The 57,671-nt window shown below is 41.7% G+C and carries 55 protein-coding genes and 1 other RNA gene (2 of these 56 running past the window's edge); 5 read left to right on the top strand and 51 right to left on the bottom strand.

From position 1 onward, the window contains the following. A protein-coding gene (gene gltB, locus ACFO0S_RS05940) for a glutamate synthase large subunit (RefSeq protein WP_378140893.1) crosses the window boundary here: on the bottom strand, positions 1-4,324 show its 5' portion. Its footprint begins 173 nt before the window's first position; only the first 4,324 of its 4,497 coding nucleotides appear in the window; the start codon lies at positions 4,322-4,324; its stop codon lies beyond the left edge, outside the window. 116 nt (positions 4,325-4,440) lie between these two features. On the opposite strand from gltB, the gene ACFO0S_RS05935 reads away from it, so the two are divergent. Further along, complete coding sequence (locus ACFO0S_RS05935) at positions 4,441-5,343, top strand: LysR family transcriptional regulator (RefSeq protein WP_378140892.1); 903 nt, start codon at positions 4,441-4,443, stop codon at positions 5,341-5,343. A gap of 66 nt (positions 5,344-5,409) precedes the next feature. Then, a complete protein-coding gene (gene ilvA, locus ACFO0S_RS05930) occupies positions 5,410-6,672 on the top strand; it encodes a threonine ammonia-lyase IlvA (RefSeq protein ID WP_378140891.1) in 1,263 nt (420 codons plus the stop codon). Between the two features lie 302 nt (positions 6,673-6,974). Here ilvA and ACFO0S_RS05925 read toward each other — a convergent pair whose 3' ends face one another. The 13 genes from ACFO0S_RS05925 to ACFO0S_RS05865 all read right to left on the bottom strand — a co-directional run bounded on the left by ACFO0S_RS05925 (position 6,975) and on the right by ACFO0S_RS05865 (position 23,274). Further along, positions 6,975-7,772 carry an ABC transporter ATP-binding protein gene (locus tag ACFO0S_RS05925; RefSeq protein ID WP_378140890.1) on the bottom strand — a complete coding sequence of 266 codons (798 nt, stop codon included), beginning with the start codon at positions 7,770-7,772 and terminating at the stop codon, positions 6,975-6,977. Continuing rightward, a complete protein-coding gene (locus ACFO0S_RS05920; protein WP_378140889.1) occupies positions 7,756-8,730 on the bottom strand; it encodes an ABC transporter permease in 975 nt (324 codons plus the stop codon). The genes ACFO0S_RS05925 and ACFO0S_RS05920 overlap by 17 nt, the downstream gene beginning before the upstream one ends. A 17-nt stretch (positions 8,731-8,747) precedes the next feature. Continuing rightward, positions 8,748-9,731: an ABC transporter substrate-binding protein gene (locus tag ACFO0S_RS05915; RefSeq protein ID WP_378140888.1), complete on the bottom strand. Its 984-nt coding sequence runs from the start codon at positions 9,729-9,731 to the stop codon at positions 8,748-8,750. Positions 9,732-9,872: 141 nt separating this feature from the next. Continuing rightward, on the bottom strand, positions 9,873-10,940 hold the full coding sequence (gene rlmN, locus ACFO0S_RS05910) for a dual-specificity RNA methyltransferase RlmN (protein WP_378140887.1): 1,068 nt from the start codon (positions 10,938-10,940) through the stop codon (positions 9,873-9,875). Between the two features lie 69 nt (positions 10,941-11,009). Further along, positions 11,010-11,813 carry a sulfurtransferase gene (locus ACFO0S_RS05905; RefSeq protein ID WP_378140886.1) on the bottom strand — a complete coding sequence of 268 codons (804 nt, stop codon included), beginning with the start codon at positions 11,811-11,813 and terminating at the stop codon, positions 11,010-11,012. Next, positions 11,810-15,373 carry a dynamin family protein gene (locus ACFO0S_RS05900; protein ID WP_378140885.1) on the bottom strand — a complete coding sequence of 1,188 codons (3,564 nt, stop codon included), beginning with the start codon at positions 15,371-15,373 and terminating at the stop codon, positions 11,810-11,812. The genes ACFO0S_RS05905 and ACFO0S_RS05900 overlap by 4 nt, the downstream gene beginning before the upstream one ends. Before the next feature lie 101 nt (positions 15,374-15,474). Next, positions 15,475-17,367 (bottom strand): ATP-dependent DNA helicase, encoded by a 1,893-nt coding sequence (locus ACFO0S_RS05895; RefSeq protein WP_378140884.1) that lies wholly within the window; start codon positions 17,365-17,367, stop codon positions 15,475-15,477. Positions 17,368-17,397: 30 nt separating this feature from the next. Beyond that, entirely contained in the window at positions 17,398-18,522 is a 1,125-nt protein-coding gene (locus ACFO0S_RS05890) for a THUMP domain-containing class I SAM-dependent RNA methyltransferase (protein WP_378140883.1), read from the bottom strand. A gap of 91 nt (positions 18,523-18,613) precedes the next feature. Next, an RNA gene (gene rnpB / locus ACFO0S_RS05885) (RNase P RNA component class B) lies at positions 18,614-18,988 on the bottom strand. 45 nt (positions 18,989-19,033) lie between these two features. Then, entirely contained in the window at positions 19,034-19,321 is a 288-nt protein-coding gene (gene gpsB / locus ACFO0S_RS05880; protein WP_378140882.1) for a cell division regulator GpsB, read from the bottom strand. Positions 19,322-19,386: 65 nt separating this feature from the next. Continuing rightward, positions 19,387-20,658 carry a ribonuclease H-like domain-containing protein gene (locus ACFO0S_RS05875; protein ID WP_378140881.1) on the bottom strand — a complete coding sequence of 424 codons (1,272 nt, stop codon included), beginning with the start codon at positions 20,656-20,658 and terminating at the stop codon, positions 19,387-19,389. A 1-nt stretch (position 20,659) separates the two neighbouring features. Continuing rightward, positions 20,660-22,918 carry a DEAD/DEAH box helicase gene (locus tag ACFO0S_RS05870; RefSeq protein ID WP_378140880.1) on the bottom strand — a complete coding sequence of 753 codons (2,259 nt, stop codon included), beginning with the start codon at positions 22,916-22,918 and terminating at the stop codon, positions 20,660-20,662. Beyond that, positions 22,915-23,274, bottom strand: a complete 360-nt coding sequence (locus ACFO0S_RS05865) for a YppE family protein (RefSeq protein ID WP_378140879.1) — start codon at positions 23,272-23,274, stop codon at positions 22,915-22,917. The genes ACFO0S_RS05870 and ACFO0S_RS05865 overlap by 4 nt, the downstream gene beginning before the upstream one ends. Before the next feature lie 137 nt (positions 23,275-23,411). On the opposite strand from ACFO0S_RS05865, the gene recU reads away from it, so the two are divergent. Together recU and ACFO0S_RS05855 are read left to right on the top strand one after the other, a co-directional pair. Further along, on the top strand, positions 23,412-24,044 hold the full coding sequence (gene recU, locus ACFO0S_RS05860; RefSeq protein WP_378140878.1) for a Holliday junction resolvase RecU: 633 nt from the start codon (positions 23,412-23,414) through the stop codon (positions 24,042-24,044). Further along, positions 24,025-26,631 carry a PBP1A family penicillin-binding protein gene (locus ACFO0S_RS05855; RefSeq protein ID WP_378140877.1) on the top strand — a complete coding sequence of 869 codons (2,607 nt, stop codon included), beginning with the start codon at positions 24,025-24,027 and terminating at the stop codon, positions 26,629-26,631. Before recU ends, ACFO0S_RS05855 begins: the two co-directional genes overlap by 20 nt. Positions 26,632-26,655: 24 nt before the next feature. On the opposite strand, the gene nth is transcribed toward ACFO0S_RS05855, so the two are convergent. From nth to ACFO0S_RS05780, 15 genes are all read right to left on the bottom strand, one after another. Continuing rightward, a complete protein-coding gene (gene nth, locus ACFO0S_RS05850) occupies positions 26,656-27,309 on the bottom strand; it encodes an endonuclease III (RefSeq protein ID WP_378140876.1) in 654 nt (217 codons plus the stop codon). Between the two features lies 1 nt (position 27,310). Then, positions 27,311-28,015: a DnaD domain-containing protein gene (locus ACFO0S_RS05845; protein WP_378140875.1), complete on the bottom strand. Its 705-nt coding sequence runs from the start codon at positions 28,013-28,015 to the stop codon at positions 27,311-27,313. Positions 28,016-28,026: 11 nt separating this feature from the next. Then, a complete protein-coding gene (gene asnS, locus ACFO0S_RS05840; protein ID WP_378140874.1) occupies positions 28,027-29,322 on the bottom strand; it encodes an asparagine--tRNA ligase in 1,296 nt (431 codons plus the stop codon). A gap of 13 nt (positions 29,323-29,335) precedes the next feature. After that, on the bottom strand, positions 29,336-29,803 hold the full coding sequence (locus tag ACFO0S_RS05835; protein WP_378140873.1) for a hypothetical protein: 468 nt from the start codon (positions 29,801-29,803) through the stop codon (positions 29,336-29,338). A gap of 8 nt (positions 29,804-29,811) precedes the next feature. Beyond that, positions 29,812-29,982 carry a YpmA family protein gene (locus tag ACFO0S_RS05830; RefSeq protein ID WP_378140872.1) on the bottom strand — a complete coding sequence of 57 codons (171 nt, stop codon included), beginning with the start codon at positions 29,980-29,982 and terminating at the stop codon, positions 29,812-29,814. 26 nt (positions 29,983-30,008) lie between these two features. Beyond that, positions 30,009-32,687 (bottom strand): helicase C-terminal domain-containing protein, encoded by a 2,679-nt coding sequence (locus ACFO0S_RS05825; protein WP_378140871.1) that lies wholly within the window; start codon positions 32,685-32,687, stop codon positions 30,009-30,011. Positions 32,688-32,768: 81 nt separating this feature from the next. Next, entirely contained in the window at positions 32,769-33,152 is a 384-nt protein-coding gene (panD, locus tag ACFO0S_RS05820; protein WP_378140870.1) for an aspartate 1-decarboxylase, read from the bottom strand. Then, positions 33,145-33,990 (bottom strand): pantoate--beta-alanine ligase, encoded by an 846-nt coding sequence (panC, locus tag ACFO0S_RS05815; protein WP_378140869.1) that lies wholly within the window; start codon positions 33,988-33,990, stop codon positions 33,145-33,147. The genes panD and panC overlap by 8 nt, the downstream gene beginning before the upstream one ends. Beyond that, positions 33,987-34,823, bottom strand: coding sequence for a 3-methyl-2-oxobutanoate hydroxymethyltransferase (gene panB, locus ACFO0S_RS05810; protein WP_378140868.1), 837 nt, complete (start codon positions 34,821-34,823; stop codon positions 33,987-33,989). The genes panC and panB overlap by 4 nt, the downstream gene beginning before the upstream one ends. A gap of 198 nt (positions 34,824-35,021) precedes the next feature. Further along, a complete protein-coding gene (locus ACFO0S_RS05805) occupies positions 35,022-36,008 on the bottom strand; it encodes a biotin--[acetyl-CoA-carboxylase] ligase (protein ID WP_378140867.1) in 987 nt (328 codons plus the stop codon). Then, entirely contained in the window at positions 35,974-37,140 is a 1,167-nt protein-coding gene (locus ACFO0S_RS05800) for a CCA tRNA nucleotidyltransferase (RefSeq protein ID WP_378140866.1), read from the bottom strand. Before ACFO0S_RS05800 ends, ACFO0S_RS05805 begins: the two co-directional genes overlap by 35 nt. After that, positions 37,130-38,275 (bottom strand): N-acetyl-alpha-D-glucosaminyl L-malate synthase BshA, encoded by a 1,146-nt coding sequence (bshA, locus tag ACFO0S_RS05795; RefSeq protein WP_378140865.1) that lies wholly within the window; start codon positions 38,273-38,275, stop codon positions 37,130-37,132. Before bshA ends, ACFO0S_RS05800 begins: the two co-directional genes overlap by 11 nt. Then, on the bottom strand, positions 38,265-38,672 hold the full coding sequence (gene mgsA, locus ACFO0S_RS05790; protein ID WP_378140864.1) for a methylglyoxal synthase: 408 nt from the start codon (positions 38,670-38,672) through the stop codon (positions 38,265-38,267). Before mgsA ends, bshA begins: the two co-directional genes overlap by 11 nt. 11 nt (positions 38,673-38,683) lie before the next feature. Then, positions 38,684-39,451, bottom strand: coding sequence for a 4-hydroxy-tetrahydrodipicolinate reductase (gene dapB / locus ACFO0S_RS05785; protein ID WP_378140863.1), 768 nt, complete (start codon positions 39,449-39,451; stop codon positions 38,684-38,686). Next, positions 39,452-39,784 (bottom strand): nucleotide pyrophosphohydrolase, encoded by a 333-nt coding sequence (locus tag ACFO0S_RS05780; protein ID WP_378140862.1) that lies wholly within the window; start codon positions 39,782-39,784, stop codon positions 39,452-39,454. A gap of 91 nt (positions 39,785-39,875) precedes the next feature. Between ACFO0S_RS05780 and ACFO0S_RS05775 the strand changes: the two genes are divergently transcribed. Continuing rightward, positions 39,876-40,745, top strand: coding sequence for a YitT family protein (locus tag ACFO0S_RS05775; RefSeq protein ID WP_378140861.1), 870 nt, complete (start codon positions 39,876-39,878; stop codon positions 40,743-40,745). 52 nt (positions 40,746-40,797) lie between these two features. Here the strand turns inward: ACFO0S_RS05775 and ACFO0S_RS05770 are convergent, their stop codons facing one another. From ACFO0S_RS05770 to spoIVA, 22 genes are all read right to left on the bottom strand, one after another. Then, complete coding sequence (locus ACFO0S_RS05770; protein WP_378140860.1) at positions 40,798-41,475, bottom strand: zinc metallopeptidase; 678 nt, start codon at positions 41,473-41,475, stop codon at positions 40,798-40,800. Between the two features lie 33 nt (positions 41,476-41,508). Next, positions 41,509-42,117, bottom strand: coding sequence for a lipoprotein heptaprenylglyceryl N-acetyltransferase LhaT (lhaT, locus tag ACFO0S_RS05765; RefSeq protein ID WP_378140859.1), 609 nt, complete (start codon positions 42,115-42,117; stop codon positions 41,509-41,511). A gap of 64 nt (positions 42,118-42,181) precedes the next feature. Further along, positions 42,182-42,961, bottom strand: coding sequence for a menaquinol-cytochrome c reductase cytochrome b/c subunit (locus tag ACFO0S_RS05760; protein ID WP_378140858.1), 780 nt, complete (start codon positions 42,959-42,961; stop codon positions 42,182-42,184). Positions 42,962-43,000: 39 nt separating this feature from the next. Beyond that, positions 43,001-43,675, bottom strand: coding sequence for a menaquinol-cytochrome c reductase cytochrome b subunit (gene qcrB, locus ACFO0S_RS05755; RefSeq protein WP_378140857.1), 675 nt, complete (start codon positions 43,673-43,675; stop codon positions 43,001-43,003). 18 nt (positions 43,676-43,693) lie between these two features. After that, complete coding sequence (locus ACFO0S_RS05750) at positions 43,694-44,200, bottom strand: QcrA and Rieske domain-containing protein (RefSeq protein WP_378140856.1); 507 nt, start codon at positions 44,198-44,200, stop codon at positions 43,694-43,696. A gap of 182 nt (positions 44,201-44,382) precedes the next feature. After that, complete coding sequence (locus ACFO0S_RS05745) at positions 44,383-44,823, bottom strand: DUF2487 family protein (protein ID WP_378140855.1); 441 nt, start codon at positions 44,821-44,823, stop codon at positions 44,383-44,385. A 1-nt stretch (position 44,824) separates the two neighbouring features. Then, the gene (locus ACFO0S_RS05740) at positions 44,825-45,382 is read right to left on the bottom strand and encodes a ReoY family proteolytic degradation factor (RefSeq protein WP_378140854.1); all 558 of its coding nucleotides are present in this window, start codon (positions 45,380-45,382) and stop codon (positions 44,825-44,827) included. A gap of 13 nt (positions 45,383-45,395) precedes the next feature. Next, entirely contained in the window at positions 45,396-46,640 is a 1,245-nt protein-coding gene (locus tag ACFO0S_RS05735; protein WP_378140853.1) for a tetratricopeptide repeat protein, read from the bottom strand. A 118-nt stretch (positions 46,641-46,758) separates the two neighbouring features. Continuing rightward, positions 46,759-48,045, bottom strand: coding sequence for a 3-phosphoshikimate 1-carboxyvinyltransferase (aroA, locus tag ACFO0S_RS05730; RefSeq protein WP_378140852.1), 1,287 nt, complete (start codon positions 48,043-48,045; stop codon positions 46,759-46,761). 12 nt (positions 48,046-48,057) lie between these two features. Then, a complete protein-coding gene (locus ACFO0S_RS05725) occupies positions 48,058-49,152 on the bottom strand; it encodes a prephenate dehydrogenase (RefSeq protein WP_378140964.1) in 1,095 nt (364 codons plus the stop codon). Further along, positions 49,152-50,249 (bottom strand): histidinol-phosphate transaminase, encoded by a 1,098-nt coding sequence (gene hisC / locus ACFO0S_RS05720; RefSeq protein WP_378140851.1) that lies wholly within the window; start codon positions 50,247-50,249, stop codon positions 49,152-49,154. The genes ACFO0S_RS05725 and hisC overlap by 1 nt, the downstream gene beginning before the upstream one ends. 9 nt (positions 50,250-50,258) lie before the next feature. Next, entirely contained in the window at positions 50,259-50,624 is a 366-nt protein-coding gene (gene aroH / locus ACFO0S_RS05715; RefSeq protein ID WP_378140850.1) for a chorismate mutase, read from the bottom strand. Continuing rightward, positions 50,621-51,688 (bottom strand): 3-dehydroquinate synthase, encoded by a 1,068-nt coding sequence (gene aroB, locus ACFO0S_RS05710; protein ID WP_378140849.1) that lies wholly within the window; start codon positions 51,686-51,688, stop codon positions 50,621-50,623. The genes aroH and aroB overlap by 4 nt, the downstream gene beginning before the upstream one ends. Position 51,689: 1 nt before the next feature. Next, positions 51,690-52,871: a chorismate synthase gene (gene aroC, locus ACFO0S_RS05705; protein ID WP_378140848.1), complete on the bottom strand. Its 1,182-nt coding sequence runs from the start codon at positions 52,869-52,871 to the stop codon at positions 51,690-51,692. Between the two features lie 128 nt (positions 52,872-52,999). After that, positions 53,000-53,446: a nucleoside-diphosphate kinase gene (ndk, locus tag ACFO0S_RS05700; RefSeq protein WP_378140847.1), complete on the bottom strand. Its 447-nt coding sequence runs from the start codon at positions 53,444-53,446 to the stop codon at positions 53,000-53,002. 69 nt (positions 53,447-53,515) lie between these two features. Then, complete coding sequence (locus tag ACFO0S_RS05695) at positions 53,516-54,490, bottom strand: polyprenyl synthetase family protein (protein WP_378140846.1); 975 nt, start codon at positions 54,488-54,490, stop codon at positions 53,516-53,518. A 16-nt stretch (positions 54,491-54,506) separates the two neighbouring features. Next, positions 54,507-55,202, bottom strand: a complete 696-nt coding sequence (locus ACFO0S_RS05690; protein WP_378140845.1) for a demethylmenaquinone methyltransferase — start codon at positions 55,200-55,202, stop codon at positions 54,507-54,509. A 5-nt stretch (positions 55,203-55,207) separates the two neighbouring features. After that, positions 55,208-55,897, bottom strand: coding sequence for a heptaprenyl diphosphate synthase component 1 (locus tag ACFO0S_RS05685; protein WP_378140844.1), 690 nt, complete (start codon positions 55,895-55,897; stop codon positions 55,208-55,210). A gap of 16 nt (positions 55,898-55,913) precedes the next feature. Then, entirely contained in the window at positions 55,914-56,138 is a 225-nt protein-coding gene (gene mtrB / locus ACFO0S_RS05680; protein ID WP_378140843.1) for a trp RNA-binding attenuation protein MtrB, read from the bottom strand. 61 nt (positions 56,139-56,199) lie between these two features. Continuing rightward, entirely contained in the window at positions 56,200-56,769 is a 570-nt protein-coding gene (gene folE, locus ACFO0S_RS05675; RefSeq protein ID WP_378140842.1) for a GTP cyclohydrolase I FolE, read from the bottom strand. 162 nt (positions 56,770-56,931) lie between these two features. Beyond that, a complete protein-coding gene (locus tag ACFO0S_RS05670) occupies positions 56,932-57,204 on the bottom strand; it encodes an HU family DNA-binding protein (RefSeq protein ID WP_094941762.1) in 273 nt (90 codons plus the stop codon). 223 nt (positions 57,205-57,427) lie between these two features. After that, a protein-coding gene (gene spoIVA, locus ACFO0S_RS05665) for a stage IV sporulation protein A (protein ID WP_378140841.1) crosses the window boundary here: on the bottom strand, positions 57,428-57,671 show its end. The gene runs 1,211 nt beyond the window's last position; the window shows 244 of its 1,455 coding nt (coding positions 1,212-1,455); its start codon lies beyond the right edge, outside the window — the gene reads right to left on this strand; its stop codon occupies positions 57,428-57,430.

Genomic DNA, 57,671 nt, shown 5'->3' with positions numbered 1-57,671 from the left:
TACTTTCTGTGTAATAGAAGTGGTCCATGATCAATTTTCGGACTTCATGGTATTCTTTATCCTCTTCAATCTTCGTTAAACGAATCATCTCATGATTAAAATAGGAAACTGGAATTTGTGTATCTTCACACAAAATATAGGCAGAACCGCCAGACATTCCGGCCCCAAAATTTTTACCGATATCACCTAGGATGACCACACGACCACCGGTCATATATTCACACCCATGATCTCCAATCCCTTCGACCACAATGGATGCTCCGGAATTGCGGACAGCAAATCGTTCACCTGCACGCCCGTTTAAGTACGCTTTGCCTGAAGTGGCTCCGTAAAAAGTCACATTCCCTGCAATCATGTTGGATTCTGCATGTCCTTTTAAAGGAGACTGTAGAATTAATTTACCACCCGACAACCCTTTTCCTAGGTAATCATTGGCATCGCCTGTCAAACGGATCGTCATACCATTCGGTGTATAAGCACCTAAGCTTTGACCAGCATGACCATGTAAATGAAGTTGGATATGATCATTCGGTAGTCCTGCTTCTCCGTACTGTTTGGTGATCTCATGTCCGACAATAGTTCCCACCACACGGTCAGTGTTTCGAACAGGTGAAGAAATGGTTACGGGTTCCCCTTGCTCAATCGCCACTTTAAGTTGCGGAAGTAGAACAGTAAGGTCAAGTGATTTCTCCAACTGATGATCTTGTTCGCGAGATTTGATACGCGTGCCTTCGGGACGATGTAGGAGAGTCGTCAAATCGAGTTGGCCGGCTTTCCAATGACTTTTTGCTCGTTCAGAAACATGCAAGACTTCGGTATGTCCGACAAGTTCATCTATTGTGCGGAAGCCAAGTTTCGCCATCCACTCACGCAGTTCTTCAGCAACAAAGTGCATGTAGTTCACCACATAATCGGAAGTTCCTGTGAATTTGTCACGCAGCTCCGGATTTTGAGTGGCAATTCCAACTGGACATGTATCGAGGTGACAGGCACGCATCATTATACAACCCATGACAATAAGAGGTGCTGTGGCGAACGCAAATTCTTCAGCCCCAAGAAGAGCAGCAAGTAATACGTCCTTTCCAGTCATCAATTTCCCGTCGGTCTCTAACGTTACACGGTCTCGCAGACCATTTAGCATCAACGTTTGATGAGCTTCTGCAAGTCCGAGTTCCCAAGGCAGTCCTGCATGAGTGATACTTGTTTTAGGAGAGGCTCCCGTTCCACCGTCATATCCCGATATGACGATGACGTCAGCTGAACCTTTTGCAACACCTGCTGCAATCGTCCCTACACCGCCTTTTGAGACCAGCTTGACACTGATTCGTGCATGACGATTGGCATTCTTCAAATCGTGGATGAGTTGGGCCATATCCTCAATCGAATAAATATCATGGTGTGGAGGTGGCGAAATCAATCCAACACCTGGTGTGGATCCACGAACATCGGCCACCCAAGGATACACTTTCTTACCAGGTAACTGGCCGCCTTCCCCCGGCTTTGCTCCTTGTGCCATTTTGATTTGCAATTCTTCAGCTTGTGAAAGGTAAACCGCTTTAACTCCGAAACGTCCAGAAGCAACTTGTTTGATGGCACTTCGTCTGAAGTCGCCGTTTGTATCTTTCTTGTAACGAGAAGGGTGTTCTCCACCTTCCCCACTATTACTCTTACCACCTAAACGGTTCATGGCAATGGCTAACGTTTCATGTGCTTCTTTTGAAATTGATCCAAATGACATCGCGCCTGACTTGAACCGACGCACGATTTGGCTCGCAGGTTCAACTTCTTCAAGAGGGATGGCTTTTCGTTCTGAACGAATATCAAATAAGTTACGTAAAAATCCGATACGTTCTTCATTGGCCATCTCTGCATATTGGCGGTAAAGCCCGGTATCGTTTTTACGTGTCGCCCACTGGAGCGTGTGAATCGTCTTCGGATGAAAGGCATGGTGTTCCCCATTTGCACGCCACTGGTACTGGCTCCCTGAATCGAGTGGTGACATGGCATGTTCAAGTGCATAGTTCACTTTCAGCTCAGCCTCTTTTTGAATGGTCTCTAAATTGATTCCGCCCAGTTGGGATTTTGTTCCTGTAAAGTAGCGGTCGATAACATCGTGACCAATTCCTACCGCTTCAAATATTTGAGCGCCGCGATAACTTTGAATGGTTGAAATCCCCATCTTCGCCATGACTTTGACGACGCCGTCTGTCAACCCCTTGACCGTAGCGGAAACCACTTCTTCATAAGTCTTGCTGATATGTCCCTCATTAATGGCTTGTTGCAGAGTTGCGTATATTAAATATGGATAGATAGCGTCTGCACCATACCCGAGCAATGCAGCTACATGGTGAACTTCTTTTACTTCTGCAGATTCAATTAGGATGGAGACTTTCGTACGAACACCTTGTCGGACCAGGTGATGGTGAATACCACTCGCTGCTAACAAAATCGGAACAATTGTATTACCCTGTGATGCCTCTCTGTCTGAAAGTAAAATAAATGCATGTCCTTCTTCCATTGCTTGATCTGTCTCTGTACATAAGGAGTCCATCTTGTCTTGTAATGACCCTGTAAATGCTAAAGATAGAGTCGCCATCGAGAACAACGGATGATTTCGTAATTGATTGACTTCACTCGCTTTCAAAACGGGACTTTTGAGTTGGATTCGTTTAGCATTTTCTTCGTTAGGCTCAAGTAGATTTCCTTCCGGCCCTAAATAAGATATCGTCGACGTGACTACTTTCTCTCGAATCGAATCGATCGGTGGATTCGTGACTTGAGCAAACAACTGCTTAAAGTACGTAAAAAGCGACTGCGGACGGTCGGATAATACAGCTAGCGGCGTATCATTCCCCATGGAACCGACTGGGTCTTTTCCTTCAATTGCGAGAGGAAGCAAATATTTGTGTACATCTTCAAATGTCAGTTGGTTTAAATGCTGTTTATAAAGTAGGTCTGAAACATTCTCGACAAGTTCTTTAGACCCCTCGAGAACTTGCATTTGTTGCAACCAAGCGGTGTAAGGTTTTTCTGATGCAAGTTGTTGTTTTAATTCCGTGTCGGATACGATGCGACCTTGTTCTAAATCAATGACTAGCATTTTACCCGGACTTAAACGCTCCTTTGTCACAATCATGTCTTCTTCTACGTCAACAACACCTACTTCAGAAGAATAAATGATGCGGTCATCTTTCGTAACATAATAACGCGCAGGACGTAGGCCGTTTCGGTCAAGTACAGCTCCGATTTGTTTACCGTTTGTGAAACAAATCGCTGTCGGGCCATCCCACGGCTCCATAAACATTGAATGATACGTATAGAATGCTTCTTTTTCCGGGTTCATATGAGGATTCTCTTCACTCCATGGTTCGGGAATCATCATCATTGCCGCATGAGCCGGTGAACGACCTGCTAATACTAAGAATTCAAATGCATTGTCAAGCATGGAAGAGTCACTTCCAGACTCATCGATGATAGGTAAGAGATACGATAAATCTTCCCCAAAGGCTTCCGTGACAAGTTGTTTTTCACGTGCTTTCATCCAGTTGACATTGCCTTGAAGTGTATTAATTTCTCCATTATGAACAAGGTATCGATTCGGGTGTGCTCTCTTCCAACTAGGGAATGTATTCGTACTATAGCGGGAATGCACGAGACTATATGCAGAAATAAAACGCTTGTCCTGTAAGTCTACATAAAATTCACTTACTTCTTTTGGCGTTAGCAACCCTTTGAAGACGAGTGTCTCACTGGATAGAGAGGCGACATAAATTTCATAGCCTTGTTTAAGCAACCAATTTTCAAATCGCTTGCGGAAGATATAAAGTTTTCTCTCAAATGATAAATGATCCATTTCATAAGATTTTTCAATAAACAATTGCTCAATAACGGGTTGAGTAGAGCGAGCAGACTCTGTTAGGTCCATACCGTTCACAGGGACTTCTCTCCAAGAAATAAACGACAACCCTCTGATTTCTTCGATTAAATCTGCAATGTGGATTCTCGCCTCTTGATTGACTTCATCTTGTTGTGGGAAAAAGAACATTCCAATGGCATAATCTCCTTGAGGCGGAAGAGGGAAGCTGGTTATTTGTCGATACAAAGCATCCGGTATCTGAACCATGATTCCTGCCCCATCTCCCGTACGGTAATCGTGACCTCTCCCTGCTCGGTGATCAAGACGGTATAACATTTCTAATCCATCCGTGACGATATCATGGCTTGCTATACCTTTTATATTGGCATACAGACCAATTCCGCATGCATCATGTTCTTCTCGTGGGTCATATAATCCTTGTGGTTTCGGATAGCGATGAAATGTCATCAAGCATCCCTCCATGTCATCTTTGTGTATAAATAGTGTAAGTTTTCAAAATGATATAAACAATATATAATAAGTATTAAAATCATCTCATATTGAGAACGAAAGAGTTGAAACCCTTGGAATTACGCCAATTAATCTATTTTAAAGAAGTTGCAAAAAGAGAACATATTTCAGATGCGGCGCTATCTCTTCATGTAGCTCAGTCCGCAATTTCACGTCAGATTAGCAATTTAGAACAAGAACTGGGTGTTCAACTGTTCGACCGAATTGGTAGAAACATTAAGTTGACATCGATAGGGAAAGATTTTCTAACACACGTCGACCGCGCACTTTCAGAACTGGATTATGGAGTAGAAATGGTGAATACGTACTTAAATCCGGAAAAAGGAATTATTCGCATCGGTTTTCCGAGTAGTTTTGCAACACAGCTTCTGCCGAGTGTTATTTCAGCATTTCGGAAAGAGCATCCAGATGTTAAATTTCAATTAAGACAAGGAAATTATCATTTTTTAGTGAATGCTGTGAAAGAGCGTGATATCAACTTATCGTTCATTGGTCCACTTCCGAATCAAGATAATGACCTTCAGTCAACTGAACTCTTTACTGAGAAGTTTTCCCTGCTTGTGCCTCATCAGCACCGACTGGCGAAGCAACCATTTATTCATCTTGCAGAATTAAAAAATGAACCGTTCATCTTATTTCCTGATGATTTTGTTCTCCATCAGACGGTCGTTTCTGCGTGTAAATCGGTAGGATTTCAACCACAAATCAGTTCGATTGGGGAAGATTTAGATGCAATCAAAGGACTTGTTGCCGCAGGTCTTGGTTTAACGATTCTTCCGGAAAGTACTCTGACAGAGCAAGGCATGCGGTTCACACAAAAAGTAAAAATCCAAACGCCTGTATTACAACGATCTGTCGGATTAATTACTCCTAAATCGCGTGCTCTTACTCCCTCGGAAAAAATCTTTATCGACTTTTCGGTTGAGTTTTTTAAACGAATGAATCAGTATTTGTAAATTCTCTATCTATTCAACGAGTTGATGTGTTAAACTATAGCAATATTCTGAAAAGGTTGTGGTTGAATGGTGCAAACTGATGAACAATCCGTCAAAGTGGAGGACGTAATAAAGGCCTATCACCAACTAAAAGATATTGTCATTCATACACCTTTACAACGAAGTGAATTGCTTAGTAAGGTCTATGATGCGGAAATTTATCTGAAACGAGAGGATTTACAAGTCGTAAGGTCCTTCAAGTTGCGTGGAGCTTACTATAAAATAGCCACTGTAGAAAAAAAAGCACGTGAACGTCATATTGTCTGTGCCTCCGCGGGCAACCATGCCCAAGGCGTTGCATATGCGTGTTCTGCTCTTCAAATTCAGGGAACCATTTTCATGCCAAAAACGACCCCTAAACAAAAAGTCAACCAAGTTCGAATGTTTGGTGCAGACTTTGTAGAGATACGTTTAGAAGGAGATACGTTCGATGACTCAGCAAAGAGTGCATCTCACTTTTCACAAGAAACAGGTGCTCTATTTATACACCCATTTGATGATCCGGATGTGATGGCTGGTCAAGGAACAGTTGCCGTGGAAATCCTTCAAGACAGTGAAGGACCTGTCGATATGATTGTGGCGAGTATTGGAGGTGGCGGTTTGATTGCAGGTATGGCTAGCTACATCAAGAATGTATCCCCTCAAACAATATTAGTTGGTGCAGAGCCAGCTGGTGCAGCAAGTATGAAAGCCGCTTTTGAAGCTGAACGTCCAGTTTCACTCGAGCGAATCGACAAATTTGTAGATGGCGCAGCGGTTCAATGCGTAGGAAATGAAACGTTTCAAGTTGCTTTTCAATATGTCGATAAGCTCATTCAAGTTCCGGAAGGTAAAGTTTGTACAACCATCTTAGAGATGTATAATCAACACGCTATTGTGGTAGAACCAGCAGGAGCACTACCCATTGCAGCACTTGAAAGTTTAAGAGAAGACATTCGGGGCAAAAAAGTAGTGTTGGTCGTAAGTGGTGGAAATAATGATATTTCACGCATGCAAGAGATCAAAGAAAAATCACTCCTATACGAAGGCTATCTTCATTATTTCCTTGTAAAGTTTCCTCAACGTTCCGGTGCACTTCGTCAGTTCTTGCATGACGTATTAGGTCCGGAAGATGATATCACTACATTTGAATACACTAAGAAGAATAATAAAGAAAGTGGCCCTGCCCTGATAGGTATTGAACTTCATGACCCTGAAGACTACCCTGCACTCATTGAGCGATTGAAAGTGAATGGCTTTGAGTATAAAGAAGTCAATAACGATTCTATTCTATTTGAATTGCTAATCTAGTCCATTGCCGTCTTTATAATACAGATGTTGGCACTATGAGCAACATGTGCAAAAGAAATAGTGGTGACTTCTGAACAAACACTCAGAAGTCGCCACTATTTTAGATTCTCCTACATTCTGTTTCTTAGAGCTGATAATTGAAGGACTGACATGTGAGACTACTGATTTACAGTGAGATATAGTAAGTAATTCACCTCTTACACATCGATTCTTATTCATTATTGCGCTCCATTAAAAAAGCCAACTTATGAGAATGTTCTCATAAGCTGGCCATATCTTATTAAACCATTAGCTACATTCTTTTAAGCTTCTAGCAACATACGGTCGGAAAGTGCCTGACTGCCTTTAATTTGTTTGAATTCATGGAGAAGGTCCGTTATCGTCAACTGTTTCTTCTCTTCTTCAGACGCTTCAAAGATGATTTTCCCTTGATCCATCATAATGAGGCGATTCCCAAGATCGATGGCTTGTTGCATATTATGGGTAACCATTAGGGTCGTAAGTTCATTTGCACTGACAAGTTCCTTGGTCAGCTGAGTGATTAATTCCGCTCGAGCAGGATCAAGTGCTGCTGTATGCTCATCCAGTAATAAAATGGAGGGATTGGTGAACGTCGCCATGAGAAGAGAAAGTGCCTGACGTTCTCCCCCTGATAACATGCCGACCTTTGTTGTCATGCGGTTCTCAAGATTAAGATGGAGGGTTTCGAGATGTTCTTTGAACTGTTGTTGTCTCGACCGTGAAACCGCGAAACGAAATGTCCTTTTTTGATGGCGACTGAACGCGACTGCTAAGTTCTCTTCTATTGTTAAAGACGGCGAAGTACCTGCCATAGGATCTTGAAACACACGACCAATGACCCCTGAGCGTTTATACTCTGGCAATGTATCGACACGTCTTCCATCGATTTCAATCGTGCCCTCATCTGTTGGCAAAGCTCCAGAGACACAGTTCATGAGTGTCGATTTTCCGGCTCCATTGCTTCCGATTATGGTGACAAAATCTCCAGCCTGCAAGTCGAGTGTGAGGTGGTCGATGGCGACTTTCTCGTCCACACTACCTTCATTAAACACTTTTGAGACATTATGAATGTTTAGCAAGTGATACCTCTCCTTTCACTTGACTTGGTGATATGCGTTTTGATCGGTTTCGACTTTTTGATATTTTCGCTAGACGCTTCGGTAAAATCAACGCAAGTACAACGATAATAGCTGTGAGTAACTTCATATCTCCTGTATCTAAAAAATCGATTCGAAGAGCAAGCGCTAGGACGATGCGGTAAATCACGGCACCAACTACCACAGCGAGTGTAATTCGAACAATGGACTTGGTACCAAAAATCGCTTCGCCAATGATGACCGATGCAAGTCCAATGACGATCATCCCAATTCCCATACCGACATCTGCAAACTTACCATACTGTGCGATCAGTGCCCCAGCGAATGCCACAAGACCATTTGAAATGGCTAATCCTAGAATAGTTAATCGGTCGGTGTTGGCAGAAAAACTTCGAATCATCTTTTTATTATCACCAGTTGCACGTAGAGCAAGGCCAATTTCCGTTTTTAGAAACAGATCTACCGAAATTTTCACAAGCGTAACAGCGACAGCAGCAATCACTAGAACTACGAACGAAGTAGGAATTCCTAGAGATGTTGCAAAGGAGAGTACCTGACTGAAGATTGTCTCTGATTGCAAGAGTGGAATATTTGGTCGCCCTACTGAGTTTTCGACTGTCCACCCCATTATCCGTAAATTGATCGAATAAAGTGCGATCATCATCAAAATCCCAGATAACAGCGGATTGATCCCTCCCTTTGTATGAAGAAGACCTGTCCCGATCCCTGCGATGAAACCAGCTCCAAAAGCTACAATTGTAGCAATCCATGGAGAATAGCCTAAGACGATCATCATTGCAGCTGTCGCTGCGCCAGTTACAAAACTCCCATCAACTGTAAGGTCCGGGAAATCCAACACTCTGAATGTTAAATACACGCCGAGCGCCATAATTCCGTAAATTAATCCTTGTTCAATTGCACCAGCAAGTGCTCCTATCATCTGTGAAACCCTCTTTCTTATTCAGCGAATTCCGCCTGCCACTCTTCTTTTACTTCAATACCTAATAAGTCAGCTATTTGCTGATTTACTACAAATTTAACGTTCTGAGGGAACTGAACCGCAAGATCTGCAGGCTCTGCTTCTCCATTTAAAATTTGAACCGCCATCTCTCCAGCTTCATAGCCAATGTCAAAGTAATCAAATCCAAATGCTCCAAGCCCTCCGCGTGATACGGAATCGAATTCCCCAACCATGACAGGCAAATCATTATCGTTAGCCACTGAGATGACGGATTCAAGTGCAGAGACTACTGTATTATCTGTGATGATATAGAGTGCATCCACTTTTCCTAGCAGAGATTCTGTCGCTTGCTTGACTTCTGCTGAAGTCGATACAGAAGCTTCTTCAATTTGAAGGCCCACTTTCTCAGCTTCAGCCTTTACTACATCTACTTGTGCACGAGAGTTTTGTTCCCCAGAGTTAAAAACCATTCCAACTGTTTGTGCTTTTAACTCATTCTTTAGAAATTCAATCGTGCTTGGGATTGCATCTGGTTGAGTATCAACTGTCCCTGTCACATTTCCACCAGGTGATTCCATTGATTGTACAAGTTGTGCACTTACTGCATCCGTTACAGAAGTGAAAACAATTGGAATCTCAGATGTTGCACTTGCTACAGCTTGAGCACTCGGTGTAGAGTTCGCAAAGATCAAGTCAACATCTGAATTGACAAGATTTGTTGCAATTGTTGTATTCGCACTCGTATCATTTTGTGCATTCTCGATTTTGTACTCTGCTTCAATTCCTGCATCTTTCACTGCTTGTTGGAAGCCTTCAAATGCAGCGTTTAAGGATGGGTGTTCTACGATTTGAGTGACTCCAATCGTCACCGTATCTTCCGTTGTCTCTGCACCTTCCCCGCTCTCATTGCCACACGCTGCAAGAAGTAAAGTTGCCGATAAAGTAAGTGCTGTTACTGATGTTTTCCAATTCATTGTCATTCCTCCAATTAAACTTTAATGCGTTGAAGCGGCGAAGTATTATAAAAGGTATATTACATGGCCCCGGAACGATTGTCAATGCATTTTCTGAAGAAATAGCAATAAAAAAATCAGCAGAGATGATATCTCTGCTGACATTCATTAATTCGTTACTTTTTCTTTTTTGATTTGTTTACTACGAAGTTGACCACACGCTGCATCGATGTCCGTTCCTTGCTCTGTTCGAACACCACAGTTAATACCACGTTTTTTTAGCGTCTGGAAGAATGCGTCAATCGCTTCCGGTGTGCTGCGTTGGTATTGCCCATGTTCATCCACCGGATTATATGGAATTAAATTGACGTATGATAAATGCCGTTTATTATCAAGTAAATCTGCAAGTTGCTTCGCTTCCTCCACGTGATCATTGACGTCACGTAACAAGATGTACTCAAATGTGATGCGGCGATTCGTCTTCTCTAAATAATAATCAACCGACTCCATGACTTTTTCAACTGGGAATGCTTTGTTGATAATCATAATGCGACTGCGCAACTCATCATTAGGGGCATGAAGTGAAACGGCCAAGTTTACTTGCGTTTCTTCATCCGCAAAGTCTTTGATCTTTTTCGCCAAACCACTTGTTGATACTGTAATGTGGCGTGCGCCGATAGATAAACCTTTTTGATCGTTGACAACAGATAAAAAGTCCATCAAGTTTGTATAATTATCAAATGGTTCTCCAATACCCATAACGACGATGTGAGATACACGTTCTTGTTTTCCTTGTGCATCCAAGTGTTCTTGGACTTTCATGATCTGTCCTACAATCTCTCCCGCAGTCAAGTCACGGCTCTTTTTCAAAAGTCCACTTGCACAGAAACTACACCCGATGTTACACCCTACTTGAGTTGTCACACAGACTGATAAACCGTAGTGAAAACGCATTAATACAGTTTCGATCAAGTTACCATCTTCCAATTGGAATAAGAACTTGATTGTCCCATCATTTGACTCTTGTTTGACCGATTCTTTTAGCGTCTGCATGACAAAGTGATCATCTAATAATTGAAGACATTCTTTATTGACGTTATTCATTTCTACAAAAGACTGCACTCGTTTTACATATAACCAGTTCCAAACTTGTTCAGCACGGAATTTTTTTTGACCGCGTTCAAGTAACCACTCGGTTAACTGTTCTTTTGTCAGTCCATAAATTGATTTTTTCATCTATATGTCCCTCATTTCATCCTCATAACAATTTTTCCATTATACTATAGGACAGACTGAGTGACAAGTTTATTTACTTGTCTCGACATGATTGTTTAGAATCCAATCACTATAACTCCCAGAATAGAGACGCGTGTTCAAGAAATCATTCTCTAGTAGGGCAAGAGTGAGCGGGGCTGCCGTAACTCCACTTCCACAATATGTAATGATCGCGGTTTGTTTCGACAGATTTTTAAATAGCTTGGCTGATTCATCTTGTGTCATCAGTCCATCTTCTGTTTTTAATTGTTCCCAGTCAATATTAATAGCAGTTGGAATGTGCCCTGCAACTGAATCAATGGGCTCATGTATGCCTTTATAACGATCATTTGATCGTGCATCAATGAGTGGCTTTTCACTCATAATCTGATGTTTGACATCATCTTGAGTGGCTAGATAAGCATCTTCAAATGTCAATTGGACATTCGATGTCGGCACCCAGACCACGCCCCCTTCAATCGGCAGCACTTCACGAAGTTTCCCGTAACCCTCTCTGGCAATACTGATATTTTTAAAACCCGCCCAAAGTAATAGCAGTGCAGCACGAGCAGCAAAAGGAGCATTACCTTGATCATAGACCACGATTGCATCGTCATAGGTTAATCCAGATACCTGTATGAGTTTCGTCATTTGCTCCTTTGTGGGAGCAGGATGACGACCCTCAATACGAGTCATGTCCGACAAATGTTCTTCTAAATGCCAGTAAATCGCACCTTGAACATGATCCTTGTAGTACGTTTCTTCTCCCCACTCCGGATTGGTTAAGTCAAAGCGCGTATCAATATAGCGAACATCTTGTTTTGGTAATTCCATGTGATTTTTTAAAAAAATCATGTAGTTTCCTCCAATGACATCCATTTATTTTTCCATTCCGCTAAGATCTCATGTTGTTCAAGCAATTGTCTTTCCGTCTGAAGTACAGAAAGGGCAGAATGCAAGATGCGTAATCTTGCAACATCCATCGACTCTGAGAAAAATTGATCTGTCCAAGATTCGATTCTTTGCTTTTCTTTCTCGAGATGACTATCCATCTGTTGTTTTAACTGTTTTTCAAGTTCTTCTTGAACAATTGCTTTTTCATTTTTTTCAAAGAAGCGCTTCGCATTTTTATAATGCTTCTTTAAACTAGTGTACGAAGAAGCAGCTAGCTCTGGTTGAATAAATTCAAGGAGTTTTGGTGCTTTGACTTCCCCTGGTGTCATAGCAAAGGCCGCTGCTTGTTCATCAAGATATACAATCTCGTCTTGTTCAAAAGATTTTACTTTCTTAATGACCTCTTGCTGCATTCGTAAATTTGTGACTCTTAATTCTTGCGAGATATCAAAACGAAGACTATCAAGTACATCGGTCAGTGCCTCGTCAAACGCTTGTTTCACATCTGTCTTCGCAAAGCGAGATGGATTGAAGGCTTCTTTAAAGAAGTCTGGAAAACGATAAAATACACGTTGCTTCAAATAATAAATAAGTGTTTCTAATTCATTTTGAAGAGCTGTCCATTTCGAATTTTTCTTTGATGACTGATATCTTGCTCGAACGGTTTGTTCTAAGGCTGCCAATTCTGCTAATCGCTCTGGTTTTCGTTTTAAGTTGATTTCTGTGGAGTCAATCAGTTGTTTAAATCGCTCTTTTAATTTAGCGGAATATTCATCAGCAGATTGCAGAGCAACTTGAGCCAATTCCTCTCGTAAAAAGGCTTGGAAACTCGCTTCGAATTCTGCCATTCCACTAGCCCCTTGATTGCCTTCTTGTTTTTCTCGTAGAGCTTCTAAGCTTGATACACCGTACAGCCTTGGGAATCGGATACCAAACTGCCCAAGTTCATTTCCTACGTAATCCAACACTTCATTTTTCTCTTGTTCGGAATTCGCAAGATCGATGGCATTGACAACAAAGAACATTTTATCAAGTTCAAATGAATCTTTAACGCGGCCCAGTTGAATCAAAAACTCACGATCTGCTTTCGCAAATGCATGATTGTAGTATGTAATAAATAGAACCGCATCCGCATTGCGAATGTAATCAAATGCGACGCCTGTATGACGCGCATTAATGGAATCTGCACCAGGCGTATCCACAAGTGTCACACCGGCCCGAGTTAATTCACAGTCATAATAGTACGTAATCGTTTCTACAAAACAACTCTTTGACTCAACGGCTACGTATTCCGTAAAGGCTTCATGGTTCACCAACCGCTTTGTACCAAGATACGATTTTTGAGCTTCAAAACCTGCGACAAAAGCACGAATAAATGATTTTTTCGTTTCATCTAACGGAAGCTTTAAAAATTCATTGTGTCGACCAGCTAGTTCTTCTAGGGACGTGCACTCACTGGCATGTGGAGTCAGCATTAACTTAAGCTCTGTAATCATCTCGTCTTTTGTTTTAAAAATCACTTCCGCATGACGATGTGGTTTATTGTCGCTTACAGGTGCGATTTTGTTGATTGATGCTGTAGTCGGATTCGGCGATACCGGAAGTACAGCTTCCCCAAGGAGAGCATTCGAGAAACTTGATTTCCCTGCAGAAAAAGCTCCAAATAAGGCAATTGTGAAGTTTTTATTTTCAATGCGCCGAATTTTCTGCTTAAGCTCTTCCACCGCCTCTTGGAAGTTTGGAATCTCCCCGAGAGTCGAGATCAGCTTTTTGGAATGGTTGACAACTATCGTCTCATAAAATAGTGAACTCGTTGACTCCTCGATGCGAGAAGAGACAACTTCATTTAGTTCTTCTCGTGCATGGGTTTTTGCCTCTAAAGGTTCCGCATTTGCATATAGTTGTCGGAAATCTTCTTCCCATTCGCTTAGGCGCTGTTTACGAAGTCCTTGTAGTCGTTCGCTTGGCGCTTTGATTTGAATAGAAAATTCTTTCTGTTTTTCTTCGCTTTCAAACCATTCGGTTAATGCGAGTAGCTTTCGTTGAATCATTTCTTTTTTCACTTGGTCTTCTTCAGACAAACGTTCTTTACCATCGGATTCACTAACGATTTGATTGGCCCATTGGGATGCTTCACGCAGTACTTCTTTTTTCAATGATTGTTCGACACGGCTTGAGAACTGAAGAAGACCGTCTCCTGTCGCACTCGTCCCAGGTTTAAATTCTTGAGAAATCAGTTCAGGAAAAAATTTCACAAGAAGCTGAGATTCCTCAGGCACACTCATAATGCGTGCATATTTACTAATTACACGGTTGATGGGAGTCGCAGTTGTCTGCTGATAGATCGATTGAATATCTGCTGTGACTTGCTCAAGCCTTGCTTGTCGTTCCTCTTCAGTTTTCTTTTTCGAACTGAAGAAGCCCACTTTAAAGTTGGGTTGACTTGCTTCTGCGTAAGCACGTATTCTTTCGCGAATATCCGGCGTCATTAAGTACGCGGTCTTTAAAACGCTCTGCAACTCATCGATTAATTCATCTTTCCACTTTTTACTATCTAAGAGTTCAAAAGATTGAAGTTCTTGCTGGAGTTGTTCTTTTGTTTCTTTTTTGTTTTGCCATTGTTCCGCTGTAAAATACTCTTCGAACGATTGCTCTATATCTTGTTGGTCTTCACTAAGAAAGACTTCATGCTCATGCATCAATTTCGACAGCGTACCCTGTGCACTCTCAGTGAGTACCTCTTCTTTATTCGCCAGCGCTCGCTGAATAATCGTTTGCACTTCGGTCACTGGGAAGTCCTTTTGATTTTTGAGCGAAGTGAAGAAAATCCCTTTCGGATAAACGTCCCAACTTTCAAACGATTGAGCTACGGATGCTTTGTAATCCTCTAACGAGAGTTCTGTTTCCCGATGCTTATCCATTTGATTGATAATTAAATACACATTCGGATTCGTGCGCATCAATTCTTTCGTGAACGTGAAGTTCAATTCTGACTGGACATGATTGTAATCCATCACATAAAACACAAGATCAGCTAAATGAAGCTCTGATTCCGTTGAAAGACGGTGTGCATCATCTGTTGAGTCCACGCCGGGTGTATCCATCAATACGACATGCTCTGGCAGTTGTGTATCCGGATGAAAAAGTTCAATTTTTCGAACCGACTGTCCGTCTTTAGCCATCCGTTTCAACGCAGCCACATCTAGTGCTTCATTGGCTTCTGCTAGATCCCCGTTCATAAAATGCACAAAGGCTTTCCATTTCGGTGCTTTTTGAATGGTGACAATATTTGCAGACGTTGGAATAGGACTGGTCGCTAGCAAATTCTCTCCGGTTAACGCATTGATCATACTTGATTTCCCTGCAGAGAAATGTCCTGCAAAGGCAATCGTCAAATCTTCGGAAAACAATTTATGTGCAAATTTTTTCGTCTTTGTGTATGTAGTTTCGTTATGTTGCTCTTCCGTGATAACACCTAGCAGCGCAGATCGTCGGTAGAGATGTTGTTTCTGTTCATTCATCTTTCTAGACTCCTTTGATTTTCATGACTTTAGTGTACCAAATCTTTCGGTGAAATGTTTCTCTTGCTATGAAAAAAGCATCTCCAAAAGGAGATGCTCCACTATTTATACATGGGTTTGACAGGTAGTTCCGGCTCAATTAAAGTCATAAATTGTTTCTCATGTTCCGTGATGAGCACTTCAATTGTACCAAAGTCTTCTTCTGTCCGAATCAGACGGCCCACCCCTTGTTTCATACGCATCTTCATAAATGGTAGATCCACTTCCTCAAATGGATGGAAAGAAGCGGCACGTTTTGCCCGAAAGATTGGGTCGTTCGGTGGAAACGGCAAATCATAAAGAACGACACGTGTAAGCAAATCGAGTGGTAGATCTAAACCTTCCCAGAGGGAATACGAAGCAAGAACGGACGGACGAGACTTATACTGCTCGATAAGCGAACTCATTTCTTGAGACCCTTCAAATAAAATCTCTTCTGTTTCATACATGAACTTAAATTGTTCAAACGATTCTTTTGTTGAAAACAGTAAGAGTGTCGGTATTTTTTGCTGCAAGAGTTCCATGACGGCGTCATTTTTATCAAATGGAGAATGAACATTGATTTTCATGACTTTTTCATACTCAAATGGAGAGGCGACTTGTAACGACTGGTACTCAGCAACGCCTAGGTTGCCCGCAAGATAGTCAAATGTTCCGTCTACACTTAGAGTCGCAGATGAAAAAATGATAGGTAGCTTACCTGTAAATAATCGTTCCGCAAGTTGCTCATCGACGAGCTCTGGCATGATGGCAAGTGTTTCTATACCATCCACTTCTTCCACCCAGTCGATAGCTTCATTGTCTTCTGTGAACAATCTGAACGCAGCCACATACTCTTCCAAGTATTCCTCCATAAGTTTCATATCATAGGAATCAATCGAGTACATTTCACTTTCAAAGACAAATTCCTCAAGAAGTTGATCCGCTGTTTCAATCAATAGGGCAGCTGCTCCATTAAGTGATGGATTTCTAACAATCGTCATTTTTTCTTCCAGTGGATTGTCAATTGATTCACGTAGACGCTCAAAAAAGGACAGATGAGCTTCTTCTAAAACATCAAGATAGTGTAGAGTTTTTGGACGAAGTCCTTCGACACGAGCTTTATCTAATAGCGCAATCAGTGATTCACTTTGCACTTTTAATGTGAATGCCTCTTGCGCTGCAAATTCCACCAAGTGCCCTTCATCGAGCACAATTGCGGATGCCTCAGGTAAGAGCGGAAGTTGTTCTTGTCTCTTCCGTGATTCAGCTGTCCATAAATGTTCCATTAAAAATTCATGAGAACAGATGACGAGGTCAGTTGCCTGGCGGTAAAATTGACGCGAGATAGTTTGACCACACTGGTTTTTGACTTCACAAATCGAACATTGCTGAACGGGATGGTAATTAACAAGTTTCCATTCATCATCTGTTAAAAAGTTAAATTCCTTACGGTCACCGTACGGGTGGACGGATTGCAAAGAACTCCCCTCAAAGACAAACTCAGGAAGCCGGTCGTCGATTTCATCAACAAAATCAGGAACATCAAAACCACGTCGTTGTTCATCTAAACGCTGAAGACATAAATATTCTTCGCGTGATTTAGCTAACCGAACATCTATCGACAAACCCAGAAGCTCGGATAAGCGGCTAATGTCGCCCTCTGGTTTTATCAATTGTTCAATTAATGCTTCATCAGAACAGGCGATGATAACAGGCTTTCCGGTATATCGCGCATAGGCAACGGAAGGAAGTAAATAAGCCATCGTTTTCCCTGTTCCAACGCCAGCCTCTGCAAATAACACAGATTTACTTTGCAATGCTTTCTCAATTTGAAACGCCATATAGACTTGTTCGTCACGAATCTCATAGCCATTTTCAGGTAAGACATCGTAGAAGATGTCCCCAAGCCATGTAGATAACGACTGATAAAACGACTGATCTTTTGATAATTCAAAAGGAATATTCTTACGCATGCTGTCACTCATTTCTAAACGTGGTTACCGCTAAACTCTCTTACCCCAGAACTGATAATAGTCTGTGCGAATGAACCCATTAAATAATTTTCGTTTTTTCGTTGCTGTCTTGCCGTAGATCGTCTCTAAATTTTCCATTGATGAAAGTAAGTAGACAGACCATGATGGATAGCTCTGCATGACGTCTCCAAACGTTTGCAAAGTCTTTTCAATCACTTCTACTTCACCAATTCGTTCGCCATACGGAGGGTTTGACACAATCACTCCATTTTCAAGACGCGTTGTAAAGTCAGTAGCCTGCATCTGTTTGAATTCAATGATGTCCCCGAATCCTGCTTCCAGAGCATTTGACTTTGCAATTTCTATCATCCGGTGGTCGATATCCGTTCCTAGAATGGTTAATTCTTGGTCGTAGTCCGCTTGTAAGTCTGCTTGCTCACGAACTTTTTCCCACACAGCTGGTTTAATCCAAGACCAGTGCTCTGCGTCAAACTCTCGGTTATAGCCTGGAGCGATATTTTGACCAATCATCGCCGCTTCGATACATAATGTACCTGAACCACAGAACGGGTCAACGAAAGGACGATGCGGACTCCACTTAGAAATTTTCACAAGTGCTGCTGCGAGTGTTTCTTTTAGAGGGGCATCCCCTTGAGTTGTGCGGTATCCCCTTTTATGCAGGCCTGCTCCACTGGTGTCCATTGTAAGCATCACTTTGTCTTTTAAAATGCTGACTTCAATCTTATAACGCGCCCCTGACTCATCCAAGAAGCTCATTCGCTTATATGCCGACTTGAGTCTTTCCACAATAGCCTTCTTCACGATACTTTGGCAATCTGGCACACTGTAAAGTGTCGATTTCACACTTTTCCCACTCACTGGAAAGTTTGCGTCCACAGGTAAATACTTTTCCCACGATAAAGCTTTAGTCTGCTCAAAAAGCTGATCAAACGTCTTCGCTTGAAATTCTCCGACGACGATTTTGACACGATCGGCAACACGCAACCAAATATTTGCTTTTGCGATGGCTTCTTCGTCCCCTTCGAAAAAGACTTTTCCGTTCTCTGTTGTCGTCTCAAAACCCAGCTCTTTCAGTTCGTCTGCAACAATTCCTTCTAGGCCCATTGCAGCGGTTGCTACTAATTTCAATTTCATGTATCCAGCCTCCTCTGTCGAAAATTATTATTTATAAAGAGAAAAAACTCTCCGAAATGGAGAGCTGTACTTGTTCATCAATAACCTTCTATTCGATAAGCCATGTTTTGTCTCCCCTGTACTCAAACGGGGAATCCCCTCGTACAGAACGGGCGGCAATCATCTATCTACGGACTTCCGTCTTCCACTCCGTTGTATTCCTTTGTGGAAATGCCCCTACCATAATTTGGGTTTCTCACTCGTGGGGTTTACCGCGTTCCACTCTTACCGTTTCCAGTAAGACTTCGTCACTGTGGCACTTTCAAGAGTACTGTACCTTATCCAAAGACTTAGGTAGTTTCTCTGCCGTCAGCTGGCGCTGCCCTCGTTTATGACTTCACGAGGCACGAACACTACAGTCATCTCAGAACTGTGTGAGCATGGACTTTCCTCTACACTCCTAGAAGTGCAGCGATTGCCTGAATAGAAGGCCATCATTCAGTATACGTTATTTTGGATTGAAAAACAATTGTTATTCGTAAAGCTTTGAACCGAAAACATGTTTTTCTAGATTCGATAGTCGCTTCAGAATATCAAAGTTTGTAGATGTTTGAGGCGCAGCCGCTGTTTTAGGTGCTTGTTCAAGTTGTGTTCGTATCTCACGCTTTTCATTTTCAAGTTCTTGAATGCGTTTTTCAAACGCTTCGTAATCTTTAATGATTTCATCTAAAAATGCGTCTACCTCTTCTTGACTGTATCCACGCATTGTTGTTTTAAAATCTTTTTCTAAAATATCCTTAGGGGTTAATTGTATCGCCATATCCATCTTCCTTCCATGCATACATAGTTGGCTTTATTATAGCATAGGCAAAGATGTGCAACTATCTATTTGTCGAAACCTGCGCTTTCCCGGGAAATGTTTTTACGATTCACCCGTTCTTCTCTCTTTTTGATATCTTGTAAATAGGAGGCAAGCTTTTCACGTTTCATTTCACCAGTTATTGAAAGAAGAATACGTTTCGCGTGATCAATCTGTTTAAGTGCTTCATCAAAGCGTTTCAGTTGGTGTTCATTAATCTTTGCAGCATGAAGATATGCTTCCAACTGTTCTTTCCCTGTTAAAAGTGTAGCAGCAGTCTGTAAAAGTTCCACTGCATCTTCAGCTTTTCCATTTCTTTTATAAAATAACCCTAAAAAATAATAAGCATGGGGAATATCTTGTTGCTCATACGTTTCCATAATTGTTTTATACAACTGTTCACTATGAGGCATAAATTTTAAATCTTTCAGCCATTTGGCTAGATTCAATTCGACTGCGGCAGAATTTCCACTCGTTTCACCTGTGAGATGTTCGAGGGTCTGACGGTACAAAGCAACAAGAGATACTAAATCCCACAAATTATGTTCAAACACACGGAGCAAGTTATTTGCATTCTTCGTCTTCAGCGCATCAAAGTAGACAATTGGTGCGAGATGACCTGGGAGATCGTCTTCTCGTTCAAAACCGAGTCGCAACTTTTCCATATCCTGCAGTTTATACCGGTCTTGCTGACCTTTCCATAAGCGTTTGCTACCATGAAGTAGATCGATCTGGTGAACAGTAGGAAATGGAGGCAAGGATTTTCTATTCATCGTCCAACGTACTTCGAGTTGTGGTAGGTCAAAACTTTTCCCATTATAAGTGATTAATGTATCTCCTGATTGAATAGGCAAGGCATGCAGGAGTGCGGCTTCTTCACCAGGCGAGGCAAGGAGATATTGTGTAACCGCATAACCAAAATCTCCACGTTCTATAAATCCATTCAAAAAGATTTGAACTCCAGCGCCCTTTAAACCTGTCGTTTCCGTGTCGTAAAAGTAGATGGTGCTTTCTTCTATAGGTGTGAGTGGGTGTCCTTCAAACAGTCGCTGCGCATACCGCACAAGCGGCAAGATATCCCCAAGTGGTTTATTCCCATGGACATGCTCGAAGGAAAAGAAATCACGTTTCACATAATAAGCACCATATTCATTCGTACAATACTCGATTCCCGCTTCTTTCCAGGACTCAATCGGTTCTGAGCGGTAAAGAGTAGTCTCTTCTTTAGCAACAGGTGCAGGTGATCTCGATTCTTTTAATAACCCTTTCATCGCAAGTAATTTTTTTTCGTAGGACATGTTATGCACGCACCAGTTCGTTTAGTAACGCTATTACTTCTTGTTTCAGTCCAATATTGGCTTCTTGTGCTCCGATGCAGGCAGGACACCCATCTAAACAAGGACAGACGGAAATTTGTTCAATGCTTTCTTCCACAAGTTCCTCAAAACGGTCCATCATACGCTCTGCAAGACCAATACCTCCCGGGTAACTATCGTAAATAAAGAAGGTCGGTTTCTCATCCAGAACAGATTTAATTTGCGGCACGACATGAACATCCTTGTGATCGCAATCTAAAAAAAGTGGAATAAATGAATGAAGTGCATACGCTGCCCCGACCATCGCATCGGCAAACAGATGGGTATTTGCTTGCTGTGGTTTCTCAAAAGTAGCCCATACTGCACTCGTATGCAATTCAAGTGGTGGTAGGTTGATGGGACCTGATCCAATGTTGTCATGTGTATCGAATTTAATTTTCTTAAATAAAGTCGGATGCGCGAGAACTATAATGTCACCAAATTGTAGTTCCACTCGACCACTCTGTTTTGAACGGTCATTCGAGATTACTTTCATTTCCACGGCAATATTGGCATCTGTAAAATAATCCACGTCGACTTCCGTGACATACGCTTTCTTTTCATCCCAATCTAATACTTCTACTTGAAACTGTGCGCCTTGATGTAAATAAATCGCTTCTTCATGAAGAAGTGTCATTGCACTAAATAAGTCCATCTCTCCAATGACACGTGTCTCTGTAGGAGTGGTTTGATCCACTATGATGACATTGTCTTGAGAAGCTGAACGCAAAGAAATATTACTTGCCGGGAAACTTTCCGCCATCCAGTGCCATTTGTTTGCTGTTTGAAGAACCACATTTTCTTCTTTTAGAAAATCCAGCAGTGGTTCCGAATAAAATTCTGCATAATGCTCGTCTTTAGAAAATGGCAATTCAAAGGCTGCACACTTCATATGGTCCATTAAAATCAGCATGTTTTCCGGAAAGATACGAACTTCTTCTGGTGACTGTCCGAGCAGATAGTCGGGGTGATCCACAACATATTGATCAAGTGCTGTAGACTGGGCTACATAAATAACTAATGATTCTCCTTGACGTCGACCCGCACGACCCGCCTGCTGCCACGCACTTGCCACATTGCCGGGATATCCTGTCATAATGCACACTTGCAATTGGCCAATATCCACTCCAAGTTCAAGTGCATTCGTGCTAACCACTGTACGAATTTCTCCGTTCCGGAGCCCTTTCTCAATTTCGCGTCGTTCCGAAGGCAAATAGCCTCCTCGGTACCCACGAATACTTTTATCATTTAGTTTCTTACTTACTAGAGCTTTTAAATAAGTCACGAGCATTTCCACTCGCACACGACTCTTGCCAAAAATAATGGTTTGCAAGCCTTTTTTGTACAATTCCTCTGCGAGATCTCTAACTTCTAATACAGCACTTCTTCGTACGTTGTATGTGGGATGAATAACCGGTGGATTGTAAAACAGGAAATATTTCGTTCCAGATGGAGCACCGTTATTATCTATCAAGGTATGTGTGGTGTTGGTTAGTTTTTCTGCAAGTTCCTTAGGGTTCCGAATGGTTGCTGACGTGCAGATAAATACGGGATTGCTTCCATAGAACTGACAGATTCGACGTAACCGACGCAAAACGTGAGCCACGTGGGTACCAAATACCCCTTTATACGTATGCATCTCGTCGACAATAATGTATTTTAAGTTTTCAAACATAGCTACCCACTTCGTATGATGAGGCAGAATGCCTGAATGTAACATGTCTGGATTCGTTAAAATGATATTTCCATTTGTCCGGACTTTTCGGCGGATTCCCGGTTCTGTGTCGCCATCATATGTGTAGCTACCAATTGGCATGCCAGTGGCTTCAATTAAATGATTCAAATCACTCTTTTGATCTTGTGCCAGAGCTTTTGTGGGAAACAAGTAAATAGCTCGACTTTTGGGGTCTTCTGCGATGGATTGAAGAACCGGAAGATGATAGCAAAGTGACTTGCCTGAAGCGGTAGGTGTAATCGTTGTAATAGAATTCCCATTTCGCGCATGAAGATAGGAACTTGCTTGATGTGTATAAAGTTCTGTGATACCTCGTGATGTCAGGGCAGCTTTAATAGTTTCATTTAGATCTTCAGGAAAAGGCACTGTCTGTGATTCGCGTGGTTCAATAACATGAATGGATTGTATTTGTTGTTTCTTACGTGGATCTATGACCCATTCATCGAGTAATGCGGATACGGATGTCATGACAGACCTCCTTTTAGTTCCGTCTGTATGGTTTCTAATGTATAAATTGCTGCATGGATGCTTTGGTAAAATCTTTTTTTGCTCGTCTCTTTGTAAAACGACTGAACGATAAACTGTTTCATCTGTTCCTCTGCAGATTCAATTTGTGACAAATGCACATATTTTGGTTGATGTTCATTTATATACTCAATCGCAAGTTCTTTCCATTCGGCTATCAGTTGATCAAATTCTAATGTATGAGGCCGTACTTCTTTATAAAAATCGGCCACTGCATCTAATTCTCGCATGGATTCAAAGCGCGAGATACACTGATGACATTCATCTAATAAATCTCGATTGATTTGTTGTAAGCGCACTGTTCTCACTCCTTGTTCCTATCATAGCAAATTCCGAAGATCCCTACTACTTTTGCGAACGTATATTCGAATGAAACATTGTTCTTTTGTCTGTCGTCTATGAGAATGTGCTAAACTAATGCACAGAGGTGATGGTGATGACGATACGTTACCCCAATGGTAAAAAGTATCAGCCAGTTCAAAAACAAAAGAAACCAAAAAAAAAGGATTATACCTTTGGCAATCGGGGAAAAACGTTAGAGGATGAATTGAATGAAAGTAACGAATACTACCTAGCGCATCATCTAGCGGTTGTGCATAAAAAACCAATTCCGATTCAGATTGTTCAAGTCGATTATCCAGGACGCTCCCGAGCTGTTATTCGGGAAGCCTATTACCGCACCCCTTCCACGACAGATTATAATGGTGTTTATAAAGGAAGATATATTGATTTCGAAGCGAAAGAAACGAAAAACACGACATCCTTTCCATTGAAGAATGTTCACATCCATCAAGTGGAACATATGAAACAAGTGGATGAACAACAAGGAATCACTTTTTTACTCGTTTCTTTCCAACAACTCGATCGATATTTTCTATTACCCTTTCCACAACTGTATGATTTTTGGTCTCGAATGGAATCTGGTGGGCGTAAGTCAATTACTCTTGAAGAATTTGAAAAAAATGCAGTAGAAATACGTGCAGGTTTTACTCCACGTATTCCCTATCTAGACGCTGTAGATAGTTATTTGGTTAACAAAGAAAGTGAGGATGGAGCTCGTGGCGAATGAACAACGATCTCGACAACAACGAAGATTAGAACAACAAAAAGCAAAACAAAAAGGAAAGAAAAAAGTGGCCAAAGGTGGCATGGTCAAAAAAATCTTTTTGGCTCTTGTCGCAATCGGACTTATAGGATTATTAAGTGGACTAGGCTTATTTGTGTATTACGCAAGCTCTGCACCCGAACTGGATGAAGCATCTTTGAAAGATCCGATTTCATCAACATTTTTAGATAAAAATGGGGAACCTTTTTACAAATCAGGTACAGAAAACCGCATTTATGTAAATTATACGGATATCCCTCAACAGATGGAAGATGCAATTCTTGCTACAGAAGATGTCCGCTTTTATGATCATATGGGAATGGATTTCTTACGTCTTGGATCAGCCGTTCTCGCAAACGTGACTCAAGGCTTTGGAGCTCAAGGTGCGTCTACAATTACACAACAAGTAGTTAAGAACTCTTTTTTACAAAATGAGAAGACACTGAAGCGGAAAGCACAGGAAGCTTGGCTTGCGTTCCAGCTTGAAAGACAGTATGAAAAAGAAGAAATCTTTGAAATGTACTTTAATAAAATTCTCATGTCTGGACGGAACTATGGTTTCGGAACAGCATCTGAGTATTTTTATGGGAAAGAATTGAATGAGTTAGAGCTACACGAAATGGCGATGTTAGCTGGAATTCCGCAAAGTCCAAATAATTACAACCCATTCACGAATCCTGAACTTGCAGAAAAGCGCCGCAATACTGTTCTTCATTTAATGGAAATGCACGGGAAGATCACTGCTGAAGAAGAAGAAGCTGCTAAAGCTGTCCCGGTAACAGAAACCTTAATTCCTGAAGAAGAGCGTCAAGCATCAAGTGTGACTCGTTATGAAGCATTTATTGATATCGTTGAAAGCGAATTAAATAAAATTGACCCTTCCCTTCTTTCAGAAGGAATTACTGTTCACACAACACTTGACCCTGGCATCCAATCAAAAGTTGAAAATGTGATTAACTCTGGTCTCTACGCGACAGAAAAACAACAAGCAGGTATTGCGGTAGTAGATCCAAAATCAGGTGCTTTAGTGGCAGCTGGGGGAGCTCGAAACTATTCCAACCGTGGTTGGAACTATGCATATGACAACAAAGATCGCCAACCGGGTTCCACTATGAAGCCACTACTAGCGTATGGGCCTGCTGTAGAGAATTTAAATTGGTCAACCGGCCATACCGTAGTCGATGAGGAAATAACGTACTCGAATTCTGATCAAGTCGTTCGAAACTTCTCTGGTCGTTATTTAGGTGTAATGACGATGCGTGAAGCCCTGTATCGTTCTCAAAACACACCTGCCGTGAAAACCCTTCAAGAGGTAGGCTTATCGAACTCTCGTGATTTTATTAATCGATTTGGATTTAATGTCGAGAATGTCTACGAATCATCTGTTCTAGGTGGTATTGAAGGTATTTCCCCGATTATGTTAGCAGGGGCATATGGTGCTTTTGCTAACGGAGGATATCATGCCGAACCATTTGCTATTAACAAAATTGTTTACCGTGATGGTCAAACTGAAGATGTTTTGAAAAATGAGTTAGAGCCTGTCATGAAAGACTCAACAGCTTATATGGTAACAGATATGCTCCGCGATGTTCTGGAAAATGAAAATGGAACAGGTCGTACAGCAGCTGTACCAGGAATCGATTTAGCTGGTAAAACCGGAACATCTAACTACAGTGAAGATGAGTATGCAAAATATGACTTGCCATCTGGAGCTTTCCCAGACACTTGGTTTGCTGGGTATTCGACAGATTATTCTGTAGCCATTTGGTCTGGAAACGCCAAACGAAGTGAGCCAATGACCTCTTCAGAAGAGCGACGAGTTCCTCAACTGATGTTTAAAGAAATTATGTCTACGATTTCAGCAAATGCAGGTACGTTCAGCCGACCTAATTCGGTCGTCGAGGCAACGATTGAAGTGGGAACTTCCCCTCTTCAACTAGCAAGTGCCTATACACCTAACAACCTAAAACGGACAGAATTATTTGTTCGCGGTTCGGAACCTACAGCTGTATCGGAAGAATTTGAGTTAACAGAGCTTCCAGCGCCGACTGGCTTATCAGCGGACTATGATGAATCGTCTGCCTCTGCGACGCTTAGCTGGGGTTACGAGGCACCAGAAGGTGTGGAAGATGAAATCGAGTTTACGGTGACAGCCCGTGTCAATGACGGCGGTTCCCAAGAACTTGATACAACGACTCAACTCGGACTGATTGTTCAAGATCTTCAACCTGGTAATACCTATACGTTCTCTGTTGTTGCTTCTGCAGATGGAATTACTAGTTCCCCTGCTACTGTGTCGATTACGATTGCACAAGAAGAGGAAGAAGAACCAGTTGAAGAAGAACCAACTGAAGAAAATCCAGAAAATCAGCCAGGTCAAGGAAATGGCAATGGAGGTAGTAACGGCAATGGAAATGGAAACGGTGATGGTGAATCAGGAGGCTCTGAGGATTCAACAGACAACCCAGATGAATCGACAGAACCCGACGAACCAACAGAGCCAGATCCAGGTTCAGAAGATAGCGACACAGATTCTACAGATGGACAATAAAAATAGCAGCGGCATTAGCCGCTGCTATTTTTTCATGCGATTCATTCGTTTTTGTCCCTCACGACACATATATAAAAGCGGACACTCCGGACAGTTTGGATTTTGTGCTTTGCAATGGTATCTTCCAAAAAATATCATTTGATGATGCGCTTGTGACCAGCGTTCAATCGGCGTTTTTTTCATCAACATTTCTTCTACTTGAAGCGGGTTATCTTTCCACTTGCATAAGCCAAGACGTTTTGATACACGTTCTACATGCGTATCAACAGCTAGAGCTGGAATATCAAAAGCAACTGATACCACTACATTTGCTGTCTTTCTCCCGACTCCAGGTAACTTCGTTAATGTATCTCGATCGGCAGGGACGACTCCCCCAAACTCATCGATCAGCATTTGTGATAATTTTTGAATGTTTTTCGCTTTATTACGGTAAAGTCCAATCGACTTGATGTCTTGTTCAAGTTCACTTACATCCACAGCCAAATAATCTTCTGGACTTTGATATTTCTGAAACAAATCTTTCGTCACTCGATTGACAAGTACATCTGTACACTGAGCGGAAAGGAGTGTCGCTATGACGAGTTCAAATGGATTTTTATGTACCAATTCGCAATGCGCGTCTGGAAACATCTCATTCATCTTGTCCAATGCTTCAAGCCAGCGTGCTTTTGATAACATCTTACTCCCTCTCTTCTAACCAGTTATAAAATGGCACCTTGGCTGTTGGCCTTTTCACTGGTTCTGTCTTTACGGTGTATTTATGAAAATTTTCTGCATGTTTTTGAACATCTTGAATAGTCTTTAAGTTTTTCTTCTTCCATTCAAATAAAATACGATCGATGTATTTTAGACTTTTTTTCTCAGCAAGGACGGCTTCCACTAAAGCTTGTCGGATGACTTCTGGTGGGTGACCGTCTTCATCCAGCCATTTTGAAATGGTTTCATATTCAAGTGGCGTAAAGATACGTCCGAACTCCTCTTCAAAAATGCGGAAAAGTTCCCCCGTCTCATTTTTCAAACGCTGATCCTGTTGATCTGTCCGGATTTTTTCTAATTGGTCTATCAAACGTTCCCATAAAGGATAGAGTATATAGGTTTCTTCTATCATCTTCTCATTGGTAGATTTCTCAATCAGTAAAAATCCTTTTTGCATCAAGCGTTGTAAATGCTGGGCGACTTGTTGGTCCGAAATTTCCATGCGTTCGGAAATCTCGGAAGGTGTAGGAAAATCAATTCCTTTTGCTTGGAAAGAAACCAGATGCAACACGATCATCGCTTCTAGATCACTAATTTGTAACGCCCGGTAATGAGTAAAAAAAAGCTGGGAAATGATAACATTTCCCTGCTTCATCCATTGTTCCAGGCGGCTAGTTGGGTAACCCATACGTCGCCTCCTTAAGGATATAAACGATTTAATAGTCGTGGAAATGGAATCGATTCCCGAACATGTTCGGAACCACTAATCCATGCCACAGTTCTTTCTAATCCCAGTCCAAAGCCTGAGTGTGGTACAGCTCCATATTTACTTAAATCTAAGTACCACTTGTACGCTTCTTCATCTAAATTATGCTCTTTGATACGTTGTTTCATTAGTTCATAGTCATAAATACGCTCGGATCCACCAATGATTTCTCCATATCCTTCAGGTGCAATTAAATCCGCACATAAAACTACATCGTCACGTTCTGGGTGCGGTTGCATATAGAACGGTTTGATTCCAATCGGATAATGAGTAATGAATACAGGTTTATCATACGCTTCTGCAATCGCCGTTTCATGTGGGGCCCCAAAATCATCCCCCCACTGAATGTCATCGAAACCTTGTTTGTGCAAGAATTCAATCGCATCGTCATAAGAAATACGTGGGAATGGCGCAGTGATGTTTTCAAGTTTGGCTACATCACGTCCCAGTCGCTCAAGTTCAAGCTTACAGTTCTTCAAAACGGCTTGAACGATATAGGATACATAGTTTTCTTGCACTTCCAAGCTCTCGTCAAATTCGACAAACGCCATCTCAGGTTCAATCATCCAAAACTCAATTAAGTGACGACGTGTTTTTGATTTCTCTGCACGGAATGTTGGACCGAATGAAAATACTTTTCCCATAGCCATTGCAGCAGCTTCCATATAAAGTTGACCAGACTGCGAAAGATACGCATCTTCGTCAAAGTATTTTGTCGCAAATAGTTCAGACGTACCTTCTGGCGAAGAACCTGTCAAGATTGGAGGATCCATTTTAACGAATCCTTCGTTATTAAAGAATTCGTAAGTTGCACGAATGATCTCATTTCGAATTTTCATAATAGCGTGTTGTTTACGTGAGCGGAGCCACACATGACGGTTGTCCATAAGGAACTCTGTTCCATGTTCTTTTGGTGTGATTGGGAAGTCGACCGCTTCAGAAATCAGTTCAATCGATGTAACCTGAATTTCACAGCCAAAGCTATTTCGCTCGTCCGCAGTGACCGTTCCTGTTACATAGACGGATGATTCTTGTGTCAGTGATTTCGCTTGCTGGAAAATCTCTTCGCCAACATCAGCTTTCACGACAACCCCTTGAACAAACCCCGTGCCATCACGTAATTGTAAAAACGCGATTTTTCCGCTTGAGCGTTTATTTGCGATCCACGCGCCGAGCTTCACATCTTCGCCTATCATGTTAGGCATTTGATTAATTAAAATTTTTTTCATAGTAGCCTCCAACTTATAAATTCGAGATACGTTTCCACCAGTCACCTGTTATAAAATTCACGTAGGTATAACTTAGCGCATCCTCTGCATTGACATATGTGACTTCCCATACAGGACCGACTTCTTCATATCCTAGCTTTGTATATAAGATTTCTTTTACTGCCTGATTTTGTGATACCAGTTCTTCCGCATGTTCTTTCGTGACACCTGTTGAGAGTTTCACTTCAAATGCGGATTGATAATTTTCTTTGTCTACTAAGTAAGCAACATGTTCTTCTTCACTTGTCTTTCCGATGACCGTAATATAACTTTTGACACTATTGTAGGAATAAACGGATTCTATCTCTTGGATTAACTGTTGATCCTGTACAAGCTTTGTGACTTTCTCAAATTCCGCATCTTGTGGATTTTTAGCTAACGTATAGAGAATGCCGATTCCTGAAAATATAGAGACAGCACCGATGATGAGTATCGATATCATCCATTTCTTCATGTGCGGTAAATGGTAAAGACCGCTTTTGATTGATCTTGTTGATCCAGCGCTAAACCGAACATGAGATTGTCTCTCTTTAAGCTACGATTTAAAGCATCGATTACTTTATATAGGTCAGGTTGATACTCAATCGTCACTGTTTGAATGATTTCAATTTTTGATTCCATTCGCTTCCCTGCTTTCTACAAATTACTTAGCTATTATACCAAGATTCCAGAGTCTCGACCATGCTTTGCGTGGAAAGTTCTTCTTTTGGCACATTTGGTATAGCTACTAAAAATTCACGCCCATAGGACTTTGTTTGGATTCGACGGTCGAGAATGATGAACGCACCTTTTTCTTCCGAATTTCTTATGAGTCGACCAAATCCTTGTCTAAATCGAATGATGGCTTCAGGTAATGACAGTTTGGAAAAAGGATTTTCCCCTTCCGCAGTTAACCTTGCTGCTTTTTGCTTAAAATAGGGATCATCCGGATTCGTAAATGGAAGACGCACCATGATGATGGTTGATAAGGCTTCCCCTGGAACGTCAACACCTTCCCAGAAGGTTGTCGTACCAAATAGTATGGCTTTTTGGAAACGCTGGAATGTTCGAAGCATCCTCATTTTGCTGCCTGCATTCATCCCTTGAGCAATAAATAAATAATCTTCAAGTAGGCCGCTGTCTTCAATTAATTCCACCGTTTTTCTTAACATGTCTTGAGATGTGAATAACACAAAGGTTCTACCTTGTGAAGCTTGGACCGTTTGTATAATGACGTCTGCAATGGATTCAATAAATGTCGTTTGATCCACTTGCGTGACATCAGGTACATCATTGACTACAAATACGCGTGCACCCGAGTAGAACGATTCCTGTGCATAAAATTTGCGAAGAGGTGTATCTTTTGGCAAATGCAATTGATCGAGTATAAACCAAGGATGATTCGGTACGGTCAATGTGCCTGACGTCCATATGATGGAGCTTTTCCCGCGATATGGTGTGAGACTTCGTTCGATTTCCTCTTTCCAGTCCAATTGACGTTGCCTAAAAATAAATGAGCTTGGGATACTTCGTTTATCCGCATCCAGCCAACTTGCTTGACTCTCCAGATGAGTCATGAATTCTTCCCAGTCGTACGCAACCGTTCGAAGTTCTCGAATCCAGTAATTCACTTCTTCACGTACAATAACATTGTCCACTGGGTAACGATATAAAAGTTCCTCAAATTTCTGAACAACTTCATTGACTTCTTTGCTGAAATCCACAAAAAGATTTTGTGTTCCGCTTAAAGGGACTGTCACTTTTGAGGAGCCATAACTAGATTTCGTTTTTCCAACGGTATTCGATAACTGACTGATCAGCTCATCAAACAAATGATTAACAAGCTCAAGACGCTGTGCTATTCGCAGGAGGTCTTTATTTGATCCTAAAATCTGTGCTAATTTAAAGCCGACTTGTGTTGCTTCATGAAATCCGAATTGGCTAAATAAATATTTCCAATCCGTAAATGAAATGGCTTTTTCACTCGCACTTTGAACTGCTGTTAAGAAATGATGTGCTTCGTCAACAATTAATGCATCAACATCGGACTGGATAAATTGTAGACTCTCAGGATGATGTACAAGCATGGCATGATTGGTCACGATGATACTTGCTTGTTTAGCCTTTTCTACAATTTGTTCATAAAAATCCCCTTGAATACCAGGCGTACGTCTTTGCTTTCTAAGTTTATCGAGGGTGAGTTGACCAGCACCTGTCGTATTCAACTCGGACAAATCTCCGGTCTTTGTCTCTGTCAACCAGACTAAAACTTGCATGAGTGAAAATGATTCATCATAAGATTCATCAGGTGAGTCTAAACGCATTGCCAAAAGTCCTCTATCTAAATAATGGGTAAACGACTTAAGTTTGGCGACAGTAAACGAATGAAGATAGACTGACTGTAATTTAGCAAGCTCTCCTTCAACTAATTGATCCATCAATGTATTTGTATACGTTGAAATGATTATCTTCTTCCCTGTGGATTGAGTATGTGCCAGTGAAGGGACTAAGTAGCCAATGGTTTTCCCAATGCCCGTTTCTGCTTCAAGAGCAATTTCAGATCGGGTGTCAAGAGCTTGTTTCACGGTATCCATATAATCAAATTGAGACGGCCGTTGTTCTACTGTCGAATAGACTTCTCGCAACAATGTCACTTTCTCCTCGATTGTTTCAGGATAAGATGGGAACTCTGCAGAAGTTACGACCTCTTCGGTTGGATTCGTAGTTGTTACCAGGCGATCTGCTTTTTTTAGCGCTTCAAAAAACAAGGGGGCAAGGTGAGATTTTAACCGGAAACACCGTTTATGTAATTGTTTGATGGTTACTTGAGAAAGCGTTTCTAGTTTTCTGCAACATGCTAAAAATAACTCAGCTGTCGCGTAAGCGTCAGCATCTGCTCTATGAGCATGAGATAATTCGATTCCTAGTTCAAGTGTGATTTCACTTAACTTATAGCTAAGGGCAGTCGGGAACATCAATCGAGCAAATTCGACTGTATCCGCTTTTTTATTTTTTAATAATGGAAGCTGCAACCGTTTCAATTCTCCCTGTAAAAAAGGAAAATCAAAGTTTACATTGTGAGCTACAAATACCGTCCCTTCCAATTCTCTATAGATATCCTCTGCAATCTCTGCAAATAATGGGGCATTTTGAACATGATCATTGGAAATACCCGTCAACTCTTGAATAAAGGGGGGGATTTTTTTCTCAGGATTAACGAAACTCGAATAAGTGGACACAACCTCTCCATTTTCAATTCGTGCAATGCCGATTTGGATGATGCGGTCTCCATTTTTCGGAGAACTCCCCGTAGTTTCAATATCCACTACTGCATATTTGTCATTCATTTGATTCACTCACAGTACTTATAGATTCCATCAAATTGTAACATAAAAACGCCACTCTCCTAGAGAAATGGCGTTTGTTGATTAAAGGATAGTTGCTTCTGGCTCGTAATTAAGCATTTCACGAATCGAGTTGTCTTGATTCATGATAGCAACAGTTGGTTTATGGGTCTTCGCTTCTTCATTCATCATGTATACGTAAGACAGGATGATGACGACATCGCCTTTTTGTACAAGACGGGCAGCCGCACCGTTTACACAGATAACTCCACTGCCACGGGTACCTGCGATAATATACGTCTCAAATCGGGCACCATTGTTATTATTGACAACATGGACTTTTTCATTCGGTAACATACCGACTGCATCGAGTAAATCCTGATCAATTGTAATACTTCCCACGTAATTTAAATCAGCTTCTGTCACAGTGGCTCGGTGAATTTTACTATTTAACATCATTCTAAGCATGGGTACGCACTCTTTCTATTATTAAATTATCAATTAATCGCGCTTTGGAGAAAAAGACAGCGGTTGCTAAAATCATCGTTGATGCGCTCTCTCTTTCATTCAAGTTCGGGTAGCTAAGTAGCTCTATATAATCAATCGTTCCACTCGTCTTCGTAGAAATCACTTCACGCGCATGAGCAAGTGCTTTCTCACGAGAGTCCGTTTGCAAGTAGAGCTCCTTAGCTTCCTGCAGTGCTTGATAAATTATCGGGGCTTCTTGCCTCTCGGCCTCCGAGAGGTAAACATTACGCGAACTCTTCGCAAGCCCATCTGCCTCTCGTACAGTCGCAACACGGTGTACGTGTAGCGGAAAATCATATGCTTCAACTAAAGATTCGATGAGAGCTAATTGTTGCGCATCTTTTTGGCCAAAGAAAACATCATCTGGTTGTACGATATGAAATAATTTGGTGACCACTTGAAGGACACCATCAAAATGACCCGGACGACTTTTACCACAAAGGGCATCGGCCATTTTTCCACTATCAAAGGTAATCGATGTTTGCACACTATACATTTCTTCTGCAGAAGGATAAAATATGGCATCCACACCAATTTCTTTTGCTAGTTGTGTGTCCCGTTCAAAATCTCTAGGATACCGATCCAAATCTTCATTAGGTCCGAATTGAGTGGGATTTACAAAAATGCTTAACAAGGTGTTATCACATTGTGCAACGGATTGTTTTAACAGCTCGGCATGACCTTCGTGTAGATAGCCCATCGTAGGAACAAATCCGAGAGAGCCTGACAGGCTTTTTCGCCACTCGCGCACTTGTTGTTTACTCGTCAAAATCTTCATTGTTTTCCTCCATATAGGGCGAGTCGTTCTTCTTCTTTCATCGTAAACTGATGCACTTCACTAGGAAACTGCTCATTTTTTACTTCTTGCGTATAAGTGCGAATCGCTCCCTCGATTAAAGGAAAAATGTGACTGTACTGTTTTACAAATTTAGGAACATGATGCTCCCCGTACCCTACTAAATCATGATAAACAAGGACTTGACCATCTGCTCCTTTTCCTGCTCCTATACCAATGGTTGGTACCACAACATGAATGGATACTTCTGAAGCAAGTTGATGCGGAATACACTCAAGCACAATCATAAATGCGCCAGCTTCTTCAAGACGTTTCGCGTCTTCGAGAAGCTGTTTTGCTGCTGAGGCTGTTTTTCCCTGAACTTTGAATCCTCCTAATACCCCTGCAGTTTGTGGTGTCAATCCTAAATGTGCGACCACAGGAATTCCGGCGGCCGTTAATTTTTGAATAAGTGGAAGCATATCGCCCGCACCTTCGATTTTAACAGCTTGTGCGCCTGTTTCTTGCATAAGGCGGATAGCATGCAAAAGCGCAATATCCGTGCTTAAGTGACACACGCCAAACGGCATATCCACAACGAGAAACGTATTCGGGGCTCCTCGCCTCGCTGCTTTCCCGTGATGAACCATATCATCCATTGTGACTGCCACTGTATTGTCATACCCGAGAACAACCATTCCGAGCGAATCACCCACTAAAATAATATCCACTCCCGCATTTTCTGCTGCTCGACCAGCCGGAAAATCATAGGCCGTGACCATGACTATTTTTTCATTGTTCTCTTTCATCTTCCGAAAGTCCATCGTTGTTTTCATGTTTAGCTCCTCCTTTTAATAAGAGGAAAAAACCTATAATAGCCCTTGCGACAAGACGCAAGGGCAGAAAAATTCCATGTGAGGTTTTTTCCGTCCCTGTCTTTTTAAAGATCAAGGCGAGTCATGTCGTTCAATTCATGAGTCCTGCAAGGTACAGTTCCAGTGGATACTGTCCAAATTGAGTGTATCACAGTCTTATTAAAAATCCAATTTCCGCTTACTGAGTGTAACATCACCTGAAAACAAGGGGATGACGCCTTGAGAAGTTTCTACTAACAAAGCCCCGTACTCATTAATTCCAACAGCCACTCCTTGAATGGTTTCACGAACAGTCTGGGCAGTAACATGTTGCCCGATCATTGGAGAGTGCCGAATCCACCGCTCACGAAATGGTGCAAAACCTTCCTTCTCAAACTGACGGATAGCCACCTCTAATTGAAGCGCAATTTCCGCTAGTAATTGCGAGCGGTAGATAGGCGTTTCATGATGTATAGCAAGTGATGTCGCAATCTTTTGTATGGATTCCTCAAAATCCTCTTGTTGATGATTGACATTCAATCCAATCCCCAAAATAATGGCTTCAATTTGTTCCGGCGTTGACTGCAATTCGGTAAGTATCCCTCCTACTTTTTTCCCGTCAATCAACAAATCATTCGGCCATTTAATATCCACTTGCAATGTAGTGATTTGTTCAATCGCATGAGCAATCGCGAGCGCAGCGACAAGTGTAATGGGAGGTGCCTCATGGGGAAGAATTGCAGGTTTTATGACCCAACTCATCCATAATCCCTTACCTTTTGTAGAGTTCCAGGAACGATTCAATCGTCCCTTTCCTTCCGTCTGTTCTTCACTTACGATCAACATGCCATCAAAGGAGTTCGTGACGAGCCACTCTTTGGCCACTTTTTGAGTGGACGAACAACTCTCTAAAATCATAAGTTGACGAGCATAGGTTTCCGTTTCAAGGTAGGGTGTAAGGGTATTTTCCGAAAGAGGTTCTTGCAGTTTGTTGAGCACGTAGCCCTTTTTCCGAATAGCCTCTATATCGTATCCTTCATCAAGGAGTGATTGGATATGCTTCCACACCATTGTTCTTGAAATGGAGAGTTGTGTGGAAAGCTGTTCTCCAGAAATGGGTGCTGATGCATTTCTAAGAGTTTCTAAAATTTGTTGTTTCGGTGTCATTCTTCTTCATCCAATCTTTGATTGCTGGTTGTGTATTTTCTAAATGACCTTGAAGGATTTGTTGTGCAATTTGTTGTTGCAGCGTCCGAATCCATGGACCCTGTTTTGCTGCACTCCACTCGATCAACTCACGACCTGAAACGGACAAGTCGATGAGACTCCGGAGAGGTGCTTTTGTCAGCCAACTTTCGACCTCTTCATCCGTATAAAAAGGAGAGGCTTCACTAAAAACGACATGGCTTACCAGGACAGATTCTTTAGAAAATCCAAACACTGCTTCATATGTCCATCCATACGTATGAATACGTTCAATCACTTCGTTTGTTTCTTGAATGAGTTTCTTTTCTACATTTGAAAATGGTAGGTCGATTCTGGACGGTTGAAACGCGTGATACCAAGCCCAACCTAGGGAGGCTGTTAAAAATCCTTTTGTTAGTGACGGTAGGACTTGCCAATCACCTGGCAAAGCTTTATTCAGTTCCTCTTGCCTTAAGTAGCGCAGAGCCTTCTCGGGATTCGCACTCGTCCAGATTCGGTCAAGTTCTTGTTTGACACGTTCTTTTGCAATATGCGTCAAAAGAGCCGCACACTGTTTCATCGCTATATCGGTTTGATTCTCGATGCAAAAGCCCAGTTGACTAGTAAACCGGATACCACGTAAAATGCGTAAAGCATCTTCTGAGAACCGCTTCTCCGCTTCTCCCACCGCACGTATGACATTCTGCTCAAGGTCCACTTTTCCGCCGTAATAATCAATCAACTGATCTTCTTTCGTTAACGCCATTGCATTAATTGTAAAATCACGGCGTGCTAAATCATCTTTTAAATTTCGGACAAATTGCACAGTATCCGGTCTTCTAAAATCAGTATATTCCGTTTCAACACGGAATGTGGTGACTTCTACAGGTTGCCCCATAAGTACGGTAACTGTCCCATGTGCAATTCCTGTATCAATGGTTCGAGTAAACACGCGTTTGACTTCTTCTGGCGTCGCACTTGTTGCTACGTCGTAATCTTTTACACGTTTGTCGAGCAAATAATCTCGAACGGCTCCACCGACAACGACAGCTTCAAAGCCTTGTCTCTCTAAGGCGTCGATTACTTGAAAAGCAGCAGGCCATCTACTCTTCATCGTAGGCCACCTGGTAATAATAGCTTTCGTATTGATCAACAATGGTGTCCATACTGAACTTCTCCGTCACAGTTTGAAGTGCCTGTTCACTAAATCGATGATATTTATTTTCGTTCGATAGGATTTCTACGATATATAGAGCTGCTTTTTCAACTGCTCCCAACTCTACAATAAAGCCATTCTTATTATGATCGATGACTTCTGGAATACCACCGATGTTCGTGCCGATACACGGTACACCGCAAGCCATTGCTTCTAATAAAACAAGACCGAATGATTCTTTCTCTGACATCAATAAAAATAAATCCGCCAGTGCATACAGCTCAGCCACATTTTCTTGCTTACCTAAAAAAAGAATATCCTTTTCATATGGTGTTCCTTTTACCTCTTCAAGGATTGGGTGCCGTTCAGGTCCATCCCCGACTAAAATGAGTTTACAAGGCATTTGTTTACGAACATAGATAAAGGATTTTACGATATCTTGCACACGTTTCACTTTCCGGAAATTGGATACATGTAACAGAACTTTCTCTTCTGGTAGAATTCCTAAGATTTCACGTAGATGAATTACGTCTTGAGGATAGTAGTCAGCGGTATCGATAAAGTTGTAGGTTGTTTCAATCGTTTTATTTGGCTGTATTAATTCATAGGTTTGTTCCGCTAGGGATCTAGAAACTGCCGTCACAATATCCGATCTCTCAATACCGTATTTAATCGCACCTTTCAAAGAGGAGTCGACACCTAACACGGTGATGTCTGTTCCATGTAACGTTGTAACAATTCCGACGTTACGCTTTGACATATCTCGAGCCAAAATAGCACAAACAGCATGCGGAATCGCATAATGCATATGCAACACATCTAAGTCTTCATCCACAATCACTTCAGCCATCTTATTTGCTAGGGCAATGTCATACGGGGCATATTGAAAGACGGAGTAATTGTTCACTTCGACTTCATGATACGTTACTGAATGATAAAAACCTTTCAAGCGGAATGGCATACTTGACGTAATAAAATGAATTTCATGCCCTCTCTCAGCCAGCTTTTTTCCCAGTTCGGTTGCTACAACCCCCGAACCTCCGACAGTTGGATAACACGTAATCCCTATCTTCAATTTCCGCTTAGCGTGCACGTCGATCTTCCAACAAGCGCCAATCTAAAAACCCTTGTTCGATTCCTTTTAACAGAACTTCAGCGGTCCCCATATTTGTAGCAAGAGGAATCTGATATACATCACATAGTCGAATCAATGCCGTAACATCAGGCTCATGAGGTTGTGCAGTTAATGGATCTCGAAAGAAAATGACCATATCCATCAGATTATCTGCTATGGCCGAGCCAATTTGCTGATCGCCCCCAAGAGGGCCTGATTTGAAACGGTGAATGTCTATGCCCACTTCTGCCTCAATTCGCGAGCCTGTCGTACCTGTCGCATATAATTCATGTTTTTCAAGTGTTTCTTTATACGCCGTAACAAATTGTATTAAATCATCTTTCTTTTTATCATGTGCAATTAAAGCGAGTCTCATCTTGTCATCTCCTAATCGATTAAATGTTCCAATCCGTAAATAAATGTATTCCGTTTCATCACTTCTTCAATACATAAAGCTACACCTGGCATAAAGGATTCACGATTAAATGAATCGTGTCGAAGGGTCAACAATTGCCCATTGCCTCCAAAGAGAACTTGTTGGTGTGCAACTAACCCTGGTAAACGAACACTATGTAGACGAATGCCGTCGAGGGAAGCACCTCGAGCTCCCGGGTGCGTTTCTTTCTCATCCGGGTGTCCTTGCTGATGTGGTTCACGCAGCGTTCCAATCATTTCAGCGGTTTTAAGCGCTGTTCCAGATGGTGCATCTAGCTTACGGTCATGATGCATCTCAATGATTTCTACATCGCTCATATAACGTGCTGCTTGTTCAGCAAATTTCATCATCAATACAGCGCCAATGGAGAAGTTTGGTGCAATAATGCAACCGACTTGATGGTGCTCACAAAGATTTTTCAACTTCTCTAAATCTCTTTCCGAAAAACCGGTTGTTCCAACTACTGCATGTACTTTATTCTCGAGTGCTAATGTTGTATGTTTCATTCCTAGTTCAGGAGATGTTAAGTCGACAAGAACATCTGGCTGACATTCTGTGATTAATTGGTCAAGGTCTGTAAAGACAGGACATGAAAAGGGAATCATTGTTTCTTTGGAATCAAGAACAGCGATAAGATCAAAGTTCGAAGACATCATAACCATTTTGACTGCCTCTTTTCCCATATTTCCTCGCGGTCCCGCAATTGCTACACGTATCATTTAGTTTTCCTCCTTCTTTGTCCATCGGTCACGGTCGCGAGAGGAATACTTTTCCATTACACGATCTAATGCGTTTTGCATATCGATTTTTTCTGAGTTCGCTAAGCAGATGAGGACGAACAAAAAATCACCGAGTTCTTCTTCAATAGCTTTTTCAACTTCCGTTGACTTCTTTTTTTTCATTCCATACTGGTGTTGAATCTCACGAGAGAGTTCTCCCAGTTCTTCCGTCAGACGAGCAAGAAGTTCCATCGGAGGGAAGTACCCTTCTTTAAATTGACTAATATATGTATCGACCTGCCCTTGCATGTCACGTATCGTTTTCTGTTGCATATGTACCACTCCTTACCTCTAATCGTATCCATTGAAACTGTTGTTGTCAAAGCCCATGAAATGAAAGATAATGAGATTTGAGGTGGATGGAATGATAGCTGGTTTAAAACTTAAAAACATTTTGTTTATTTTATTTGGAGCGGCCGTCTTCAGTTTTGGATTTGTTCATTTTAATATCCAGAACGAATTAGGTGAAGGTGGGTTTTCAGGAATCACATTAATTTTGTACTTTGTTTTCGGCTGGGACGTTGCGTTAATGAACTTATTATTAAACATTCCCATGTTTTTAATCGGATGGCGTCTACTCGGTAGAAAAGTTTTTCTTTACACTGTGATAGGTACAGTCGGTGTTTCGGTATTCTTAAAGATCTTTCAAGTATACGAAGTGCAGATCGGTTTACAAAACGATTTGTTCTTAGCTTCTTTATTTGCGGGGGTTTTTGTCGGTGTGGGACTTGGAATCATCTTCCGGTATGGCGGTACGACAGGCGGCGTGGATATCTTAGCGCGTGTTGTTCATAAGTATATTGGATGGAGTATGGGGAAAACAATGTTTCTCTTTGATGCTGGGGTTATTCTTATTTCTTGGCTGACATTCCTCGATGAGCGTTCCATGATGTATACACTGGTCGCCGTCTTTATAGGCGCACGCGTCATTGATTTCGTTCAAGAAGGTGCTTACTCAGCACGAGGGGCATTTATCATATCGGCTCATCAGACAGCGATAGCAGAAAGAATCGGCAAAGAGATGGACCGTGGTGTTACAGTATTAGATGGCCACGGCTTCTACTCAAAAGCCAAGCGAGAAATGCTTTACTGTGTCATTGGTCGAAATGAAATCGTTCGCTTGAAGAATATCATCATGTCGGTTGACCCACATGCATTTGTCTCGATTGTTGATGTTCATGATGTGATGGGTGAAGGATTTACGCTGGACGAGAACAAGAAGCCTTTTGACTAATCATCATTAAAAAAACTGCTTAGAGCGTGTGCTCTAAGCAGTTTTTTTGATTCTATTCACTTCGACTCATGCCTGTATAGATGAGGATTAGGCGGAGAAGCTCTAATACTGCAACAGCAGCAGCTGCTACATAAGTCATCGCAGCGGCATTTAATACTTTCCGTGCGTGACGTTCTTCTTCGTTGCGAATTAAGTTAAGACTTACCATTTCATTCATTGCACGACTTGAAGCATTAAACTCAACAGGTAATGTAACGATTTGGAATACAACACCTGCTGCTAAAAGACCTATACCAACTAATAACATTTCAGGTATTGTTGAAAGAATCCCAATCAGTATGAAAATCCAAGATGCATTTGAAGAAATATTCGCTACAGGTACCATCTTATGACGTAGTGTTAAGAACGAATACGCCTCTTTATGCTGAATAGCATGTCCCACTTCGTGTGCTGCGATAGCAGCGCCGGCAACGGACGCTTCATGGAAGTTGTGAGAAGATAATGCAACGATGCGCGTCATCGGATTATAGTGATCACTTAAAAATCCACGACTCTCAACAACTTGTACATCTTGTAAACCATGTGCATCTAAAATCGTACGAGCGACTTGTGCACCCGTCATTCCTGATGTGGAACGGACTTTAGAATATTTTTTGTATGTGCTTTTCACTTTAAATTGCGCATAAAGTGGTAGTAGCAACAGAACAGCAAAGTAAATTAAATAACTCACTGTGGTCCCCCTCTTTTCTAATATACTTTTATTCTACCTAGTTTTATGCGAATTTTCAAATGACATGTATCGCTTTTCGCTTATATTTAGCGCAGCAATCAAAATACAGGCAATAGATAACCAAAATGTGAAATACCCGATCTGAGGCGCAAATTGGAGCAGGGATCTATAGATGGGCATTTGTCCAAAAACGTAATCAATGACATCGTTATGTAGTGTCCAGATGGCTGCAATTGCTAGAGCAATCCAAGAAAAACGATACCAAGGAAAGTAAAGTATAGCCTGAACGGCCATACCAAAATGTGAAATGACGAGCATCCAACCAATTGGATCTAGCGGTCCATCCACTCCAATGGTAAGGAGATTCATCACCACAGCCCATAAGCCGTATTTTACAAGAGTGACGAGAGCTAACGCTTCGATCAATCGCCAGTTTTTACCGAGCAACCAACCGAGAAGAGCAAATGTGAAAAACAGACTGGCCGTAGGGCTGTCGGGAACAAAAATATAGTAGATCGGGTCAGTAATCGACAGCTGTCCTTTATACCAATAGTAGCCATAAATCGTTCCAAGTAAGTTTATGATAAACAAAAGCCACATAATCGGTTTTGCGTATAGTACAGAACGAATGAGTGTGATCATAACTCGCTTCCCTCTCATCAAGTGATAAAAAAAAGAGAGTCATGACTGACTCCCTTTTTAAGTATTATTCTGCTGGTTCAAGAGTCGAGATGAATTCAGAAAGCTGTTGAAGCTCTTCATCCGTACCTTGATATGTTCCAGCTGGCATTGTTCCAATACCGTTAACAGCAATATCGTGAATCTCTTCAGCTGTAAGACCTGTTCCAACTAGAGTTGGTCCAAGTCCACCTTCAAAGGCGTTCCCGTGACATCCTATACAGGACGATGTGGAATACAGTTGATAGCCTTCTGAGTTTTCATCAAACTCAACTGCTACTTCTTCACGAATCTCTCCAGCTGCACGTTTTGCATCCCAGTCTACATTTACGACTGATTCCCAAGTTAAGAAAATCATAGACGCAAGAGCTAAGAGCATAAAGCCAGTTGGTAATGGACGCTTGAATGGGCGTCGTTCTTTTGAAGTATCTAAGAATGGTACTAATAATAGTGCCATGAATGCGATACCTGGTATGACAATTGCACCAATGATATTCCATGGTCCTGATGCAAATTCATATTTTAAAAGTTGGTACAAGAACAAGAAGTACCAGTCTGGTAATGCCGTGTATGCAGTGTCAGTCGGATCTGCTTGTCGCTCCAAAGGTGCTGGATGCGATACCGTTAAAATTAGATAACCTACTAAGAATACAGAACCAATCAACCACTCTTTTAGTAAAAAGTCTGGCCAGAAAGCTTCTGTTTTACCTGGATACTCAGAGTAATCTTTAGGTCCTTTTTTCTTACGGCTAGATGGATGCAGAACACGAGAGTCACCCACGAATTTTAAACCTTTTCCGCGATGCATGAAGTCCCCTCCTTGTTATCCTCTTTTTCCACTAACCTGTTATAGTGGACCTGAAATACCTTGACGGCGAATTAAGATAAAGTGAGCTGCAAGTAATCCAAACAATGCCGCTGGCAAGAAGAACACGTGGATAGCAAAGAAGCGTGTAAGCGTCTGCGCACCAAGAATCGTTTCATCTCCAGCTAGTAATGTCTTAATGGCTCCACCGATAAACGGTACAGAAGCAGCAATTTCAATACCTACTTTTGTTGCAAATAGTGCTTTCATATCCCATGGTAGCAAGTAACCCGTAAATCCAAGACCTAACATAATACCAAAGATTCCTACTCCTACCATCCAGTTTAATTCACGAGGTTTCTTATAAGAGCCTGTGAAGAAAACACGTAATGTATGCAAGAACATCATAACGATAACTAACGATGCTCCCCAGTGGTGCATACCCCGAACAATTTCCCCGAATGCTACTTCATTTTGAAGGTAGTAAACGGAGTTCCATGCATTTTCAATATCCGGCACGTAGTACATTGTTAAGAACATACCTGAAAGAATTTGAATAACTGTAACAAAGAACGTTAATCCTCCGAAACAATACACAAACGCCGAAAAGTGGTGTGCAGGGTTTACGTGTTCAGGAACTTCATGGTCTGCGATGTCACGCCAAATTGGTGTAATATCGAGACGTTCATCAACCCAATCATAGATCTTGTTCAGCACGATGTCGTACCCCCTCTATTACGCTAATGTATTCGGAACAACTGGACCCAGTTCAAGCAGTCCGTCCGCACTTTCACGTGCTTCAAACATGTCAAGCGGACCACGTGGTGGTGTTCCTGGAACGTTCTTGCCGTTCTTTTCATATAATCCTGCGTGGCAAGCACAGAAGAATTTGTCTGGATGTGCACTATCCGTTGCCCATCCTACTGTACATCCTAAATGTTTACAGACAGGAGATAAGGCAACAATGGCATCTCCATTTCTATAAACCCATGCTGTACTTGTAACTTCAGATGAATACCATGCGTCAACTTGTTCGAAGTTAAAATCGACACGAGTCGGTTCTTCAGTAATATCTGCGACTGCTAAATCCGTAAGAATGAAGTCTCCGCCATCTTTTTTCTGAAGAACAGGGTCAATTGCAAAACGAACCATTGGCATAAGCATACCTGCAGCCATAAATCCGCCCACACCAGTAAGCGTGTAGCTTAAAAATTGACGTCTTGTTACTTTGTTGTTGCTCATCGGTTTCCCCCCTCTAACGTAAAGGTCAGTCCAAAGGACATACTTGCGTGAATAAAATAATACTAGGACAGTTCAATGATACTTTAACTACCGTATAAAATCAATATTCGTCGAAAGGCTTTTCGACAGTTTGTGAACATTTGTTGAAACCTAAAATCGTCTAAAACTTTAAGATGAATTGCTTAGCTATTCCATCTTTCGGCAATTCTCGGGATCAGCTGGCGAATTTGATCCTCGATGATTTTGGATCGCATTTTGGAATCCATTGAATCAAGTGGAATTGATGCCGTCCATAAGACATTTTCATCAAGTCCTATCCATTCCGAATCTGTTGTGAGATAGAAAGTGTTCTTGAATGGTGAATCGACACTTGCAGTCTTCCATTCATTTACTAGTTGTTGTTTATTTTGGGTCTTCACATAAGAAAAAGAAGGAAAAGCGACAACTCTTCCTTTAAATTGATTTTCTAATGCATTTACGAGTGATAGTAAATAATCTGCTTGAGAGGCAGCTTGAGGAATCTCTTTAGAATCGAAGCTGATCGGAACAAGTGGAATCAAAGCAGTGTCAATAAAATCTTGCTGTATAAGAAAAATGGCCGCGTCTTTACCAGTATAAAACATATCAGTACTCCTTTATTTGATTCACAAGCTTTTGATAGTCCTGAGACAATTTTTCGAAAAGGGCTCGGTCTCCTTCATCAAGGGCTTGATCAATTTGTGTTTCCAGTTGCTGCAACTGGTAGGATCGTATCGATGAATCCACTACAAAGTCAGCTGTATCTTGATCCATTTTCTTTAATTCATCGTTCATCGGAATGTATGGATTGTCTTCAAGTACAGCCAAAAATTCCGGAATGCGTGCTTGATCTGGAAATTTAAGTTCTACATACATCGGTTCATTTGGATGCAGTCTCATGTCATGAAAGGATTTTTCTGCATCCGCTGATACAATCGTTCCTTTATAGAACCGAAAGGGCGCACCAGATGAAGAGGTCGTCGAAATCATCATACCACGTGGACAATGTTCCACACCCTCAACAAAATGCACATTCTCTAACAGTTCCTCATGACTCATCAAATAATTTAAGATCCAGACGCTTTCCCGACGTTTTAATTGATAATTTTTCAGTAGCCATTTGACGAAGTCGCGTTTTTCATGAGCCGATACAGAAGCTGTCACGATTTTTCCCCTCCTATAAATCTTCTAGCAGAGCAACCCATTCCATGGACTCCGGTTCCAATTGTTGGAGCTCGCGAACAATTGCTTTGGCCTTTTCTCTTTTCCCTTCTTCTAGTAAGAAGTATGCATACTTTTTCAGAAAATAGACATCTTCTTTTTGTTCAGTGTATGCGAGCTCATAAAATTCATGAGCTTGCTTGTAATTTTCAAGTTGTTCATGACTTTCCGCTAAATAAGGATAGAGGGACGTTAGCGTTGAACCATCTTTTTGAACGTCTTCTGTCAGTTGAATAATAGCCTCATAGTCTTCTTGGTGCAGATAAAGCTGGGCGAGATGAATAATCGCGTCGATATATTCCGGATCTAATGCGATGGCTTCATGGAAATATGATTCGGCTTTCTTTTCTAGACCCAGTTTCAGCGCAAGTTTAGCAGCTACCAAATAGTATTCTTTTTCAAAAGAATCCTTTTCGATTCCCTGCTCAATCCGTTCTAATGCTTTTTCATTTTCTTCAAGCATTGCATAAGCTTGTGAGGATAAGAGGTAAGCTGAGAAGTAATCCGGATCGATAGCGATAACTTCATCGAGCTGTTGAATGGCTGCTTGATACTGCTCTGTTTGAAATAGTGCGTACCCGTACTGAAACAATAAATCTGGCGCTTCTCCTTGAAGAAGTGCTTCTTTATAATATGGGATGGCTTCTTCGAATGCAGCTCCTGCAGAGTACGTTTCCGCTAAACGTCGGGCGAGATCAACATGTGGTAGCTCAGAACGAAGTGTCCACAAATTTTCAAAAATACGAGCCGCTTCTAAATAACGGCCTGTCTCGAGTTTCAATTCTGCTTTTGCCAGTTGAAGGATGGGTTCTTCCGGATAAAGGCGAATGGCTTGTTCAAGCTTTTGTTCAGCAACTTCGTAGAGTCCGGTCATTTGATAGTAGTCTGCCATAGTTAACAGTGCCTGAGGGTAAGCATCCGACACTTCTGGTACAGATTGAAGAAGCTCAGCTCCTTCTTCCTCCCTACCCACCTCTAACATCCAGACAGCCTGGTCTACTTTCAATTGCTCTTCCTCCGGGAACAGATAGGAGAGATGTTTCAAAATTTCCAGTGCTTCTTCTACAAAGCCATACGCAGCTATATCCTCTGATGTTTGGTATAACTCATCAGGCTCTGCGGATAGAATATACGCTTCAAGATTTTCTTGCCACGTGGTATCTCCTGTTTCGATTTGTCGGAGTATATCATTTCGTTTCATGGTCATCACTTCTTTCTTGTTCTCTAGTTTACACGATAATACGTGAAATCAAAACGCATTGGTTCGGAAGTGATTGAGTTGAAACAAACTTCACATCTAAATTAAATAAACAGGCCCATTACGAGCCTGTTGTGACCAATTTATAATCTTCAAAAAATGTGGGGTAACTTACAGCGATACAATCCGCATCATCCAGTAGAATAGCATCTGTTGAAATTAAAGAAGCAATGGCTCCCATCATTCCAATTCGGTGATCCCCGTATGTGGTTATCTTGCCGCCGGTAAGAGGAGTAGGGCCTTCAATAATCATCCCATCTTTGGTCGACTCAATTTTTGCACCAAGTTTTTTCAGTTCAGTGACTACGGCATCAATCCGATTGGTCTCTTTTACTTTTAATTCTTCGGCGTCACGGATGACGGTTTTTCCTTGAGCTTGTGTAGCAAGTAGAGCAATGATTGGAATTTCATCAATCAAACGTGGAATGAGTGAGCCGCTAATTTCCAAACCTGTCAGCTGACTCGATTGAATGGTGACCGTACCGATTTCTTCATGAGAAGCACTTTGGCCTTTTGAAATGTCTAAAGTAGCACCCATGTCAGTTAACACCTCGATAATGCCGTCTCGTGTAGAATTTAATCCCACATTCTCGAGCGTCAAAGAGGAATTAGGAACGATTGCCGCAGCTACTAACCAAAATGCAGCAGAAGAGATATCCCCTGGAATGACGATATGGGCTGGATGAAGAGTTTGACCGCCTTCTAAGGTGATGACCCGGTCCTGTTCTTCTATTTTAACGCCAAAATGAGTGAGCATCCGTTCTGTATGGTCACGGGAGGTCTCTTGTTCTCTCACTACCGTCGTTCCTTTTGCACGGAGCCCTGCAAGCAAAATAGCTGACTTAACTTGAGCGGATGCAACAGGCATCGTATAGTCGATCCCTGATAGTTCTTTGCCTTGAATGGCAAGAGGCGTAAACTTGCTGTTTTCCCGGCCAATGATCTCTGCTCCCATTTGTTTCAGCGGATCAGTCACACGTTTCATCGGCCGTTTCTGAATAGACTCGTCACCAATCATGACAGAGGCGATGCGACTCGATGCGAGAATACCAGCGAGAAGTCGTGTCGTTGTCCCGGAGTTACCGGTATAAAGAATTTCAGTCGGTTCTTGCCACGATTCAATTCCGTCACTTTGTATCGTGACATTTGTCTGGTCCACGTCAACTTGGACACCTACTTTTCGGACACATTCAATAGATCGGTGGCAGTCTTCACTAAGTAAAAAACCTTCAACCGTAGTTTTGCCTTTTGCCATCGCCCCAAATAATATGGATCGATGAGAAATCGACTTGTCTCCAGGTACTTGAACAGTCCCGCGGATGAAACCTTGAAATGGTGGTAAATTCATAGAATCACTTCCTTAAGCTATATAAGTTTCAAAAATGGTTTCAGCATGAATACAATCTATGGCCCGATTCCGGTCGTCATCCGACTGAAAACTAATCACGAGTACGCCATACAAATCTTCCCTGGTTTCGATGATTCGAATATTGAGTATACTGATGGCATGCTTCGCGAGTAGCCCTGTCACTTCGGAAATCACCCCCGGATAATCGGGTACATCAATGTATAAATCAAATGTACTGTAAAGTGCCCCTTGGGAATGGATAGGTAATGCGTCTCGCTGATCTTTCGCTAGGCGAAAATAGCTCTCTATTGTTTCCGGATTACTCTCCACTAAAATTTGGTGCATTCTTTCCATCTCGCTCATCCACAGCTGAAGTTGGTTCAAGAGCTGGTCTTTATTTTGAAGAGTAATATCACGCCACATTATCGGGTTGGACGAGGCAATTCGAGTTGTATCTCGAAACCCCCCTGCAGCCAGTTGCTTCGTGAGGTCCCCGCTGCTCGACGCTTCTAATTGATGGACAAGAGATGCCGCAATCAAATGTGGAAAATGACTAACGACCGCTGTCATCTGATCATGTTCTTCCGCACTCACTTCGATGACTTTCGCTTTTGTAGGACCTAGCAATTCTTGAAAAGCGTTCAATTGTTGATCTGTTACATGATGGGAAGCACAAAGGACAAAATAGGCATTTTCAAATAAATGTGCACGTGCAGCTGTGATTCCACTTTTATGCGAACCGGCCATTGGGTGGCCACCAATAAACGGCAAGCCAAGTTCGTTAGCAAGCTGTACGATTTCTTTCTTTGTACTTCCCGTATCGACAAGTACTGCCGAGTCTTTCAGTTCCCACTTGGTCGCTTGCACTAACAGTTCTTTCGTTGTGTTGACAGGGGTGGCAAAGATGACGTAATCCGCTTCTTTTACAGACTTCGCAAGTGAATAGGCCATTTCATCAATCACATCTAAACGCCTTGCCGTTCGAACCGTGTTAGCATCCCGGTCATAACCAATCACGAAACAGGCCGTATCCCGGCGAAGAGCTAACGATAAACTCCCGCCGATTAAACCTAGACCAACCATGACGATTGTTTTTTTCATCAAAATCACACTTTCTCTTTGGTTACAAGTTCCTCCAAATGGTGAAGAACCCCATCGTTTTGCTCTTTCGTGCCAATAGTGATACGCAATGTACCTGGAATACCTAGTGCCGCACCACTACGAACGATATATCCTTTTGACATCAAATATTCAAAAGCACGGTCGCTATCTTGTTCGATATCAATTAATATAAAATTTGTTTGTGTTGGGTAATAGCGTAACTGATGGCGTTCACAAAATTCGATATATTGAGATTTCCCTGCTGTATTTTGTTGGACCGTTTGTTGAATAAATGTTTGGTCTTCAAGAGCAAGAAGTGCTGCTTGTTGGCTAATTGACGTATTGTTGAACGGTTCACGTGTCGGTTCTAACTGAGCGATGACTTCTTCTGACCCTACGCCATACCCTACGCGGAACGCAGCAAGCCCATAGGCTTTTGAAAAGGTTCGTAGAACTAGAAGGTTTGGGAATTTTTCAATCCAAGGAATCGAATTTTCATAGTCAGAGACAGTAACATACTCATAGTAAGCTTCGTCTAACACGATTAGGACGTCACTTGGTACGCGCTCTAAGAACGAATAAATGTCTTTCGATGGTGTCAGCGTTCCAGTTGGATTATTTGGGTTACAAATCCATACAACAGCCGTGTCATTCGTAACTTTTGCTAACATGGTTTCCAAGTCATGTGTCCCGTCTTCTTTTAAAGGTACGGAGATCCATTCTGCCCCTTCAATCTTCGCGTTATGTTCATACTGACTAAAGGTGATGGACGCTGCTATAGAATTAACGCTTGGTGATAAGAGAGCACGTGTGACTAAAAGTATAATCTCATCTGACCCATTTCCAAAGATCAGCTGTGTTTCTTTGACTCCTAAATGCTTTGCTGTCGATTCTCGTAAGGATGCAGCATATCCGTCTGGATATAATGCAAAATCCATTCCGCCTTCTGATAAAAGTTGTTGAATCTTGGGCGACGACCCATATGGATTTTCATTGGAAGCGAGTTTCACGACTTCAGATAAGCCGTATGCTTTCTTCACTTCTTCCATCGTTCTTCCTGGTTTATAAGCTTGTAACCCTTCTAACTGCTTTTTGAATTTCATACCAAGTCCTCATTTCTTCACTAAGTCTGGGCGAAGCGTGACTGCATCATTCAAATAGATATGAACGACATCCTGTTGATTGACATCGGTGTTGACATGCATCATGATGCGAATACATTTAGGGAGACTCTCTGAAACGTTCATCTCATGCGTGCACATCACAGGTACATAATTCCATCCATCTAACATGCGTACCGCTTTAGCAGGAAAGGAAGACGTTATATCCGGTGTTGTCGAGATGATCACCGAAGCCACGTCATCTGGAGCGATGTCATTTTGAAGGGCCATTTCTATTGCGAGCTGTTGCGTCGCAGTGAATACCGCTTCTGCGTTGTCGACTGTGATGGTCGTTGCTCCGCGTATACCTCTTATCATGCCGTTTCCTCCTTTATCAAAGCAAGCAAAAGCGTATGCGCTTTCTCCACTTCTTGCTCCGTAACAATAGTAAGCTCGGGTTGACCAATTTCAGGCAATACTACAAAATGGAGCTCCCCGTGTTGATTCTTTTTATCTTTTTTTATATAGGAAAGTAACTGCGAGAATGGAGTGGCGAATAAAAATTCCGTTGGATATCCATAGTTACATAATTTCTTTGTCCACACTTTTGCTAGTTTTCTTTGATTACTAAGAAGTAGTGAAACCACGAGACCCAGTGCAATGGCTTCGCCGTGTTTGATCCTTCCAAATCCGACAACTCCTTCAATTGCATGCCCATATGTATGACCCAAGTTTAAAAACTTTCGTTCATGTCGTTCAAACTCGTCCTTCTGCACAATAGTTGCCTTCACAGAAATCCCCTTCGCAAGTTCTAATTCCCAGTTTAGTAGAAGAAGGTCGTCAAGTGAATCTTTTAATAGTAACTCCTCTACCCAATTAGCATCAGAAAGCAACGCATGTTTCAACAATTCCGAAAATCCAGATCGCACTTCACTCGTGGGAAGGGTCAACAAATAGTTTGTATCGAACACAACGGCCTGTGGGTGATGAAATGCTCCCACCATATTTTTTCCTAGTGGATGGTTAATCCCTGTCTTCCCTCCCACCGCACTATCGTGTGCTAAAATGGTCGTCGGAAGCTGAATAAACGAAATTCCCCGCATGTAGCTGGCTGCCACAAACCCAGTTAAATCCCCGACAGCCCCTCCACCCATCGCAAGGATAACCGACTTTCGAGATGCTTGATTCTCGAGTAAAAAAGTGAGGGCTTGTTCGTAGACAATGAAGCTTTTCGACTCTTCACCAGAAGGAAGAACAAAGACTTGATAATCAAACGCTGCGTGCTGATTAAAGTAGTCCGCGTGATGATGCCAAACGGTTTCGTCCGCAAACACAAATATGGAATCGTACCGATCACTGACAAGTGAATTTAGTTGAGAAGTGGCTCCGTTCGCTAGAAAGACAGGATATGTCGCAGAATCTGTCGAAATGATAAGCTCCATTTTAAAACTCCTTTGCTTCTGTTCGCCTTGCTTCGACCGATTCCTTCAATTGTTGTAAATGATCGGCTGGAAACGTATCAAGTAAAACTTGTGCTACTTCCCACGCAATGACATGTTCAGCTACTACGGAAGCAGCTGGAACTGCACAGGCATCTGAACGCTCGATACTCGCTTTAAACACTTCTTTTGTTTCAATATCAACGCTCTCAAGTGGTTTATATAAGGTAGGTATAGGTTTCATTACACCTCGAACAACAATCGGCATACCTGTCGACATGCCCCCTTCTGTTCCACCGAGGCGATTGGTTTCCCGCGTATACCCTTCTGATTCGGAATACCGAATTTGATCATGGACTTGACTTCCTGGAAGGTTCGCCATTTCAAATCCTAATCCGAGTTCAACACCTTTAAAAGCATTAATGCTCATCATCGCAAATGCTAAGCGTGCATCTAGCTTTCGATCATAGTGTACATAGCTTCCTACTCCTGGTGGTAATCCTGTGACACGTACTTCCACTACACCACCAATGGTATCACCAGCTTTTTTAGCAGCATCAATTGCAGTTACCATTTCTCCCGAGGCTTCTTCGTCTAAACAATAAACCGCACTGTCATTTGCTCTGTCAGCAATTTCTTGAGCTGTTAAAATTTCCGGAATCGACCGGTCTGCATGAATGCCCCCAATTGTCGTGACATAGCCCACAACATGGATATCAAGTTGCTCAAGGAGCTGTTTAGCGATGGATCCGGCTGCAACTCTTACTGTCGTTTCACGCGCGGATGATCGTTCCAGTACATTACGTAAATCTCTGTGTTGATATTTAATGCCCCCTACTAAATCTGCATGACCTGGACGAGGTCTGGAAATTTTTCGTTTAATATCCTCCTCAGTCATGCCTTCTTCAAGAGGCTCGCTTCCCATTATATGGGTCCAATGTGTCCAATCATCATTCGTGACCTGTAAACAGATCGGTGAACCAAGACTCTTTCCATGACGAACACCTGAGGTGATTGCAATCAAATCTTTTTCAATTTGCATGCGTCTGCCTCGCCCGTGTCCACCCTGTCGTCTCCGTAGAGAATCATTCAGTTTTTCAGTAGATATCGATAATTGGGAAGGAATTCCTTCGATAATTGTTGTTAATTGAGGGCCATGAGACTCTCCAGCAGTTAAGTAACGCAAAATCACTTTCTCCCTTCAACTCGCTAAAGTATATGTTTCTCACTATAACACATAATGGTATCCTTTCGAAATGCTAAAACGTTGAAAAAAACAAAAAAAGACACCCTTATGGATGCCTTTTAAGTGGATTAGTTAATCCAGTCGTTTGAAGACTTTGAGTACGATACTAATTCTTCTTGGTTGAAGAAAAGACCGATTTCACGTTCTGCAGACTCAGGAGAATCTGAACCATGAATGATGTTTTTTCCAACGGTTACAGCGAAATCACCACGCACTGTTCCTGGAGCTGAATCTTTCGGATTTGTCGCACCCATCATAAGACGTGCTGTTGAGATGACATTTTCGCCTTCCCAAACCATTGCAAATACTGGGCCGGAAGTGATGAAGTCAACAAGCTCACCAAAGAATGGACGCTCTTTGTGCTCACCGTAGTGTTGCTCTGCTAGTTCAGTAGGGATCTGCATTAATTTTGCACCTACAAGTTGGAATCCTTTGTTTTCGAAACGGCCAACGATCTCACCGATCAAGTTGCGTTGTACGCCATCAGGTTTTACCATTAAAAATGTTTTTTCCATTTTTGTCGCTCCTTAAAAAATCAAGTTTCACACGTTTTAAATCGTACCATTGTCGCTTATAAACTTCAATTAAAATTTCCGTTTACTCATGAATAATGCGATGTTTTGTAAAGACCGTTTAGCACTCGATTTCGGAAGGCTTTTTAGTTCTTCCATCGCTTTTTCTAAATACAAATTACTGATTCGCTTCGCTTTTGCGAGTCCCTCTGAGGAACGAAGCTCCTGAAGTAATTCTTTACGTGTACTTTCGGATGTGTCGCCTAAACGAACTTTTTCTATGAGTCGACAGACCCCAGGTTCTTCTCGCGCCAATACAACAGGTAATGTAATATTGCCTAGCAACAAATCGCTACCCGCCGGTTTTCCTAATGATTCATCTGTAGAAACGATATCTAGGATATCATCAACAATTTGAAAAGACATGCCTACATAATATCCGAAATTTCTTAGATGAACACGCTGTTTATCGGGGACAGAGGCTGCCAAAGCACCGAGCTCACAGGAAACGCTAATTAGTAAGGCTGTTTTCCGGCGAATTCGTTTGAGATAATCCTTTACCGATAAATCATAGGAGCGTTTATCTTCTACTTGTTCGATTTCACCTAAACAGAGCTCTACCATCGTGTCTGATAAGAGTTCATGAGCGTAGCTATTATCGATATGAGATAACGAGGCGATGGCCTTGGAGAAGAGAAAGTCTCCTGCATACATCGCCATGCGATTGTTCCACTCCGCTTTAACTGTCGGTCTTCCACGACGAGTGTCCGCATCATCAATCACATCGTCGTGTACAAGTGAAGCCATATGAATCAATTCAACAGGGACTGCCACATGTTTAATACGTTCAATCGTAAAGTCGCCAAACTTCGCAGAGAGTAACACAAAGACAGGGCGGATTCGTTTTCCACCTGCTTGCAACAAATGCAACGCGGCATCAGTTAAAAGAGCAGAATCAGAAAGAACGACTTGTGCAAGCTCTGTTTCTACAATATCTAGTTCTGGTTTTAAATCAGCATATAATGCCTTTAACTTCAACTTGTCCACTGAATACCATTCCTAACTACTTATAGCCAATATGACGTGCAGCTGCACCACCGCTATAAGGTTTACTCGTTACATTTTTAAGTCCTACATCTTCAAAAAGGGCAGTCAACTGCTTTCGATCAGGAAAGTCTTTTTGTGATTCTTGTAGCCAAGAATATTCATCGTAACTCTTCGCAAACAATTTGCCAAAAATCGGCATAATGAACCGGAAATACATACGGAAGAACGTATTGAAAAACATGGAATCCGGTTGAGATGTTTCTAAACAAACAACCATTCCACCGGGCTTTACAACTCGGTGCATTTCACTCAGCACTTGTTTATAATCTGGAACATTACGCAATCCAAATCCGATGGTCACATAATCAAATGTATTATCTTCAAAAGGTAATTCCATAGCATTGCCGTGAATCAATTCGATGGTAGGTGTGGTTGCTGTCTTTTCACGACCTACAGACAGCATGTTTTCACTGAAATCAAGCCCTACTACATGTCCTTCTGGTCCTGTCTCTTTTGCAAGAGCTAAGGTCCAGTCAGCTGTTCCACAGCATACATCTAATGCTTTTGAACCTGGCTTAACAGCCATTGCACGCATCGTATCTTCTCGCCATTTTTTATGTTGCTGAAAGCTGATAACGGAGTTCATAGAATCATAATTCGATGAGATTTTTTCAAATACTTCATGAACGCGTTGTTCTTTTGTTTTTACCATGTGGTTCACCTTCTATCTTGCAAAATCTGCGAATTCACTACTTGATGGATCTGTTCTTTAATAAAGTCCTTCAAGTCAGCATCGAACTCATGTAATGTGCTAATCGTCATTTCAATTTGATGAATACAGTCATCGACTAACTTCGTCTCTTCGAATTCATTGTTTTCAACAAGAGCGGCAAGATAACTTAGCTCAGTTGCTAGTTCAATATAGCGTAATTCTCCTACATGCTGAAAGAGAGCACGAGTGGGAGCAGACGCAATTATTCGGACTGAAGCTTCTTTACCCTGAGAAGATAACGGTTTTTGATCATAGAGTACCGTCTTCGCTTCTGTCATCAGGCGAATCGATTCTGTCAACTTGGAAATGAGATCAATTTCTTGATGTTTGGCTAGCAGCTGATAATACTTTCCGCTGTAGTAATCGCCTGCAAGGACACGTAATTGTTGTTCTTTACTTGGCGTGCCAGACACATTGACATGATCGTGACTTGCTAACGCTAAATAAATGATCGCCGTCGCATAATACGCAACATTTCTTTGTGAATTCCGTTGCTGTAAGAGGGGTAAAAACAAAGAAACCATTCGTAGATTATTCAGTTCTGGTTTTCCCGTATGAGCGACAAGAGTTGGATGATAAATTTCTCTCCCTATCTCTTCCCTCCATACGTGAATCATTTTTTCTAGTTCATGCATCTTTACTGCCCCACAATTATTTTGATTTGGCGTCACTCGTCATTGTTCCATGTGCTGTTTGAATTTCAGCTTTTCCACGAATTTTCATTGCAGAGGTATGATCAGTAAATTGGGCAATCATGACTTCTCCACTGTCTAATTTTTCCGAGTGATGAAACTTCGTATCGGTTCCTCTTGTCAGTCCAATGACATGGACACCATCTTCTAATGCTTTGATAACGATAAATTCGTTCGGATTCATCTGGACCGCTCCTTAAACTAAAGTTTAGTTTACCATACCATGTACATATGTAAGACGTAATTTAGGACATTTGTATGAACGAGTGAATTTCAGCTCGTTTGACATCGTCTGTTTCGTAAACGCCACGTGCAACTGCCGTAATTGTCTTTGCTCCTGGCTTTTTAATTCCTCGCATTGTCATACACATATGTTCTGCCTCAATCACTACGTATGCGCCATAGGGATTTAACATTTCCATGATACTATCCGCTATGGTCGACGTGATCCGTTCTTGAAGTTGTGGTCTGCGGGCAGTCGTCTCTACAGCACGTGCTAATTTACTGAGTCCAGTCACTACCCCGTTACGAGGAATGTAAGCGACATGTGCTTTTCCGTAGAAAGGGACAAGATGATGTTCACACATGGAGTGAAACGGAATATCTTTTACAAGTACAAGCTCTTCATGGTCTTCGTGGAAGATGGTTTTGAAATATTCTTTAGGATCTTGATGCAGACCTTCAAACATTTCTGAATACATTTTAGCGACACGCTTTGGTGTTTCAATCAAACCTTCACGTCCAGGATTTTCTCCAACCGCTTCTAATATCATGGTAACTGCTTTTTCTATTTTATGTAAATCTACAGATGTCACGTAGAATCCCCCTCAATCATTCATCATTAGAATCTTATCACACGGGGCATGGAAGGGGAAATTCTATATCTCAACTTCAGACAAAATCAAGTTTTGATAGAGCCTGCTCCACATCTAAATATAAAAAAGGACAGTCCGCAGTGGACTGTCCTATGTAAACCATTATTTTACCGCGTCTTTAAGTGCTTTACCTGGTTTGAAAGCTGGCACTTTAGAAGCCGCAATTTCGATTTCTTTACCAGTTTGTGGGTTACGTCCTTTACGAGCCGCACGTTCACGTACTTCAAAGTTACCGAAACCAATCAATTGAACTTTGTTTCCTTCTGCAAGAGCAGATTGGATGGATTCAAATACAGCATCAACTGCTTTAGAAGCATCTTTCTTAGAAAGAGAAGCCGATTCTGCTACAGCGTTTACTAATTCTGTTTTATTCACATCATTCACCTCCTCTCAAGGAAGATACATTCAATCTGTTTGTAGAGTATCACAACGAAAATGGGGTTGCAACTGTGAAAATGTTGATTTTACAACGTTTTCGGCATTTTTACAGGAAAACGATGATTTGTTAAAGAATACATTGACAAAATATTAAATCAATTAGTTTCCATAATATTATTATATAACATCAAAAAAGAAAAGCCTTAACCACGGCTTTTCTTTAGATAATAAATGTCACGAGACCTTTTTCTTCTTGTTTGACAATTTTTTCAATAGTTTTTATCAATCGATTTTTAACTGGACTTTCAAGTCCTGACGTTTTCATCTTGATTCCTTCTTGCAACACATGTATGAGCGTTGTGCCAAATAATTGGGTCTGCCACAGTTCTTGTAGATCATTTTCAAAGTTCTCCTGCAGTTCGTTTTTCAATTGTTGACTATGAAATTCCGAACCCAAAAGCGGA

Origin of the sequence: Chryseomicrobium palamuruense, assembly GCF_042649045.1 — a bacterium.
In the GTDB taxonomy this organism is placed as follows: domain Bacteria; phylum Bacillota; class Bacilli; order Bacillales_A; family Planococcaceae; genus Chryseomicrobium; species Chryseomicrobium palamuruense.
Note: the sequence above shows the minus strand (reverse complement) of the source record. Positions and strands in the feature narration are given on the sequence as shown.

Excerpts from the sequence above, each read along its gene's own strand:
- nth (WP_378140876.1), bottom strand. The coding sequence starts at position 27,309 with ATGTTATCAAAAGCACGCTGGCTTGAAGCATTGGACAAGATGAATGAG.
- ACFO0S_RS05835 (WP_378140873.1), bottom strand. The coding sequence starts at position 29,803 with ATGATATCGATACTCATCATCGGTGCTGTCTCTATATTTTCAGGAATC.
- ACFO0S_RS05890 (WP_378140883.1), bottom strand. The coding sequence starts at position 18,522 with ATGAAATTGAAATTAGTAGCAACCGCTGCAATGGGCCTAGAAGGAATT.
- gpsB (WP_378140882.1), bottom strand. The coding sequence starts at position 19,321 with ATGGCGATACAATTAACCCCTAAGGATATTTTAGAAAAAGATTTTAAA.
- ACFO0S_RS05780 (WP_378140862.1), bottom strand. The coding sequence starts at position 39,784 with ATGCAACAGAAAACGATACGTGACATGCAAGGGCAGGTCGATACATAT.
- ACFO0S_RS05845 (WP_378140875.1), bottom strand. The coding sequence starts at position 28,015 with ATGGGTTACCCAACTAGCCGCCTGGAACAATGGATGAAGCAGGGAAAT.
- ilvA (WP_378140891.1), top strand. The coding sequence starts at position 5,410 with ATGGTGCAAACTGATGAACAATCCGTCAAAGTGGAGGACGTAATAAAG.
- ACFO0S_RS05830 (WP_378140872.1), bottom strand. The coding sequence starts at position 29,982 with ATGGAATCAAAAATTGAAATCATTCAAACAGTGACGATTGAGTATCAA.
- recU (WP_378140878.1), top strand. The coding sequence starts at position 23,412 with ATGACGATACGTTACCCCAATGGTAAAAAGTATCAGCCAGTTCAAAAA.
- aroH (WP_378140850.1), bottom strand. The coding sequence starts at position 50,624 with ATGATAAGAGGTATACGCGGAGCAACGACCATCACAGTCGACAACGCA.
- ACFO0S_RS05915 (WP_378140888.1), bottom strand. The coding sequence starts at position 9,731 with ATGACAATGAATTGGAAAACATCAGTAACAGCACTTACTTTATCGGCA.
- ACFO0S_RS05870 (WP_378140880.1), bottom strand. The coding sequence starts at position 22,918 with ATGACATCCGTATCCGCATTACTCGATGAATGGGTCATAGATCCACGT.
- ACFO0S_RS05760 (WP_378140858.1), bottom strand. The coding sequence starts at position 42,961 with ATGCATCGCGGAAAAGGTTTAAAATTCGTGGGTGACTCTCGTGTTCTG.
- ACFO0S_RS05775 (WP_378140861.1), top strand. The coding sequence starts at position 39,876 with ATGATAGCTGGTTTAAAACTTAAAAACATTTTGTTTATTTTATTTGGA.
- ACFO0S_RS05800 (WP_378140866.1), bottom strand. The coding sequence starts at position 37,140 with ATGAAGAGTAGATGGCCTGCTGCTTTTCAAGTAATCGACGCCTTAGAG.
- dapB (WP_378140863.1), bottom strand. The coding sequence starts at position 39,451 with ATGATACGTGTAGCAATTGCGGGACCGCGAGGAAATATGGGAAAAGAG.
- rlmN (WP_378140887.1), bottom strand. The coding sequence starts at position 10,940 with ATGAAAAAATCAATTTATGGACTGACAAAAGAACAGTTAACCGAGTGG.
- asnS (WP_378140874.1), bottom strand. The coding sequence starts at position 29,322 with ATGAAAAAAATTTTAATTAATCAAATGCCTAACATGATAGGCGAAGAT.
- ACFO0S_RS05920 (WP_378140889.1), bottom strand. The coding sequence starts at position 8,730 with ATGATAGGAGCACTTGCTGGTGCAATTGAACAAGGATTAATTTACGGA.
- ndk (WP_378140847.1), bottom strand. The coding sequence starts at position 53,446 with ATGGAAAAAACATTTTTAATGGTAAAACCTGATGGCGTACAACGCAAC.
- ACFO0S_RS05900 (WP_378140885.1), bottom strand. The coding sequence starts at position 15,373 with ATGAATGAACAGAAACAACATCTCTACCGACGATCTGCGCTGCTAGGT.
- ACFO0S_RS05745 (WP_378140855.1), bottom strand. The coding sequence starts at position 44,823 with ATGTTTTATACTGGTAAAGACGCGGCCATTTTTCTTATACAGCAAGAT.
- ACFO0S_RS05905 (WP_378140886.1), bottom strand. The coding sequence starts at position 11,813 with ATGATTTTTTTAAAAAATCACATGGAATTACCAAAACAAGATGTTCGC.
- ACFO0S_RS05685 (WP_378140844.1), bottom strand. The coding sequence starts at position 55,897 with ATGCATGAACTAGAAAAAATGATTCACGTATGGAGGGAAGAGATAGGG.
- ACFO0S_RS05750 (WP_378140856.1), bottom strand. The coding sequence starts at position 44,200 with ATGAGCAACAACAAAGTAACAAGACGTCAATTTTTAAGCTACACGCTT.
- ACFO0S_RS05805 (WP_378140867.1), bottom strand. The coding sequence starts at position 36,008 with ATGACACCGAAACAACAAATTTTAGAAACTCTTAGAAATGCATCAGCA.
- ACFO0S_RS05895 (WP_378140884.1), bottom strand. The coding sequence starts at position 17,367 with ATGCGTAAGAATATTCCTTTTGAATTATCAAAAGATCAGTCGTTTTAT.
- panD (WP_378140870.1), bottom strand. The coding sequence starts at position 33,152 with ATGCTTAGAATGATGTTAAATAGTAAAATTCACCGAGCCACTGTGACA.
- lhaT (WP_378140859.1), bottom strand. The coding sequence starts at position 42,117 with ATGATCACACTCATTCGTTCTGTACTATACGCAAAACCGATTATGTGG.
- panB (WP_378140868.1), bottom strand. The coding sequence starts at position 34,823 with ATGAAAACAACGATGGACTTTCGGAAGATGAAAGAGAACAATGAAAAA.
- ACFO0S_RS05825 (WP_378140871.1), bottom strand. The coding sequence starts at position 32,687 with ATGAATGACAAATATGCAGTAGTGGATATTGAAACTACGGGGAGTTCT.
- panC (WP_378140869.1), bottom strand. The coding sequence starts at position 33,990 with ATGAAGATTTTGACGAGTAAACAACAAGTGCGCGAGTGGCGAAAAAGC.
- ACFO0S_RS05875 (WP_378140881.1), bottom strand. The coding sequence starts at position 20,658 with ATGTCCTACGAAAAAAAATTACTTGCGATGAAAGGGTTATTAAAAGAA.
- ACFO0S_RS05735 (WP_378140853.1), bottom strand. The coding sequence starts at position 46,640 with ATGAAACGAAATGATATACTCCGACAAATCGAAACAGGAGATACCACG.
- hisC (WP_378140851.1), bottom strand. The coding sequence starts at position 50,249 with ATGAAATTCAAAAAGCAGTTAGAAGGGTTACAAGCTTATAAACCAGGA.
- ACFO0S_RS05855 (WP_378140877.1), top strand. The coding sequence starts at position 24,025 with ATGGAGCTCGTGGCGAATGAACAACGATCTCGACAACAACGAAGATTA.
- mgsA (WP_378140864.1), bottom strand. The coding sequence starts at position 38,672 with ATGAGACTCGCTTTAATTGCACATGATAAAAAGAAAGATGATTTAATA.
- mtrB (WP_378140843.1), bottom strand. The coding sequence starts at position 56,138 with ATGAATCCGAACGAATTTATCGTTATCAAAGCATTAGAAGATGGTGTC.
- ACFO0S_RS05690 (WP_378140845.1), bottom strand. The coding sequence starts at position 55,202 with ATGGTAAAAACAAAAGAACAACGCGTTCATGAAGTATTTGAAAAAATC.
- aroA (WP_378140852.1), bottom strand. The coding sequence starts at position 48,045 with ATGAATTTACCACCATTTCAAGGTTTCATCCGCGGGACTGTTCAAGTA.
- aroB (WP_378140849.1), bottom strand. The coding sequence starts at position 51,688 with ATGGAGCTTATCATTTCGACAGATTCTGCGACATATCCTGTCTTTCTA.